The sequence below is a fragment of the Cobetia sp. MMG027 genome (genome assembly GCF_027947415.1).
Taxonomy (GTDB): Bacteria; Pseudomonadota; Gammaproteobacteria; order Pseudomonadales; family Halomonadaceae; genus Cobetia; species Cobetia marina.
Map to the genome: position 1 here is coordinate 1 of NZ_JAQJIO010000015.1, position 57,671 is coordinate 57,671.

At 57.0% G+C, this 57,671-nt stretch carries 38 protein-coding genes and 1 pseudogene; 17 read left to right on the forward strand and 22 right to left on the reverse strand.

Annotated elements, in window-relative coordinates:
- The 3 genes from cysD to PJK54_RS16975 all read right to left on the reverse strand — a co-directional run.
- Positions 1 to 468: sulfate adenylyltransferase subunit CysD (gene cysD, locus PJK54_RS16965; protein ID WP_271303427.1), on the reverse strand; the 468-nt coding region annotated here is incomplete at its 3' end.
- Positions 469 to 624: 156 nt separating this feature from the next.
- Complete coding sequence (cysQ, locus tag PJK54_RS16970) at positions 625 to 1,464, reverse strand: 3'(2'),5'-bisphosphate nucleotidase CysQ (protein WP_271303428.1); 840 nt, start codon at positions 1,462 to 1,464, stop codon at positions 625 to 627.
- Positions 1,465 to 1,650: 186 nt separating this feature from the next.
- The gene (locus PJK54_RS16975) at positions 1,651 to 3,411 is read right to left on the reverse strand and encodes an SLC13 family permease (protein ID WP_271303429.1); all 1,761 of its coding nucleotides are present in this window, start codon (positions 3,409 to 3,411) and stop codon (positions 1,651 to 1,653) included.
- Between the two features lie 418 nt (positions 3,412 to 3,829).
- Here PJK54_RS16975 and PJK54_RS16980 point away from each other — a divergent pair, with 418 nt between their 5' ends.
- The 11 genes from PJK54_RS16980 to PJK54_RS17030 all read left to right on the forward strand — a co-directional run bounded on the left by PJK54_RS16980 (position 3,830) and on the right by PJK54_RS17030 (position 23,285).
- Positions 3,830 to 6,172, forward strand: a complete 2,343-nt coding sequence (locus tag PJK54_RS16980) for a capsular polysaccharide biosynthesis protein (RefSeq protein ID WP_442870692.1) — start codon at positions 3,830 to 3,832, stop codon at positions 6,170 to 6,172.
- A gap of 72 nt (positions 6,173 to 6,244) precedes the next feature.
- Positions 6,245 to 7,600 carry a capsule biosynthesis protein gene (locus PJK54_RS16985; protein ID WP_271303430.1) on the forward strand — a complete coding sequence of 452 codons (1,356 nt, stop codon included), beginning with the start codon at positions 6,245 to 6,247 and terminating at the stop codon, positions 7,598 to 7,600.
- Between the two features lie 197 nt (positions 7,601 to 7,797).
- Positions 7,798 to 8,691 (forward strand): SDR family NAD(P)-dependent oxidoreductase, encoded by an 894-nt coding sequence (locus PJK54_RS16990; protein WP_271303431.1) that lies wholly within the window; start codon positions 7,798 to 7,800, stop codon positions 8,689 to 8,691.
- 127 nt (positions 8,692 to 8,818) lie between these two features.
- Positions 8,819 to 10,570: an LTA synthase family protein gene (locus PJK54_RS16995; protein ID WP_271303432.1), complete on the forward strand. Its 1,752-nt coding sequence runs from the start codon at positions 8,819 to 8,821 to the stop codon at positions 10,568 to 10,570.
- Positions 10,567 to 18,687, forward strand: coding sequence for a type I polyketide synthase (locus PJK54_RS17000; RefSeq protein WP_271303433.1), 8,121 nt, complete (start codon positions 10,567 to 10,569; stop codon positions 18,685 to 18,687). The genes PJK54_RS16995 and PJK54_RS17000 overlap by 4 nt, the downstream gene beginning before the upstream one ends.
- Positions 18,688 to 18,944: 257 nt before the next feature.
- Positions 18,945 to 20,285 (forward strand): aminotransferase class I/II-fold pyridoxal phosphate-dependent enzyme, encoded by a 1,341-nt coding sequence (locus tag PJK54_RS17005; protein ID WP_271303461.1) that lies wholly within the window; start codon positions 18,945 to 18,947, stop codon positions 20,283 to 20,285.
- A 434-nt stretch (positions 20,286 to 20,719) separates the two neighbouring features.
- Positions 20,720 to 21,292, forward strand: coding sequence for a hypothetical protein (locus PJK54_RS17010; protein WP_271303434.1), 573 nt, complete (start codon positions 20,720 to 20,722; stop codon positions 21,290 to 21,292).
- Positions 21,289 to 21,648, forward strand: coding sequence for a hypothetical protein (locus tag PJK54_RS17015; RefSeq protein ID WP_176494480.1), 360 nt, complete (start codon positions 21,289 to 21,291; stop codon positions 21,646 to 21,648). Before PJK54_RS17010 ends, PJK54_RS17015 begins: the two co-directional genes overlap by 4 nt.
- Entirely contained in the window at positions 21,635 to 22,411 is a 777-nt protein-coding gene (locus PJK54_RS17020; protein WP_271303435.1) for a hypothetical protein, read from the forward strand. Before PJK54_RS17015 ends, PJK54_RS17020 begins: the two co-directional genes overlap by 14 nt.
- Positions 22,412 to 22,473: 62 nt before the next feature.
- Positions 22,474 to 22,785 (forward strand): ParE family toxin-like protein, encoded by a 312-nt coding sequence (locus PJK54_RS17025; RefSeq protein ID WP_176494477.1) that lies wholly within the window; start codon positions 22,474 to 22,476, stop codon positions 22,783 to 22,785.
- Positions 22,782 to 23,285 (forward strand): glycine-rich domain-containing protein, encoded by a 504-nt coding sequence (locus PJK54_RS17030; RefSeq protein WP_271303436.1) that lies wholly within the window; start codon positions 22,782 to 22,784, stop codon positions 23,283 to 23,285. The genes PJK54_RS17025 and PJK54_RS17030 overlap by 4 nt, the downstream gene beginning before the upstream one ends.
- 597 nt (positions 23,286 to 23,882) lie before the next feature.
- Here PJK54_RS17030 and PJK54_RS17035 read toward each other — a convergent pair.
- The 8 genes from PJK54_RS17035 to PJK54_RS17070 all read right to left on the reverse strand — a co-directional run bounded on the left by PJK54_RS17035 (position 23,883) and on the right by PJK54_RS17070 (position 31,695).
- A complete protein-coding gene (locus tag PJK54_RS17035) occupies positions 23,883 to 24,533 on the reverse strand; it encodes a DsbA family oxidoreductase (RefSeq protein WP_271303437.1) in 651 nt (216 codons plus the stop codon).
- A 114-nt stretch (positions 24,534 to 24,647) separates the two neighbouring features.
- Positions 24,648 to 25,955: an O-antigen ligase family protein gene (locus tag PJK54_RS17040; protein WP_271303438.1), complete on the reverse strand. Its 1,308-nt coding sequence runs from the start codon at positions 25,953 to 25,955 to the stop codon at positions 24,648 to 24,650.
- Positions 25,956 to 26,190: 235 nt separating this feature from the next.
- Positions 26,191 to 27,357: a nucleotide sugar dehydrogenase gene (locus PJK54_RS17045; protein ID WP_271303439.1), complete on the reverse strand. Its 1,167-nt coding sequence runs from the start codon at positions 27,355 to 27,357 to the stop codon at positions 26,191 to 26,193.
- Between the two features lie 69 nt (positions 27,358 to 27,426).
- Positions 27,427 to 28,632, reverse strand: a complete 1,206-nt coding sequence (locus PJK54_RS17050) for a hypothetical protein (RefSeq protein ID WP_271303440.1) — start codon at positions 28,630 to 28,632, stop codon at positions 27,427 to 27,429.
- Positions 28,625 to 29,761 (reverse strand): polysaccharide pyruvyl transferase family protein, encoded by a 1,137-nt coding sequence (locus PJK54_RS17055; RefSeq protein ID WP_271303441.1) that lies wholly within the window; start codon positions 29,759 to 29,761, stop codon positions 28,625 to 28,627. Before PJK54_RS17055 ends, PJK54_RS17050 begins: the two co-directional genes overlap by 8 nt.
- On the reverse strand, positions 29,758 to 30,216 hold the full coding sequence (gene pssE / locus PJK54_RS17060; RefSeq protein ID WP_271303442.1) for a PssE/Cps14G family polysaccharide biosynthesis glycosyltransferase: 459 nt from the start codon (positions 30,214 to 30,216) through the stop codon (positions 29,758 to 29,760). Before pssE ends, PJK54_RS17055 begins: the two co-directional genes overlap by 4 nt.
- Positions 30,213 to 30,674, reverse strand: coding sequence for a PssD/Cps14F family polysaccharide biosynthesis glycosyltransferase (gene pssD / locus PJK54_RS17065; RefSeq protein WP_271303443.1), 462 nt, complete (start codon positions 30,672 to 30,674; stop codon positions 30,213 to 30,215). The genes pssE and pssD overlap by 4 nt, the downstream gene beginning before the upstream one ends.
- Positions 30,652 to 31,695 carry a glycosyltransferase family 4 protein gene (locus PJK54_RS17070; RefSeq protein ID WP_271303462.1) on the reverse strand — a complete coding sequence of 348 codons (1,044 nt, stop codon included), beginning with the start codon at positions 31,693 to 31,695 and terminating at the stop codon, positions 30,652 to 30,654. The genes pssD and PJK54_RS17070 overlap by 23 nt, the downstream gene beginning before the upstream one ends.
- 327 nt (positions 31,696 to 32,022) lie before the next feature.
- Between PJK54_RS17070 and PJK54_RS17075 the strand changes: the two are divergent.
- Positions 32,023 to 32,973, forward strand: a pseudogene (locus tag PJK54_RS17075) (IS30 family transposase).
- Positions 32,974 to 33,670: 697 nt separating this feature from the next.
- On the opposite strand, the gene PJK54_RS17080 reads toward PJK54_RS17075, so the two are convergent.
- From PJK54_RS17080 to PJK54_RS17105, 6 genes are all read right to left on the reverse strand, one after another.
- Positions 33,671 to 34,903: a hypothetical protein gene (locus PJK54_RS17080; RefSeq protein WP_271303444.1), complete on the reverse strand. Its 1,233-nt coding sequence runs from the start codon at positions 34,901 to 34,903 to the stop codon at positions 33,671 to 33,673.
- Positions 34,904 to 34,958: 55 nt separating this feature from the next.
- The gene (locus PJK54_RS17085) at positions 34,959 to 35,777 is read right to left on the reverse strand and encodes a GNAT family N-acetyltransferase (protein ID WP_271303445.1); all 819 of its coding nucleotides are present in this window, start codon (positions 35,775 to 35,777) and stop codon (positions 34,959 to 34,961) included.
- 1 nt (position 35,778) lies between these two features.
- Positions 35,779 to 36,513 (reverse strand): polysaccharide deacetylase family protein, encoded by a 735-nt coding sequence (locus tag PJK54_RS17090; RefSeq protein WP_271303446.1) that lies wholly within the window; start codon positions 36,511 to 36,513, stop codon positions 35,779 to 35,781.
- 17 nt (positions 36,514 to 36,530) lie between these two features.
- Positions 36,531 to 37,826: an exopolysaccharide biosynthesis polyprenyl glycosylphosphotransferase gene (locus PJK54_RS17095; protein ID WP_271303447.1), complete on the reverse strand. Its 1,296-nt coding sequence runs from the start codon at positions 37,824 to 37,826 to the stop codon at positions 36,531 to 36,533.
- 49 nt (positions 37,827 to 37,875) lie between these two features.
- On the reverse strand, positions 37,876 to 40,104 hold the full coding sequence (locus PJK54_RS17100) for a polysaccharide biosynthesis tyrosine autokinase (protein ID WP_271303448.1): 2,229 nt from the start codon (positions 40,102 to 40,104) through the stop codon (positions 37,876 to 37,878).
- A gap of 81 nt (positions 40,105 to 40,185) precedes the next feature.
- Positions 40,186 to 41,349, reverse strand: coding sequence for a polysaccharide export protein (locus PJK54_RS17105; RefSeq protein ID WP_271303449.1), 1,164 nt, complete (start codon positions 41,347 to 41,349; stop codon positions 40,186 to 40,188).
- Positions 41,350 to 42,859: 1,510 nt separating this feature from the next.
- Between PJK54_RS17105 and PJK54_RS17110 the strand changes: the two genes are divergently transcribed.
- The 4 genes from PJK54_RS17110 (at position 42,860) to PJK54_RS17125 (ending at position 48,000) form a co-directional block, all read left to right on the forward strand.
- Entirely contained in the window at positions 42,860 to 43,780 is a 921-nt protein-coding gene (locus tag PJK54_RS17110) for a hypothetical protein (RefSeq protein ID WP_271303450.1), read from the forward strand.
- A 5-nt stretch (positions 43,781 to 43,785) separates the two neighbouring features.
- Positions 43,786 to 44,607, forward strand: coding sequence for a hypothetical protein (locus PJK54_RS17115; RefSeq protein WP_271303451.1), 822 nt, complete (start codon positions 43,786 to 43,788; stop codon positions 44,605 to 44,607).
- Between the two features lie 127 nt (positions 44,608 to 44,734).
- Positions 44,735 to 45,706 (forward strand): capsule biosynthesis GfcC family protein, encoded by a 972-nt coding sequence (locus PJK54_RS17120; protein WP_271303452.1) that lies wholly within the window; start codon positions 44,735 to 44,737, stop codon positions 45,704 to 45,706.
- A gap of 65 nt (positions 45,707 to 45,771) precedes the next feature.
- The gene (locus PJK54_RS17125) at positions 45,772 to 48,000 is read left to right on the forward strand and encodes a YjbH domain-containing protein (RefSeq protein ID WP_271303453.1); all 2,229 of its coding nucleotides are present in this window, start codon (positions 45,772 to 45,774) and stop codon (positions 47,998 to 48,000) included.
- A gap of 209 nt (positions 48,001 to 48,209) precedes the next feature.
- Here the strand turns inward: PJK54_RS17125 and PJK54_RS17130 are convergent, their stop codons facing one another.
- Positions 48,210 to 49,940: a thiamine pyrophosphate-dependent enzyme gene (locus PJK54_RS17130; protein WP_084208315.1), complete on the reverse strand. Its 1,731-nt coding sequence runs from the start codon at positions 49,938 to 49,940 to the stop codon at positions 48,210 to 48,212.
- 365 nt (positions 49,941 to 50,305) lie between these two features.
- On the opposite strand from PJK54_RS17130, the gene PJK54_RS17135 reads away from it, so the two are divergent.
- Complete coding sequence (locus PJK54_RS17135) at positions 50,306 to 51,370, forward strand: NAD(P)H-dependent flavin oxidoreductase (protein ID WP_271303454.1); 1,065 nt, start codon at positions 50,306 to 50,308, stop codon at positions 51,368 to 51,370.
- A gap of 16 nt (positions 51,371 to 51,386) precedes the next feature.
- On the opposite strand, the gene PJK54_RS17140 is transcribed toward PJK54_RS17135, so the two are convergent.
- From PJK54_RS17140 to PJK54_RS17155, 4 genes are all read right to left on the reverse strand, one after another.
- Entirely contained in the window at positions 51,387 to 53,552 is a 2,166-nt protein-coding gene (locus PJK54_RS17140) for an HlyD family efflux transporter periplasmic adaptor subunit (protein WP_271303455.1), read from the reverse strand.
- Positions 53,553 to 53,555: 3 nt separating this feature from the next.
- Positions 53,556 to 54,896, reverse strand: a complete 1,341-nt coding sequence (locus PJK54_RS17145; RefSeq protein ID WP_271303456.1) for an efflux RND transporter periplasmic adaptor subunit — start codon at positions 54,894 to 54,896, stop codon at positions 53,556 to 53,558.
- Positions 54,897 to 54,929: 33 nt separating this feature from the next.
- The gene (locus PJK54_RS17150) at positions 54,930 to 55,730 is read right to left on the reverse strand and encodes an efflux RND transporter periplasmic adaptor subunit (RefSeq protein WP_271303457.1); all 801 of its coding nucleotides are present in this window, start codon (positions 55,728 to 55,730) and stop codon (positions 54,930 to 54,932) included.
- A 90-nt stretch (positions 55,731 to 55,820) separates the two neighbouring features.
- Positions 55,821 to 57,635, reverse strand: coding sequence for a TolC family protein (locus PJK54_RS17155; RefSeq protein WP_271303458.1), 1,815 nt, complete (start codon positions 57,633 to 57,635; stop codon positions 55,821 to 55,823).
- Positions 57,636 to 57,671: the final 36 nt, after the last annotated feature.

Here is a 57,671-nt window from a genome sequence, read left to right on the forward strand (position 1 = left end):
CTTGGCGCGTGAAGCTTCCTCGTCACGACGCGCACCGCCGAAGGCCGCATCGAAACCATGCTTGTCCAGCGCCTGCTTCAGGGACTGGGTCTTCATGATGTCGGTGTACTTGGCGCTGCCGTGCTCGAACGGGTTGATGTTCGCCTCGACACCTTCCTGATTGATGTGCTCGATCAATTCCATGCCGACTTCCGCGGCCATCTCATCGCGGAACTTGATCATCTCCTGGAATTTCCAGGTGGTGTTGACGTGCATCAGGGGGAACGGCGGCACGCCCGGCGCGAAGGCCTTGCGCGCCAGATGCAGCATCACGGCGGAGTCCTTGCCGATGGAGTAGAGCATGACCGGATTGGAGAACTCGGCTGCCACTTCACGAATGATGTGGATGGACTCGGCCTCGAGCTGCTTGAGGTGGGTCTGACGTTCCGGTGTGATACCGAGTTTTTCAGCCGTGGACGATGCTGTCATTACAGATTCCTTGAGATCACTCTGCTAGTTGTTCCTGCCCTCTTCACTCGCAGACGAAGCCGCACATCCTGAAGAAGACCACGTATCCTTGACATCAGACTGACATGTACAGACGTCAGTCCTGTGACGCCGTGGCGCATCCCGCGCAGTCGGGCATCACGCCCAGGGGGCTGCCGGTCTGGCGCACACGATGAAATAGGGATTCAGCACGCTATCGTGCTGGTTGTAACGCAGCGCCTTGCGGGTCTCGGCATTGAGCACCTGCCCACCGGCAGCCTCGACGACGGCATGTGCCGCGCCGGTATCCCACTCACAGGTCGGGCCGAGGCGCGGGTAGAGATCTGCCGCCCCTTCCGCCACCAGGCACAGCTTCAGTGAGCTGCCCATGGCGACGATATCGCAGGCATGGAAATCGGCGACGAAGGCCTTGAAGTCATCGCTCTGGTGGGAGCGGCTGCCGACGATGCGCCAGCTGTCCTGCTCACCGGGCACCTGAGCGACGGAAATCGCCTGGCGCTCGCCCTCGCCGACCTGCTTCTCGGCGATGGGCGCCTGGCCCTCACTCTGTTGGGCACCCACATAAAGCGTCTCGATGGCCGGGGCATAGACGACGCCCATGGTCGGCACGCCCTGCTCGATCAGCGCGATATTGACGGTGAATTCGCCATTGCGCTTGATGAATTCCTTGGTGCCATCCAGCGGGTCCACCAGCCAGTAACGCGACCACTCGCTGCGCACGTCCCAGCGGATGTCGGCATCTTCCTCGGACAGGATCGGCGTGGCGCCGAACTCAGCCTCCATCTCCTTGAGGCCCTCGACGATGACGGCATGGGCCGCACGGTCTGCCGTGGTCAGCGGGGAGTCATCCGCCTTCATGTCGACAGTGAAGTCGCCACTCTCATAGATGTCCATGATGGCGGCGCCGGCCTTGCGAGCAATCGACTCGAGCGCGGTCAACATCGCGCGTGTGGTACTTGCCGCAGTCGTGTCTGTCATGTGCCTTCCTGTGCGTATTGATGTCTTGTACTGAGTTCAATTGTGTCGCTGATGGCTGAGGTGATACGCGCCTGTGCCGCCATCGGCGTTCTATTGTTTCGGCCATGTCCTGCCAGCGGCGCCACATCGCCTCGCCTGATACAGAGGCAAGAAACCTGCCATCACCGGCTTTCCCGGGTCCCCGGTCTAACCAGTGAATGGCCAGATCACGGGAATCAGGACGACGGATGTCACCCCGACGATGAGGCTCATCGGCAGCCCGACCTTCATGTAATCCGAGACCTTGTAGCCACCGGGCCCCATCACCATCAGGTTGGTCTGATAACCCAACGGTGTGAGGAAACTGGCTGAGGCAGCAAACATGATGGCAATCGCATAGGGCATCAGGGAGACGCCCATCTGCTCGCTCACCGCCATGGCGATCGGGAACATGAGCACGGCGGCGGCATTGTTGGTGATGATCTCGGTGAAAAGCGTCGTGGTGAGATAGACCAGCACCAGCATCAGGAAGGGAGAGCCACCGCCGAACTGCATCAACTGGTCAGCCACGATCTGGGCTGCACCACTATCGGTCATCGCCTGGCCCAGCGCGAGGGCGGCGGCGATCACGACCAGCACGCTGCCATCGATGCTGGCACGCGCCTGGGCAGCAGGCAGGCAGCCGGTGAAGACCATCAGAATGGCGGCGGCGACAGCGGCCTCGACAAGTTCGACCATGCCAGCCAGATGCGTGACGATCATCAGGCTCATGATGGCGAGTGCGATGGGTGCCTTGGTCAGGTTGGGCATGCCGTTGCCGTCCAGGGTGCTGACCAGCAGGAATTCGCGGTTGTAACGGTGCAGGCGCGTGAAATCGGCCGCGGCTTCCAGCAACAGGGTGTCCCCGGGACGCAGCACGATGTCCCCGACCTTGCTGTTGATGCGCTCACCGTCCCGCGAGACAGCCAGCACCACGGAGTGATAGCGGGTACGAAAACGTGCTTCCTTGATGCTCACCCCGACCACCGGTGAGCTGGGCGCGATGACGGCTTCGACCATGCGGCGCTGGTGGTGGTCGAGATCCAGCCCGGCCGCATCGCTCTCGAGCCCGCGGAAGGCGCGGACTTCATGGGCGGTATCCGCCACACCGACGAAGATGAGGCGATCGCCTGACTGCAGGATGGTGTCAGGCCCGACCATGGACAGCAGCTTGCCGGAGCGTTCGATCTCGGCCAGATAACCGTACTGCAGGCTGCGAAGCCCCGCCTCTTCGATGCTCTTGTCGTGCAGTGGGCCCTTGTCGGCGACACGCATGGCCACGGAGTATTCGCGACCATTGCCGAGCTGCTCGACCAGTCCCTTGCGCTGCGGCAGGAAGCGCCAGCCTACCAGCACCATCCAGAGCGTGCCCGCGATGAGTACCGGGATCCCCAGCGCCGTGATGTCGAAGATGCCAAGTCCGTGCTGCTTGGCCTGTGACTGCAGCAGGCCATCCACCACCAGATTGGTACTGGTGCCGATCAAGGTACAGGTGCCGCCGAGAATGGCGGCGTAGCTCATCGGCATCAGCAGACGGGAGGGAGAGATCTTCATGCGCGCGCACCAGCCCTGAACGAGACCGATGAACAGTGCGACCACGGGAGTATTGTTGAGGAAGGCACTCAACAGCGAGGTGATCGGCATCAGGCGTGCCAATGCGGAAGACGGTGAGGTGGGACGCCCGAGCAGACGCTCCAGCATCCAGCGCAGCGCGCCGGTCTCCTGGACCCCGGCCGCCACCACGAAGAGTGCGCCGATGGTCATGATCCCCGGATTGGCGAAACCGGACAGGAAGGTGGTAGGAGAAATGACACCCAGCAGGATCAGCAGCACGGCGGCGGCCATCATCAGCCACTCAGCGGGCCAGCGGTTCCAGATCAGTCCTGCCAGCACACCTATCGTGACGACGAGTGTAATGACAGCATCCATGTGCTGCGCGATATCCATCTACAGATGTTCCCTTGGCATCCTGCCGCTTCTCGTTTCTGCTCAGCGCGTTCATTCGTGAGGTGCATGACCCACCGAGCTTGGCGAGGAGACATTCTCTATCGAAGCGGGACACATTAGCAGCAAAGCTCATGCCACTAAAGCATGCAGTTAATAAGACTGACTTGAGGCAAAACGCTCAGACTAATCATTTGCCTGCTACCAGTTTCATCCACGAAGACTTTGATTGAATTCATTCGTCACTTTGCGTACTTTCCCTATTTGCGGACTCTGCGTCAACGGTAATGCCGCAAGAGCGGCAAGGACGTCGCCATCACCACGAGTGAGTAGTCACTTTTTTTCAGTGCAACGGATATCTTGCATGCTGGGCGCAATCAAAAAACACGGATGGTGGCTTTTCATGCAGTCTCGCTGCGCCTTTCTCGCTGACTCCCCGGACCACCGGCCCCCCCCGACTTGCGGGGTCTCCCGGCAGACACTGTGCTTTTCACGTGGAATCCTGCGCCAGCCTCACCTTGAGGCTTTCATTCCGGAGCTGTTGCCACTGAAGAAGGCCGGTGTCTCGGCATCTCTCGGTGCGACATGCCGTTCGCCTGCATGCCACCACCCCTCGTGTCGCCCGAAAAACGCTGCTGCCACCCCACCTGCGACCGGCAAAAATGTAAGAAAATCACCACTTTTTGCATGTTTACCTCGCCAGAAAACAACGTCCATCAAGGCCACTTCTTCCCCTTCGATATTCGGCTTTAGTAGTACAAAAAATGCTAATGTATGCAGTATTTTCCGCACTGAATCCAGCGCTGTCGTCGGATGGGGACACAAGGCAACGGCGACTCAGGCGCGCGCGTATGCCCGGCGACATGCGCTGCCCTATATCGCATTGGAAGATGGCTTCGTGCGCTCACTCACGCTGGCAAGTGCAGGCTACCCCGCCATGTCGATGGTGGTGGATCATCAGGGCATCTATTACGACGCCCGCCAGCCGAGTGACCTGGAGCAGCTGATTCTTGAGGCGCCTGAGCGTCAGGACGAGGCGCTTCTGATGCGTGCCCGCACTGCCATGCAGCGTCTTCGCCACCAGCGCCTGAGCAAGTACAACCATGCGCCGGAGCGACAGCTGCCCGCCAGAACGAAGGCGCGGCGTGTGCTGGTGGTAGACCAGACATCTGGCGATGCCTCGATAGAAGGCGGCATGGCCACGCAGGCGACCTTTCTCGCCATGCTGAGAGAAGCCTGCGCTGAGCGGGAGGCCGAGGTGTGGGTGAAGACACATCCGGATGTGATCGCCGGCAAGAAGCAGGGCTATCTGGTGGAAGAGGCACGCCGACAGGGGTGTACCTTGCTCAGCGACGACATCAATCCCTGGTCACTGTTCGAGCAGGTGGATGCCGTGCATGTGGTGACCAGCCAGCTGGGCTTCGAGGCACTGCTGGCCGGCTTGCCGGTGACCTGTCATGGCCTGCCCTTCTATGCCGGCTGGGGGCTGACCGAGGATCGCCAGGCATGCGAGCGCCGCGGCGAATCACGACGTCTGGAACAGGTCTTCGCCGCGGCGTACCTCGAGTATTCACGCTATGCCAACCCCTACACCGGGGAGCGCGCTTCGCTGGAGGAGGTCCTTCAGCTGCTGGCAGACCAGAAACGAGTCGCTTCACGCATGGCAGGACAGTGGCAAGGGCTGGAGTTTTCCGGATGGAAACAGAAGTTCATCGGCTTCTTCCTGGGACCATGGTCGGAACTTCGCTTCGAGAAGCATCCTGAACGCGCACTGGAGCGTCTCACTCAGCCGACTGCTTCCGCATTGCCACAGAAGGTCCTGAGCTGGGCTGGCCGCACGCCCCCCGAGCGCCAGGAGAAGGTCAGATCAGCCGGCGGCGAGCTCTGGATGATGGAAGACGGCTTCCTGCGCTCCGTCGGCCTGGGAGTGGACCTCACCCGCCCCCTGTCGCTGATCGTCGACGACAAGGCGATGCATTTCGATGCCCAGCGTGCCAGCACGCTGGAGGACTGGCTTGAGCACCACGCGCTTGACGACGCCGAACTTGCGCGGGCGCGTCGTCTGCGGGAGCGCATCATTGCGCTGGGACTGAGCAAGTACAATGCAGAACATGACGCCCTGCCGGACCTGCGGGCCCTGGCCGGCGAGCGCGAGATCGTGCTGGTGGTCGGCCAGGTGGAGTCGGACGCCTCGATCCGTCATGCCTGCCCGGGCATCAAGACCCACCGTGAGCTTCTGGAAGCGGCGCGGGAATTGCATCCTGATGCCTACATGATCTACAAACCGCATCCTGACGTTGTCTCTGGTGGGCGGCGCGGGGAGATGTCCGGCGAGAATACGCCAGAAGACCTGGTGTTGACATCAGGCGATATCTGCCAGCTGTTCGAACAGGTCGATCATGTCCACACGCTGTGTTCCCTGGCGGGCTTCGAGGCACTGTTGCGCGGAGTGGAAGTCACGACCCACGGGCTGCCGTTCTATGCCGGCTGGGGGCTGACCCATGATCGCGTCAGCTGTGAACGTCGCACACGGCGCCTGAGTCTTGATGCGCTGGTGGCGGGAGCCCTGATCGAGTACCCACTGTACGTGGACCCGGTGTACGGGCATCACTGCAACGCCGAGACGGTTGTCACGATTCTGGAACAACAACGCACCATGCTGAGAAATGGCACCCGCAAGATCACCCTGCCTTGGAAAACAAGGCTCTACCGCGGCTATCGTGCGCTATTCATTGGAAGGCACTGACCTATGCAACAAGGAAGTCTGGCGTTGCCGAATCATCATTCTCCCCTGTCGGGCGGCTCTGAAGCGCGCGGCATGGCATCGCTACAGCCGCTGTTCAAGCTGTCGGAAGATATCGGGGTGATGCATCCGACCACGCAGAACGCGCCTTCCTCTCTGCTGACACCCCCACCTGTCGCGCGTCGCATTCCCGGTGGTGGACAGCGGCGTGTCTTCCTGCTGTTGCAAGGGGTCTGCTCGCCCTTCTTCCTGCATCTTGCCCACAAGCTGAAGCAGGATGGACACGAGGTCATCAAGGTCAACTTCAACAGTGGCGACAGCTTCTACTGGCGCCACGACAAGGCCTACGCCTATCGCGGCCGGAGTGAAGACCTCGGCGAGTGGATCGCCGAGCTGTGGCGCAGGCACCACGTCACGGATCAGGTGCTGTTCGGGGATCGTCGTCCCGTGCACCGGGATGCCGTGCTCAAGGCGGAATACTTCGGGATTCGCACCCATGTCTTCGAGGAAGGCTACTTCCGCCCCTTCTGGGTGACGCTGGAGCGCGAGGGGGTCAATGGCCACTCCCTGCTGCCGCGTGATCCCGACTGGTTCCGTGAGGCCGGCAGGCAACTGGACGACGCGCCCACGCCGCAGCGCTTCAAGGCCTCCTTCTGGGAGCGCGCCCGTCATGACATGACCTATCATCTGGCCGGTGCCGCCAATCCACTGCTGTTCCCGCGCTATCGTCCGCACAGCATCAATGCCGCGGAGGAATACTGCGGCTATGCCACGCGCCTGCCGTTGATGCGCTGGTACAAGCGGCGGGATGCCGGACGCATCGAACAGCTGATGAACAGTGGCGCGCCCTTCTATCTGCTGCCGCTGCAGCTCAATACCGATGCCCAGATCCGTCATCATTCGCGCTTTTCCAACATGCAGGAAGTCATCCAGCGAGTGATGAAGAGCTTTGCCCTGAACGCTCCGCGTGGGGCGCGCCTGGTGATCAAGAACCACCCACTCGACATGGGACTGGTGGATTACCCGAAGCTGATCCGAGAGCTCGAGCGCCGCTATGACGTGATCGGCCGCATCGTCTATCTGGAAAGCGGCAATCTCGAGACGCTGCTGCAGCATGCCAAAGGCATGATCACCGTCAACAGCACCACCGGCAATGTCGCGCTGCAGTATCGCTGCCCGACCTACTGCATGGGCGACCCGATCTTCAACCTGCCCGGCCTGACCTTCCAGGGCAGCCTGCACGAGTTCTGGACTCAGGGCGAGAAGCCGGACACCACACTGTTTCGCAGCTTCCGCAACACCGTCATCCATACCGTGCAGCTCAATGGCGGCTTCTACTGCAAGCCGGGCATGCAGCTCGCGGTGACGGGAGCCTCGAAGATACTGTGTGCCGAGCGCTCGCCGCTTGAGCAGATGTTGAGTCGCTGCTGATCCTGCCTCCGGGCCGAACATCGAGATCGTCGTTGGCAGGGATGCCACCGTTGATCATGAGTGCGCCATCAGGCGCCTTGCAGAGCCGGAACCCCCGAAGGCAGGCCGCGTGTCTGCCCCAGGGCCACAAGAAGAACGACCATGAACAACGCAAGGGAACTGCCGACCGTGAGTGTCGGGATTCAAGGGAGACGATCATGACGGCAATGCCCCCGCAGCAGCCTGACACCCCGGCACCGTCCGCACGGGATGACGCAACGACCACCGAGCAGCGTGAAGGAAAGCAAGCTCCGGATGGCGCACCGCAGCAGAATTCGCGTCCTGCCACTGCCCTGCGCCGCGTGCTGATCACGGGCGCGACCGGCGAGATAGGCGGTGCGCTCGCGCGTGCCTATGCCGCCCGGGGCACCACGCTGATCCTCACCGGTCGCAAGCAGCGCAAGCTGGATGCCATTGCCGGCGAATGTCGCGCACTGGGTGCCGAGGTGGAGTGCACGGTACTCAACCTGTGCGATGAAGAGACACTCTTCACCTGGCTGGATGAGGTCTGCGCACAGGGAGTGCCGGACATCGCCATCGCCAATGCCGGCATGAACACCGACATCGGCCCCCAGGGCAATGGCGAGCGCTGGGAAGACGCGCGTCGCCTGCTGCAGACCAACGTGGTGGGCACCTTCGGCATGGCGCATCATCTGGCCATGGCGATGAAGGCGCGGGGCAGCGGCCAGCTGGTGCTGCTCAGCTCGCTTGCCGCCTGGCACGGCCTGGCACTCACGCCGAGTTACAGCGGCAGCAAGGCGGCGGTGAAGGCCTACGGGGAAGGACTGAGAAGCTGGCTGAAGCCGTTCGGGGTCGGCGTGACGGTGGTGATGCCCGGCTATGTCACCTCCCCGATGTGCGAGGCGATGCCGGGCCCCAAACCCTTCGAGATGCCCGCCGAGCAAGCCGCACGCCGCATTCTCAAGGGTGCGGCACGCAACCGGGCCCGCATCAGCTTCCCCTTCCCGCTCAATTTCGGCTGCTGGTGGCTCAGCGTGCTGCCAGCCGGTATCTCACAGCGTCTGCTGGGATGGTTCAATTACACTCACTGAATGGCTGCCTCACCCCCACCCTGTCCGACGCATGCCAGGCATCGCGGGCAGGGCTCCAGACGGTCGCGATCTGCGCCAGAACATTACACCGCTGCTGCCGTGGCAGCGCTAACGAGGTCGGCATTACATGGAGTTTGTCATTGCGTTCGTGTCTTTCATGGTCTGGCCACTGCTGGCAGGGCTGCTGGTCACGCTGGTGCTGGAGCATCTGATCCTGCGCCAGATGGACTCGGCACCGGTGGTCTTCTGGCGCCGGTCCTGGAGCGCCCAGCTCGCCCATGTGGGGTATTGGTGCGCGAGCTGGGCGCTCTGCACCCTGATCACGCAACGCCCGTGGTTTTCCGTGGTGGTCGTCAATGCCCTGTGGCTGGTGGTGCTGCAGGTCAGTCACACCAAATACGTCTCGCTGCGTGAGCCTTTCCTGAGCCAGGACTTCGAGTATTTCACCGACGCCATCAAGCATCCCCGGCTATATATCCCCTTCTTCGGCATCGGCCTGACGATTGCCGCCCTCTGCGCCGGCGCACTGGCGATCGGGACGGGTCTGTGGCTGGAACCCGCGATGGGGTTCTCTGCGCGCTACGCCGATGACACCAGCGCCTGGCTGGTACCGATGGTCGCCCTGCTGCTGGCGAGCGGCGCCATGACCTATGCGCTCGGCAATCGACTGACTCGAGACATCATGCTGTTCCCGGAGTATGACCTACGTGAGCGCGGCATGGTCGCCTATCTGTTGGCATACGCTCGCCTGGCCCGTCGCCCGCTGATGCCGGATCACGATCCCCTGCAGGCGGCTGGGCAGACGGCGCGTGAGGCGCTGGAGGCGATCGGCAACGAAGCTGCACCAGGCTGTCTGCCCCACGTGGTGAGCGTTCAGAGCGAATCCTTCTTCGATGCCCGCCGCGTCTACCCCAAGGTGCGCGATGACCTGCTGCCGAATCTGGACCGCTGTCACTTCACCGCCCTGTCTCAGGGGCTGCCCTGCGGGCGGCTGGCCGTACCGGCCTGGGGCGCCAATACCGTGCGCACCGAGACGGCCTTCCTCACCGGCCTGACCGCCGAGCAGCTCGGCGTGCACATGTTCAACCCCTACCATCAGCTGGCCAGGCGTGATGTCTCCAACCTGGCCGCCAGCTACAAGGCGCTGGGCTATCGCACCCTGTGCATCCACCCGTATCCGGGTACCTTCTATCTGCGCAATCAGGTGCTCAAGCGCATGGGCTTCGATGAATTCCTCGACATCGCGCACTTCAGCGATGCCGACAGGTGTGGTCAGTACATCAGCGATGCCGCCGTGGCCGCCAAGGTGGAAGACTGTCTGCTGGCCGCGGGCGATACCCCGTTATTCATCCAGGTGATCACCATGGAGAATCACGGGCCGCTGCATCTGGAGACATTGGACACGGCTCGCCTGCCGGAGTGGCATGACGGCGATCTGCCGGACAACTGTCAGGAGCTCGGCATCTATCTGCGTCACCTGGTGAACGCCGATGCGATGATCGGCCAGCTGACCACGTCGCTTTCCAGACTGCCGCGCGGTGGGCTGCTGTGTTTCTATGGGGATCACGTACCGATCATGCCCGAGGTCTACGCGACCCTGGGAGAACCCAATGGCGTGACCGATGGCTTCATCTGGTCCAGCGCCCTGCCGGAATCCGACGACACCGCGCGCCAGACCATGGCGACCGTGCGCGACGAGGACCCGGAGCTGATGGAATGGGCCCTCGACTGCGATGGGCCTTTCAAGACTGACGAGCAATGCCGCAAGGGCGACCCGCGCGTCACCAATATCGACACATTAGGAAGTGCGCTGCTGGAGGCGACCGCCCGTCATGCTCGCCACAGCGCCGCGACTCAGAAGTTCAGGAGCCTCTCATGACCCGACGCGTTGCCATCATCGGCGCTGCCAGCCGTTTCCCCGGCACCACTCAGGCCACTCTGTGGGACGACCTCCTGGCCGGCAAGGACATGGTGACCGAAGTCGCCGATGACCGCTGGAGCAAGGACTCCCTCCTGCACCCGGACAAGAAGGCACCGGGGATGAGCTACAGCTTCGCCGCCGGCTCGCTGGGCGATATCTCGGGCTTTGACCCGGCATTCTTCGGCATCAGCCCACGCGAAGCCGCCAACATGGACCCCCAGCAGCGCATGTTGCTGGAGATGAGTTGGGAGGCCATCGAGCACGCCGGCATTCCCGCCGAGAAGATGCGCGGCTCGCGCTGTGGCGTCTTCATGGGCGTGGCGAGTCTCGACTATTCCTATCGCATGGCGGATGACCTGAGCGCCATCGGCCCGAATACCGCCACCGGCAACACCTCCAGCGTGGCCTCCAACCGCCTGTCCTATGCCTTTGACCTGCATGGGCCGAGCCTGTCGCTGGACACCGCCTGTTCCTCGTCGCTGGTCGCCTTCCATCAGGCCTGCCAGTCGATCCGCAGCGGCGAGACCGACATGGCGCTGACCGGCGGCATCAGCCTGCACCTGCACCCTTACGGCTTCCTGATCTTCTCCAAGGCCACCATGCTCTCGAAGACCGGCCGTTGTCAGGTCTTCGATGAGGCGGGCGATGGCTACGCGCGCTCCGAGGGCGGCGGCATCTTCCTGCTCAAGGATCTCGATCAGGCACTCGCCGATGGCGACCGCATCCTCGCCGTCGTCGCCTCCTCGGTGGTCAATACCGATGGCTACAAGTCCGGCCTGACCGTGCCCAACCCCGCCGCGCAGATCCAGCTGATGGAGCGCGCCTGTGAACTGGCCGGCGTGACGCCTGACGAGATCGATTATCTCGAAGCCCACGGCACCGGCACCGCCGTCGGTGATCCACTGGAAACCCGCGCCATCGGTGCCGCCATCGGCCAGAAGCGCTCAAGCCCGCTGCCGATCGGCTCGATCAAGAGCAACATGGGCCACCTGGAGACGGCCTCCGGCGTGGCGGGGCTGGCCAAGGCGCTGGGCGTGATCGCCCACCGCGAGGTGCCGGCCACCATCAAGATCCAGCGTCTGAATCCGAAGATTCGCAGCGACGAGTGGAATCTCGACATTGTCACCCAGCCGCGCAAGCTCAAGGCCTCCGGCCGTCTGGTGGTCGGGGTCAACTCCTTCGGCTTCGGCGGCGCCAACGCCCACGTGCTGCTGGAAAGTGCCCCCGAACCGGCGGTAGCGCAACCGACGACTGACGGCGACCAGACGCCGCCGCTGCGCCTGAGCGCCCGCTCCCCCGAGGCCCTCAGACAGATGGCGCGCGAGCTGGCTGAGCACCTGCGTGAGACGCAGGCGCACGATGCCGCCCCGAGCCTCTACGACCTCGCCTGGCACCTGGCGGCCCGCCGTGAGCATCACGTGCACGGCGCGCTGCTGAGTGCCGACAGCCTGGAACAGCTGATCGGGGACCTCGAGACCCTGGGCGGTGAGGCTGCGCTTGGCGATCATCCGCGCATCACCCTGGCGGACCGCCTCGCCCCGCTGCCCGCCGAGAGTGACAATGGTGCCTCGCCGCGCAAGGCGGCCGGCGCGCCCTCCCTCACTCGTGAGCGTGGGCCGGTATTCGTGTATTCCGGCAATGGCTGTCAGTGGGCCGGCATGGGTCGCACCCTGATGCAGGAATCCGCCAGCGTGCGCGCCTGCCTGACCCGACTGGATGCGGCCTTCCGCGAGTTCAATGGCTTCGAGCTGCTCAAGGAACTGGACGGCAGCCTGGCCGAGGACGGCGAGAACCGCCTCGACGCCACCGAGATCGCCCAACCGACCCTGTTCGCCCTGCAGGTGGCGATCACCGAATGGCTGATCGAACGCGGCATCCAGCCGGTGGCCGTCACCGGCCACAGCGTGGGCGAAGTGGCGGCGGCCTGGGCCAGCGGTGCCTTGAGCCTCGAGCAGGCGACCCGCGTCATCTTCCAGCGCAGCCACCATCAGGGACGCACCCGCGGCAGCGGCGCGATGATGGCGGTGGGGCTGGGTGAGAGCGAGATGTGCGAGTGGCTGGAACAGCCACAATGGGCCTCGCTGTCACTGGCTGGCATCAACGGCCCGCGCGGCACCACGCTGGCCGGCGACCGCGAACGGCTCGAGGCCCTGAGTGCCGAGCTTTCCGCACAGGGCACCTTCGCCCGCGTGCTGGGGCTCGACTATGCCTTCCACAGCCCGGCGATGGACCCGATCAAGGACGGCCTGCTCGCCTCCCTCGAAGGGCTGACGCCGCGCGCCACTCGCATTCCCTTCCTCTCCACCGTCACCGGCAGCGTGATCGAAGGCGAGCGCCTGGACGCCAGCTACTGGTGGGAGAACATCCGTCAGCCGGTGCAGTTCGAGGCCGCCGTCACGCGTCTGGTCAGCTGGCAGTCCGCCAGCGAGGCGGACCTTGGCCGTCATCGTCTGCTGGTCGAGATCGGTGCCCATCCGATTCTGCGCAGCTATCTGAATGATGTCCTCAAGGCGCGCAGTGACGAGGCGCCGGCGGGACAGGTACTGGCCAGTCTGGAACGCCGCCATGACGGCCTGGAAGCGCTGGAGCATCTGCGCGGCCGCCTGCTGCTCTCCGGTGCGGTGGATCTCACTCGTCTGTTCCCGGTGGCCGGTCGCTTCGTCGATCTGCCGACCTACCCCTGGCAGCGCACGCCGTGCTGGGTGAAGACCACCAGCGAAGGCCAGCGCCTGCTGGAACGCCATTACGTGCATCCGCTGCTCGGCTATCGTCTCGCCCAGCAGCAGCTGACCTGGGAGGCGCAGCTCGATACCCGCAAGGTCGCGTGGCTGGCCGATCACCAGGTCGGCGAAAGCGCCGTCTTCCCGGGTGCCGGCTATCTGGAGCAGTGTCTGGCGGCCGCCCACGAATGGCAGGCCGCCAGCGCGGAGGAGGATTCCCTGCCCGACGTGCTGGATCTCGAGGACTTCGAGATTCGCGCCCCGCTGCTGCTCGATGACACCACCCTGCGCCTGACGCGCCTGTCACTCGACAGCCGCAACGGTGCCATGCGTCTGGAAAGCCGCGAGACCCGCGCCGAAGATGCCGACAAGTGGAACCTGCATGCGGTTGCGCGCGCCTTTACGGCCACACGTGGCCGTCTGCTGGAGCGTCGCGCCCCGGCGTTGCCCACGCGTGCCGCCGACCTGGATCGCGAGGCCCACATCGCGGCCGCCGCCCAGCTGGGCCTGCATTACGGCCCGCACTTCCGCGCCGCCGAGCAGATCTGGGTCGAGCATGGCAGCGAAGGCGCAGTCAACAGGCACACCGTCGGTGCTACTCCGCATCCGCAGGTGCTGGCGCGCTTCGCGCTGACCCCGGAAATGCTCATGCAGGACGGTGACTTCCACCTGCACCCCGGGGTGCTCGACAGCGCCTTCCAGCTGTTCATCCCGCTGCTGGGCGTGCTCCAGGGCCAGACGGCCGCCAGCGATGGCATGGCCTTCGTGCCGGTGCGGGTCGGCCGCCTGCAGGTGCGTGAGCAGGTACGTGCCTCACAGATCACTACCGCCCGCGTGGTCCTGCGCTCGCGCGGCCCGCATTCGCTGTGTGCCGATTTCGAGCTGTACGATGCTGACGGGCGCGCCGTGGCCGTTGCCGAGGAAGCGCGCTTCCGGGCCGTGCGGCTGGGTCGCGATGGCACGGCCCACCTCGATTATCTGGATATCGCCCTGACGGCGGCGCCGCATCCGTTGAGTCCGCGCCCTGCCGCCGCCCTGGCGCTGGAATCGCTGGTCGCCGAGGCGATGGCGCCCGAGCTTGCCCACAGCGACGACACCACTCATCCGCTGGAAGACAGCCAACGCTTCCGTGATGAGCTGGAGCCGCTGCTCGACAGCCTGATGCTCGCCAGCGTGCACGAGACACTGATGCGCCACGCGGCGCCGGGCGATCCGGCAGCCCCGCATCTGGATCACGAGGCGCTGTCCCGCTGGCAGCGCCGCAGCCCGCTGTTCACTCGCGTGCTGCTCGACTGGGCAAGCGCCCAGGGCCTGACCGAATCCCGCGAGAGCGGCGACTGGCAGATCCACCCGCTGGACCTGCCGGCGGCCCGCGACATCTGGCAGCTGCTGGTTCGTGACTATCCGGGGCAGTTCCCGCTGACGCATGCGGCAGGCCGTCTGCATCTGCACCTGGACGAATGGCTCAACCGTGGCATGCCGATGGGCGGCACACCGTTGGGCGGTACCCCGTTGGATGGCGCCGAGGCAGATTCCGCGGCGGACGTGTTGGATGATACCGAGCAAGCCTCGCCTACCGCTCAAGTCTCCGGCGTGGAGGGCCTCGCCACTGACACCCTCACCCAGGACGCAGAAGCGGCGCTGGCACAGTTGCGCCAGCCGTTGATCCCCACCCTGCTCAAGACCGCCGTTGGCAATACCGGCTGGCAGTGGCTGAGCGCGCAGCTGGATCAACGTCTCGCCCGCAGCCTAGGTGAACTGCCCGCCGGCCAGCGTCTGTCGGTGCTGGAACTCGGTGCCGGTGGCCCGTGGCTGGGACAGCGACTGGAAGCACTGCGTCTCGCCGACCGGCGTGAGCCGTCTTTCGATGCGCTGGATTACACCTTCCTCGCCGCCAGCCAGAGTGCGTTCGGCGAGGCCCAGCGCCTGCAGGAAGACCTGCCGCTGATCGATGTCACCGCCAGCGAGGGCTGGGAAAGCCCCCAGGCGCCGGTACAGGTCGCCATCGTGCATCTGGACATGGAAGCGCCGTCTCAGGCCCGCGAGCTGCTCAGTCAGCTGGTGCAGCGCCTGGCCCCCGGCGCAGAGGTCCTGCTGTGTGGCTGCGAGCCTGCCGCCTGGAGCGGCCCGATACTGGCACTGGATGATGGCGAGCAGCTGCGCAGTCATCCGGGCATGGTCCAGTGGCAGCGTCTGCTCGGCCAGCTTGGCCTGAGCCTGCCGGCGACGGATACCAGCGCGGCCTCGATGTCCGGCGCCTGGTGGCTGGCCGCGAGCAAGGCGATGGTCGAGGATTCCGCTCAGTCAGACGCGCCACAGACGTCTCTGAAGATCGCGCTGCTGGATACCCCACAGGCGGCTGCGGACCAGGCGCTGATCTCGTCACTGTCGCAGTCCCTGGAGGCGCGAGGCCATCAGGTGGCGCACGTGACGCTGCCGCTGCAAGACACCCCGGAGGCGCTGTTCGCTCGCTTCTCGAGCGTCGATCATCTGGTCGCGCTGCCGGCCAAGGCCAGCGACGCCGCTGCCACCAACGCCCGGCAATGTGCCCGCCAGCAGCTGCTCACCGAGATCACCCAGGCCTTCGAGGCGGCGCAGGAACAGGATGACAGTCTGGTGGCGCCGACCCTGTGGGTGCTCACGCATGATGTGGCCGCCATGTGGCAGTCGCCGCCCTCGGGGGATGCGACGGCGACCGAGGCGCCTGCCGATGCCGCCAGCTGGGGCTTTGCGCGCAGCCTGGCCAACGAGAGCCAGTCTTTGGATATCCGCCTTCTGGACACGCCGGTACTGGGAAGCGACGCCGTCAGCACGTCAGCCTTGATGAGCGCGCTGGTACAGGAAATCGAAGCCCCGGATCACGAGCAGGAAGTCGTGCTGGATGCCAATGGCGCCCGCTTCGCGACGCGCCTGCGTCAGGTGACAGCCCCTGCACAGGCAAGGCTCGCGATGACCGCCGAGCAGGCGTCCCACGAGACGGCGGCAGGCCAGAGCGAGACAGACAGAAAGGATCGCCGCAGCGTGAGTCTGGGCTTCAGTCAGCCGGGCCAGCTGCGCAATCTCGAGTGGCAGCCGCGTCATCTCCCCGAGGTGGCACGCGGTGATGTCGAGGTACGTGTCGAGGCCACCGGCCTCAACTTCCGCGACGTGATGTACACCCTCGGGCTGCTGTCGGATGAAGCCATCGAGCACGGCTTCTCCGGCCCGAGCCTGGGACTCGAGTTCTCCGGTGTGGTGACACGCGCCGGTGACAACGCCGAATTCGCGGTCGGTGAGCGGGTGGTCGGCTTCGGCCCCGCCAGCTTCTCGGACCGCCTGGTGATCGCGGATACCGCGCTGGCCCGCGTGCCTCAGGGCGTCAGTCTGGAAGCGGCAGCGACCATCCCGACCACCTTCTTCACCGTCTACTACGCCCTCAAGCATCTGGCGCGTCTGGAAGCCGGCGAGAAGGTGCTGATTCACGGGGCTGCCGGGGGGGTGGGCATCGCGGCGCTGCAGATCGCCGAGTGGCTGGGCGCCGAGGTGTTCGCCACCGTCGGTTCGCCCGCCAAGCGTGACTTCCTGGCGCTGTTGGGCATCGAGAACGTCTATGACTCGCGCAGCCACGGCTTCGCGGAGGACATCCTGGCCGACCTCGCCGCCCGCCAGCAGCGCGATCCGAGCGTGGATGCACGTGGTGTCGACGTGGTGCTCAACTCGCTGGCCGGTGAGGCCATCGTCCAGAATCTGCGCGTGCTCAAGCCCTTCGGGCGCTTCTGTGAGCTGGGCAAGCGTGACTTCTACGAGAACACCCCGATGGGGCTGCGCCCATTCCGCAACAACCTGAGCTACTTCGGTATCGACTCCGATCAGTTGATGAAGGAATGCCCGGGCCTGACCACGCGTCTGTTCCGCGAGATGATGGCGCTGTTCGAGGATGGCACCCTGGCACCGCTGCCCTACACCACCTTCGATGCCAGCCAGGTGGTGGAAGCCTTCCGCTACATGCAGCAGGCCCGTCAGATCGGCAAGGTGGTAGTCACCCAGCGCTCCCTCTCTGCACCGCTGAGCGAGGCGCGGACTGCCTTGGAGGCTTCTGCCTCGGCCGCCCTGCCCGGCGATCTCCATCTCGACCCGGCGGCCAGCTATCTGGTCACCGGCGGCCTCGGGGGCTTCGGGCTGCGCAGCGCCGAGTGGCTGGCCGCACAAGGCGCGCGTGAACTGGTATTGCTGGGGCGCTCAGGCGCTGCCAGTGACGAGGCTCAGGCAGGTATCGCGCGTCTCGAGGCACAAGGCGTGCGCGTGCATGCGCTGGCCTGCGATGTCGCTGATGAAGCGGCGCTCACGGCCGTGTTCTCACGCTTCGTCACGTCGGCGGATGCCAGTGAGGCGGAAGATGCCATCGCGCCGCTCAAGGGCGTCATCCATGCCGCGGCGGTAATCGACGATGCGCTGATCCGCCATCTGGACGCCGAGCGCATCCAGCGAGTGATGACCCCGAAACTCGAGGGCGCACGCCTGCTGGATCGCCTGAGTGCCGAGCATGCGCTGGACTTCTTCGTGCTCTACTCCTCGGCAACCACGCTGTTCGGCAATCCCGGTCAGAGTGTCTATGTGGCAGCCAATCACTGGCTGGAAGGGCTCGCCGCCAATCGTCGTGCGCGTGGCCTGCCAGCCACCTGTGCCCGCTGGGGGGCGATCGAGGATGCCGGCTTCCTAGCGCGCAACGAGAAGACTCGCGAAGCACTCAAGAATCGTCTGGGCGGCGATGCGCTGATGGCGGATCACGCCCTGGCCTGTCTCGGCGAGATGATCGTCTCGGATCAGCAGGCGCTGGCACTCGGCCAGCCGGGTCGCTCGCTGGGCGTGCTGGAGCTGGAATGGGGAGCGCTGGCGCGCTTCCTGCCCACGGCCGCAACACCGCGCTTTGACGAGATCGCGCGGCGCGCCGGAGACGATGACGGCAGTCAGGCGCAGCAGGACGATATCGCCGCGGCCCTGGCGGGCTTGAGCGGTGAGGCGTTGCAGACCGCCATCGTCGAGATCCTCAAGGGCGAGCTGAGCAAGATTCTGCTGATCGACGTGGCCGCCATCGACGTCAACAAGAGCGTCTATGACATGGGCTTCGACTCGCTGATGGGGGTCGAGCTGATGACGGCGGTGGAGGCGCGTCTGGGCATCAGCATTCCGGTGATGATGATCAGCGAGGCTGCCACCCTGTGGCGTCTGGCAGAGCGTCTGATGCACAAGATGAGCGCGGCCGATGGCGAGGACGCCGAGAGCAGCAGTGAAGATCAGGCCATGGCGCAGCTGGTCAAACAGCACGGTGGCGATGCCATTCCCCAGGGTGAGCGCGGCGAGATGGTCAGCAAGTAGCCGCCGGGAGGATGAGACGCGGACGAAGACGGCAGGACGGTGACGGCGAGGCGAGACTGGCGCCGGCTCCCGTCTTGCCGTAACGTCCCAGTCATATCGTCACAGGTTCGCGCCGCCTCCAACGGCGGCGCCGACATGCATCACGTACCCGACGGGCGGGGAGCCACGGCTCTCGCGCCCGTTTTTGGGTCAGCAACATCGTGAAAGGAATTCGACTCTTGGCATCACGTCATACCCCCGGATCTTCCACCAGTGACATGAAACAGCAGTTGCTGGACAAGGCCCGTGCACGCCGTACTCGCCCCACCACCGCACAGGCTCAAGACCCCGAAGACGACATCTTCGCGCACAGGACAACCGCTCCAATGGAGATCAGCGATGACTTCGTGCGCTTCGATCGCCAGCCCGGTTATCAGCAGCTGAGCATGATGCAGCAGGCCGGCGCCGCCTTCGGCGTGCCGGAGCCCTTCTTCCGCGTGCATGAAGGCTGCGCTGGCGCCACCACGCGCATCGATGGGCGCGAGCTGGTCAACTTCGCCAGCTACAACTACCTCGACTATTCCCGTCATCCCGAGGTGATCAAGGCCGCGGCCGAGGCGGCGGCCCATTACGGTACCTCGGTGTCGGCCTCACGCGCCGTCTCCGGTGAGCGTCCGATCCATCGCGAGCTGGAAGCGGCGGTGGCGCGCACCTACGAGGTCGAGGATGCGGTGGTGTTCGTCAGTGGTCATGCCACCAACGTGTCCACGCTGGGCTATCTGCTCGGCCCGAAGGACCTCATCCTGCATGACGAGTGGATCCATAACAGCTCGCTGGTGGGGGCTCAGCTCTCCGGCGCTCGTCGCATGCCCTTCGCGCACAACGACCCGGACGCGCTGGAAGCCCTGCTCAGCAGTCAGCGCGGCAAGTTCGAGCGCGTGCTGATCGTCACCGAAGGCCTCTACAGCATGGACGGCGACGTGCCGGACCTGCCGCGCCTGATCGCCCTCAAGCAACAGTACCGCTGCTGGCTGATGGTCGATGAAGCCCACTCCTTCGGCGTGCTCGGGGAGCGTGGGCTCGGCCTGAGGGAGCACTTCGACATCGCTGCGCGTGACGTCGATATCTGGATGGGCACGATGAGCAAGACGCTGTCCGGCTGCGGTGGCTACATCGCCGGCTGCAAGGAGCTGGTCAGCATGCTGCGCTACTTCGCGCCGGGCTTCCTCTACTCGGTGGGCATGCCGGCGCAGGTCGCCGCCCCGTCACTGAAGATTCTCGAACTGCTCCAGGGTGACGATGCCAGACAGCGCATCGCCCGCCTGCATGCCGTCTCCGGCTACTTCCTCACGCGCGCCCGTGCGCTAGGGCTGGATGTCGGGGACAGCCTGGGCGTCGCCGTGGTGCCTGTCATCCTTGGCAGCTCCCTGGTGGCGGCGCGCCTCTCCAACCAGCTGTTCGAGGCCGGCTTCAACGTCCAGCCCATCCTGCACCCCGCCGTCCCGGAGAAAAGCGCCCGTCTGCGCTTCTTCCTCTCCTGCGAGCACACCGAAACCCAGGTGGACGCCGTCCTCGAGACCCTCATCCAGCAGCTGAGCGACATCAAGGCAGGGCTCTGAGGGTCGTCAGTCCACACGTGACGGATCGATCAGTTCTGCCATTTCACACCCCGGAACGAAAAACGCGGCCCTGCTGAAAAGCGGGGCCGCGTGCGTCATGGGGTATGCGTTCACTCTATACAGCCATTGCGAAACGAGTATCTGATCCTGTCACTTCAAACACCGTTCAATATCGTCCTGATACCTGACAATTGGTGATGCCAATATTTTCCATTCAAATAAATCAGTATTTCGTAAATTAAACTCTTGGCCAATAACCAAAATAATCCCGCAACTCGTTATCGTATCCTGTATATTCTCGCTGAGATGATCACGCCAATGACTGACATGGTTCCTTGACATCTTTTATACAGAACTTTCAGGGACATGAAAGTGATAAGCGCATCACGAAGTCATATCTACACTCATGCAACGATTACATGGACTTATGCACGATGTCTCAATCTGGAAATCTCTCCCTGACCGGGAAAATCGACAATGGGATCTCACGAATCCTCTGTCAGATATTGAATACCCTCAAGACCCTCCTGCTCTGGCTCACCGGCCTGATGATAGTGGTTCTACTCCCTTTCGCCATCTTCGAGTACGGTGAAGGCCTGGCTGACATGTCACTCCTGGAATGGGCATTCGTGGTGCTGTCAGGCCTGCTGGTGTGGCGTCATGTCCATTACTGCCAGCATTTCTCGACAGGCTTCTGGAAAGGGGCCAGTCGCTTGCTGGTGTCTCTGGGAATCCTCACGGTGGTGGAACTGGTCGTGATTGGCCTGTGTGAAATATTTCTCTGGCAGTCAGAATATGAAGAGCTCCCGAAGCAGTATCTTCTCGAAGATGATCCGCTCGTCAAACTGGCCACTTATGCCACGTTGCTGATTGCCCTCTATCTGGCAGCACCTACTGGGCTCCGCAGCACAGCGACGAAAGATGAGCAGCAGGACGAAAAGCCCTCTCTTTCCCCCGATGAGGCTGATTCAGCCACGAGTGATACTTTCAAGGAGCCCACACTGTGAAAACCCCATACGGTCAATACTCATTCATCGCTTTCCTCGTGACGCTGGCATTCACCTCGGCCACGCCTGCCCAGGCCAACAAGCATTCGGAACGCCTGATCCAGAGCTGCAACGAGCTGGTGGGAATCTATGCCGAGAGAGATAAACAGAACCTGCTGGCAGGTGTCACGACAAGTGTCTCGGAAGCCCTGCAAGCAGGCTACTGCATGGGCGTGCTGGATGAGTATCGTCGTCATGACAGATGTTACTCCCATGACTGGTTCACTCAGGCTCAGAAGATAGCGGAGATGTCGGTTGGCTACAGCGAGCGCATCTCGGTCAACGAGTTGCTGGAGTTCTCCTGTGAGCGAAGCTGACAAGGATAACTGGCGCGAAATATCGTCTGTATACGAGGACTTGCTCTGCCGCAAGGTAGGCTTGAGCAAGCCCCTCAGTCAGCATGGCAAGCTCCTGAACTCGATCAAGACACTGGTCAATGCTCTGAGTCCTTCTCTCAAGCAAAAGGACGATGTCTGTCGCAAACCCGACCGCAGCAAGACGCAACACCTGCGCCTGGATTACACACCGCTCGGGCATGGCTGTGACAGCCGGAACCGGGTGCAAATCCACCCAGGCGACATCACGCTTCTCTGGAATGCCATCCTGCTTCAGGGAATCTTCGGTGAGCCAAAGCTCGTCATTCAGCTCCTGGAGCAGAAAGCCAGGCGACAGGAGCTGGTCGAGTGGGCACGTGAGCTGTTCTTCGAGCGCCAGTCACTGGCAGGACTTGGCCTGTTGCGTCAGGAGATGATCCTCTTGCTGAATCGATTGCCTGATGCCGATCTCACGTCAGAGGAATTGCCCAACCCCTTTGCCGATGCGTTACCGCAGATGGGCCTCGGTCACCTGCAGGGCAACGTACTCAAGGGACTGGCCGCTCAGACAGCGGCCCTCTCCCAGGGGGATAGCATGATGGCTGCCTACTTCAGGGGAGATCTTCAGGAGGCCTACCAACAGGCATGCCAGCTGAAGACGGACAACGAGATGCTGGTGAAGTATCGCGGCCTGATCCTCCGTCAATACAAGGACGCTTCCTCCTTCGACGCACTGCTGGACACCTTCCGAAAAAAAGATTGTTGAAGCATGCGTGTTGTGGAATCCACAAATAAATACTGGTTTCGTCAACCAAGACGGAGCCAGTCATGCCAACCATCGATACCATCCTCGCCCGCTGTCCCCATGAGGTCAGCCGCTGTTACCAGTCCAAGGCCATCCAGATTGATCACGCCATGGCCAATGGCACGCCCTACCGATCACTTGGCGGAAAACGCCTGCGCTGCCGCAAGGGCTATCTGCGCTTCAAGATCGGGCATGCCTGGCGTCTGCTTTACCAGCTGACTGCCAATGGCTATGAGCCCTGCGCCCTGATCAGTCGTCAGAGTTTCGACCGTGAGATGAAACGAAGGCGGGACATCAAGTTCTGCAATCCCCCCTCACAGGAGTCATGCTCATGAATGCCATCGTTTCTCTGAACCAACCCCGTGTGGATCGTCACGGACTGGACATCAATGTCAGCCGTCTCGACCTTGCTCGTCTGAAGCACAAGTACACGGCCTCCAGCGAAGCCGAAATGTCGGTGGAAGCCTGGGACCAGGCGGAGCGTGAGTATCGCCGCTTCCTGTCACTCAAGGCCTTCTATCCTGCTGTCTCGCTCGTGCCCAGCAAGGAGGTCGATGCCTTATGGCATGCACACATCCTGGACACACGTGCTTACCGCGAAGACTGCCACCAGGTATTCGGTCGCTTCATTGACCACTACCCCTACTTCGGTATCTACGGTGAAGACGACTACCAGCAATTGAAGGATGCCTTTGCACAGACGGTAGCGCTGTATGAAAAACACTTTGGCGCCTACCCGGGTGGCGGCACTGAATCACAGGCGATGCGTTGTGAAGGACATGCCTGCCACGTAGGTACCACGTGTGCTTGTCGCGTAGAGGGAGCCTGCAAGTAAACGCCGTCTACAGGCATCTGAAATCTTCCAATAGAACATCTTCAATGAGAGCTATCACAATGAAAAACACGACCAAGACTCACGCTCCAGCATCCAAGGCCCCTGCACGCAAAGCCCCGGCTCCGAAAGTGCCGAACGGACCGAGCACGACCGGCAATCCCTCCGGCGGTCGCCGTGGCAACAACCCGCCCAAGAAGGCCCAATCTCCGGCGCCTAAAGCCCCTGCTCGCAAAGCCCCGGCTCCGAAAGTGCCGAACGGACCGAGCACGACCGGCAACCCCTCCGGCGGTCGCCGTGGCAACAACCCGCCCAAGAAGGCGCAATCTCCGGCGCCTAAAGCCCCTGCACGCAAAGCCCCGGCTCCGAAAGTGCCGAACGGACCGAGCACGACCAGCAATCCCTCCGGCGGTCGCCGTGGCAACAACCCGCCCAAGCGTGCTTGAAGGTAGTGTGTCTGAACTCTGCTGAGTGATTGACACACCCCGGAACGAAAAACGCGGCCCTGCTGAAAAGCGGGGCCGCGTTTTTGTCACGGGATCGTCATTACCGAAAATCAGTGCCTCAGTGACACCTCAGTGACACCTCAGTCGGTGAGGCTCAAGCCTGATCTCCCGAAAGCTCGCTCAACACCTGCTCGAACACGTCTTTAGGCTGGGCACCGTTCAAGGCGCTGCGACGATTGAAGACGAAGGTCGGCACGCTGGAGATGCCCATCTGCTGCCAATGGGCTTCGCGCGCCCTTACCTGCTGGAGGGCTTCCGGGTCGTCCAGCTGTGCCAGACCTTCGGTGGCATCCAGTCCGACCGCAGCCAGAGAGTCCGCCATCACGGCGCGGTCCGACATGTCCTTCTGCAAGGTGAAGTAGTCAGCGTAGAACTGCATCATCAGGTCATGCTGCATGCCCTGTTCGGCGGCGTACTCGAGCAGGACGTGGAGCTCGAGGGTATTCACCATGCGCATGTCGTCGAAGAAATTGAAGACCAGGCCTTCCTCGGCTGCCAGTGCGGTCAGATTGCGACGTGCCTCGGCACTGGCCTTGGGCGTGGTGTCGTACTTGCGCTCGATATGGGCGCGCAGATTCTCGCCATGTGCCGGCATGTCCGGATTCAGCTCGAAGGGCTGCCATTCGATCTCGACGCTATCTTCCAGGCCGAGTGACTGAATGGCGCTCTCGAGGCGCTTGTAGCCGATCACGCACCACGGGCACATCACGTCGGAGACGATGTCGATCTTGAGCTTGTCTTGCATGTCAGTTCTCCTGAGCGGTGAAGCAGCCTCCTTCACCCCACGTGAATAGTCGTGAGCGATTGCTCAAATTTTGCGCGTACTGTAGACCCGTCACCTTCGCAGGTCAAAATACTCTCAGGGTGCCTGCAGTATCTCGAGGCGTCGCTCGTGGGCGCGAAGCGTGCCCCACACGATCGCCAGCCAGAAGGCGTAGACCATCACGCCGCTGGCCTGGGAGAACATCACCCAGGTCATCCCGAAGTCGAGAAAGGTCAGCGGCAGCAGCACGCCGGCGACAGCCAGTGAGCGCAATGTCAGGTCGTCACTGTCCAGGCGACGGTAGAAGAGTCGCAGCGGCACCAGATAGAGTGCCAGCAACGCCAGCAAGCCCAATACTCCGCGCTTGACCCAGGCATCGAGAAACTCGTTGTGGGGATGCTCATAAGGTTGGACATGGCGACTCAGCTCTCCCCGCTCGATCATCGCATCACGCGCCTCGGCATACCCCGTCTCGCCCCTGCCCAGCCACGGCTGCTCGGCGATCATCAGCAGAGCCCCCCGCCACATCTCGAGTCGCGCCCCCGCGGAGGTGCCGGCATTGCGGTCCTCCACGTACTTCGTGACATCCGAGACACCGGCTTCGACACGTTGCTGGATACCGGTCGCCGGCGTCATCACCATCAAGGCGATCACCCCGGCGCACATGAAGACGCCCAGCCTGAGCACACGGCGTGAAATCACCTCACCATAACTGCGATACAGCACCCAGGCCGCGAAGGGAAAGCCGATCCAACCGCCGCGTGTCCCCGACATCAACGAGCCGATGATGCCGAACGCCCCGCCAACCAGCAGCGCCAGTATCCAATAGCGCCGCCGGGCACCTGCCTGACTCATGGCCCAGCCGAGTCCCGCGAGACACATCAGCCCCATCAACATGCAGATATCGCCGAAATTGATGGTATTGGTAAAGCCACCGGCGCGGTGCACGCCCCACACCAGCTTCTGCCACATCGCCCAGCTGCCGGTCAGCACACTGCCGAGGATCAACCCACCCCACATCGCCCCGAGCGACGGAGGACACGACAACACCAGCAACAGCACCGGCACAGCCAGCAACAGGCGGATAGGCACGCCTGCCGTCTGCCACGCATCCCCCTGCAGCAGGATGCTCACCAGCAACAAGGCTGCGAGGCCCGCCATCACGCCGATGACTGTCACGTCCTCCGTGCAAGGCGCGCGCAGCAGCGTGCGCGGCTCGCGCAGCAACCCATAGCCACTGAGCAACACCAGCAGTGCCGGCCCGATGCTATAGCCAGAGGGCACGACCAGACTGAGCAGACCGAACAGGAAAACGCCGCAGGACACGGGGCGCGACGTCACCGAGGAAACATCGGCTTGAACGGGGGATGAAGCTGAACGAGCGAGGGAATCGTATGACGGCATACCTGGCCTTCCTGACCCAGTGATGACTCTATGAAGGATGGCACGAGCCACTCAGGCGCATGCTGCAGAGGGCTATTGAGGACTCTATGGGAGGGATAGCCTGACACAACTGCCCTCCTCCTTGGCATCAGGCAAGCAGCATGAAAGTCTTCACCTATGTCCTCTCCACTGACACGAAAACGCCGCATCACGAGGATGCGGCGTTGTATTTTCGATCAAGAACCAGCGCTCTGAATCAATCGTTGCCGAACAGATCCCGGGTGTAGACCTTGTCGACCACATCGGCGAGCTCTTCCGCCATGCGATTGCTCAGAATGACGTCAGCTTCCTGCTTGAACGCCTCGAGATCCCGCATGACGCGTGACCCGAAGAAGGTGTCCTCTTCCAGTACCGGCTCGTACACCACCACTTCCACACCCTTGGCCTTGATACGCTTCATCACGCCCTGCATGGCACTGGCGCGGAAGTTGTCAGAGCCGGACTTCATCACCAGGCGATACACCCCCACCACCTGCGGGTTGCGCTTGAGCACGGATTCCGCAATGAAGTCCTTGCGCGTGGTGTTGGCATCGACGATGGCCTGGATCATGTTGTTGGGCACTTCCTGATAATTGGCCAACAACTGCTTGGTATCCTTCGGCAGGCAATATCCTCCATACCCGAAGGACGGGTTGTGGTAGTGCTGGCCGATGCGCGGGTCCAGTCCCACCCCTTCGATGATCTGCCTGGCATCCAGGCCATGTGATTCGGCGTAGGTATCCAGCTCATTGAAGTAGGCGACGCGCATTGCCAGGTAGGTATTGGCGAACAGCTTGATGGCCTCTGCCTCGGTGCTGTCAGTGAACAGCACATCGACACCCTGCTTGATGGCACCTTCCTTGAGCAGCCCGGCGAACACCTCGGCACGCTCGGAGCGCTCACCGACGATGATGCGAGACGGATGCAGGTTGTCGTACAGCGCCTTGCCTTCACGCAGGAATTCCGGCGAGAACATCAGATTCTGAGTCTGGAAACGCTCACGCGCCCCCACTGTATAGCCCACCGGCACGGTGGACTTGATGACCATCACCGCATCAGGATTGATATCACGCACATCCTGAATCACTGCTTCCACACTCTTGGTGTTGAAGTAGTTGGTGGTGGCATCGTAATCCGTCGGCGTCGCGATGATCACGAAATCGGCATCGCGGTAGGCCTCTTCCTTGTCGAGGGTAGCGCGGAAATTCAGATCTCCACGCGCCAGAAACTCATGAATCTCATTATCGACGATAGGTGAGATACCACGGTTCAGGCCTTCCACCTTCTCCGGCACGATATCCAACGCGACGACTTCATGATGCTGAGACAGCAGCATGGCGTTGGAGAGACCGACATAACCGGTGCCTGCGATGGCAATTTTCATAAAGCGAAACCTCTATTATAAAAATAGAACCTATTCGTGAAATCTTTAACTTGATTAGAATAGACCGTATTAAAAAACTCTTTTTACTATAATATAAAAACAACCAAGAGACAACGAGATAGTAAAAAAGATCGTTGAAAACGCAAATATTGTAGCACTAAAAAGTGAAGCAACTATTGTATTCATAATCAAACCGATAACCACAACTATAGTCATTAGCTTGACTAAAGTTTTATGATGCCCAGTCATATTCAATGCTGCATATTTTGGCCCTACCACTCCTGAAACAAAGTATCCAAATGAAAGGGCGATTAATACGTTATATGCTTCGCGATCTTCTACACCGAAGAAATATGACAATATTGCATCACCCATAACAATGTATAAAATCAACGGTGGTAGCAAAAAAATAATATTTAGCAATGAAGCCTGGAAATATTTATATTTAAAGTCAGATTTATTAATAGCGTAGGATTTAGAAAGCAAGGGGCCATATAGCATACCAATTGTAGTTGTGATCATGTTAAAAACTAAAGCTAATTGAATACAAATAAAGAAAAAGGCGACATCCTGTTTTTCTTTAAAAAAGGAAAGTATCAATACTGAAAATCCGCCTAACAAATATATGTAGAAAGAGCTTATCTGCATATAAAGAGATTCTGAGAGAACCTGTCTAATTTTTATATGATTGGGGAAAGATAATTTTATCGGTATTGAATAGTATACATAAACAAAAACACATATTGCTAATGAGATAACGATTGAAAATAAATATAAATTCGTAATATCGATTGCAGAATATATTAGCGTACACGACCATATTAATAGTAATAAGAAAAAGTTTACAGAGAAATTTCTAATAGCAGAATATTTAATAACATCTCCGTTAGCTCTTAATATTTCTGGTAAAACACTAAACATTCCAAACAAAAATACTGCTACTGAAAAAAACAATTTATGGAAAACAATGTAACTTACTATGGCCGTAAGTAAGGAAGTAAATCCGGATATGAAAATTAAGACACCCGCAATTTCAGCTTTAGCTGGACATGGGGCTTTACTGATATGCTTAATTGCATAAATATCAAGTCCAGCTTTTGAAACAAAGGATGATAAGACAAGACTAGAAGTTAATACGCCAAATTCGGCCACTTTATCTAAACTATACGCATTTGAGATCACATAATTAATAGCTAGTAGCGACAAGGCACCAAAAATCTTAAATAACATGGCAGTAGAAATAAGAAGCATCTTATTGAGATTGATTTTATTCATGGAATATTTCTGCATATTGCTTAATTATCTTATCATTATTAATCATAACTTGGCCTAGCTCATCGATAGCATTAAATTTCTCAGTAACTTCATCAAAACTAAAATTTTCTGAATCTAAAATATGCAATTTAGGGTTCTTTATAAACTGTTGAACAACACCTGATATCTTTGACTGCCAATTAACAATTAATGTGGGTATGCCTAAATTGATAGAAATAATACCTAGATGCATGCGATATGTAAGCATATACTTACATCCGGATAGCTTATTTGAAAAACTACCGATATCATTAGAATTTAATAAAATCACCTCTGAATCAATTTCATACTTCTCATGTAGTAGATTAGATACTTTGAGCAAAAACTCAGGATCATTATTATAGGCAGTCGTAACTAATTTTATCGAAAGATCATAGTTAGAAGAAAGCAAATATAAATTATACACAATTTCATCTATGTTTTGTGCTTTTAGAGCCTCTTGAGGGGAGGAAACAGAATCAATTAAATTTATACCTAACCATTTTTTCGATTTATGTGAAATCTTATCGGAAGGAAATAACTTATAGTAAGGTATAACTGGATCAGGCAGTAATTCTACTTTGGATGCAAAAGCCTCTCCTAAAATAGAGTTCAAATAATTAAGTGAGGCCATATCTCTAACTGAAAAGTATTGACTGTTAGCAACTAAAAAATTAAGCTCTTTAAAATGAGCACAAGAGAAAGGGCCCACGCCACAAGAAAGTACAATTATTTTTTTATCTTTATTGCGGAATTCCTTAGCGAATTTATAACATGCTTCCAAAAAGTTGACACCATTTTTATTAAAGAGCAAATTACCTCCACCTATAATAAGGCCATCATATCCCTCCGCTAGTTCAATAATCTTTTTCTTATATCGTAGGCTATGGTTAATAGATAGTAACCTGTTATATACAGTAGGGTATTTTTTAACAAAGTCAGTTTTTTTCTTCTTCCTTAATATCGGAGATTGGTAAAACACTGTTTTTTTAAAATTCATATCAATACTATCAATATGTACAAAACTAGGTACTAACTTAGTTATACATTCGGAGATAGTTAAATCCCCTATATTAACGCCACTCAGTGCTGATATTTTTAAGTATTTCATAATATTTCTCCAAAAATTTCATCTATTAAAAAAAAATTATCTTTAGTAAAGGTATTGTATTGCTCATTTAATGCGTCATTTATTAACTTATCTGATAGCATATTTACATCGTAAATAACTTTAGCATAATTATTTTTTTCAATGAATGCAGCCAAATCTAACTGGTGATTATCAATTCTATCGACATTAGGAACTACTACGACTTTTTTCTGTAATTCTAACAATCTATAAACACTACCAGCACCAGCATGAGTAATCACTAAATCAGCAGACTGGTAATGTTCTTCAATATTTTCGATAAAAGTATGAGTTTCTATATTACCGTTTAATACAGTGTAGTTATTTAAACAGGGAGATTGAATTACATATATATGATGGCTACTTTGAAAATTGCTAATTGCAATATTCACCAGAGATTTAAAAGGAGTTGTTCCCGTAGTTATTAAAACCTTCATAGCAGTCCTCCATAAATACTCTTTGGGTATATTTTAACAAGAGACTTATGCTGGACTATGAATTTATCAGACAAAAAATACATAATCCTACCAGTAATTGACTTCGACGTTATTCTCGACCAAGTCTCAATATGGATAATTTTAGCCCCTTTTATTTTTCCAATTAAAGCTACAGGTATAGCAATGCCCGGCCCCAAAGAAACTACTCTAACATTATTATATGACCCAAAAGACTTATATATAACAATTATATTTTTAATAAAATTTGATAAATCAGTAAAGCAGTAGTTACTATCCTTACATCTCAACGGCTTAAGCGTGACGCAAATATTAGACAACTTACAATTTTCATTATCAGAAATGTGAACAATTCTATCTTTACTCGTTTGATCAGCCAATGCAATCAATCTTTTAGCTTGGGCAAAATGCCCACCTTCACCAGCGACTATAAAATACATATTCTTCTATCTCTTTATGAAAAAGATTGTTTACTTCTAAAGAAGTATATCGGTCAACAGTTTTCCTAGCATTATTAATTAACGGTATCAATTCACCTTGGCTCATTGAGTAAGCTTTCAACATGGCGTCGTATAAATTATTTTTACCGTTGAGCTCGTAAATCAATGAGTTGTTTTTATTTGCATAGGATGAAGGACCAAGCACATCAGATACAATTAGTAAATTACAAGAAGCAAAAGCCTCTAGACCAACTAAACCAAGACTTTCATATTCGTACTTAGTAGGGAATACTAAGCAATCGATAGTTTCAAGAAATTTTGGTATTTTAGACTGCTGAATTACTCCGTGGAATACAACATTCTTAATTTCATGTTTCGAAATATATTCCATTAATTTGGTCATGCCAGGGCCATCACCCGCAATAGAAAGCGTTACATCTTCATGGATACTCTTTAATTTTTCAAAACAAGTAATTAAATCAAATATTCCTTTCTCACTAATAATTCTTCCGACGTATCCGTAATTTCTAATAGTCTTTATTTTATATTTAGGGTCGACGCTTACATAGAAGTCCTTGTTAATACCACCAGAAGGATATACAATTACTTTTTTATCGTATATTCTATATTGACTTAATATATGATCTCTAAATTTATCAGATGGAAAAACTAAAACATCTGATTTTTTCATGTTAAACTTTGACAACCTATATTTAAAAGAATTCGCTTTTGTGACAACGTCACTACCATGACTATGGCATATAAATTTTAATTTTTTTTTAGAAAATGCTTTAAATAAGTGAACGAAAAAAGTGTGGGATGTGAAATGCGTATATACTAAATCGTAGTTCGATCTTCTTATCATGAGGATAAACTTGAAAATGAATTTTATATATGAGTAGGACTTAATTTTATAAGGCTGCAAGCAGCATACGTCAACTTCAGAACCTCTATACGATAACTCGGTAACAATATTTTTAACAAAAATCCCAAAAGATGGATTCTTTTGATTCGGATACATATTACTAACAACAAGTATTTTCACTATCTTACCTCAATTAAAATGTTAAATTTCTTATCGCTAATGGTAGGCAATGCATAAGCTGTACTTATTGTAATTACTGAGTATAAAGTTGAAATTAATACACATATTCTAATAAAACTATAGACTAACTTCGTTAAGATTATCTGAGTACCTCAATAGACAAACCCTACAGTCCGTAGACGCTGAGGACATTAGCTGATCGAATCGAAAGGTGTTCTGACTTTGTAATACCGTTAATATTATAACTAATTGTCCGCAGATTCTGAGAGCAACACCTGAGTTTCCTTATAAGGTGTTGCGCTCATGTCATACTCAGAACTCAGTGTTACCGATCGTGCCACTATCCAGGTTTACCTCTCTCAAGGCTTTAGCCTTCGAGCCATAGCTCGATGTATGAATCACTCCACCTCCACTATCAGCCGCGAAATTCGTCGAAATAGTGAGTCGTGCAACGACTACCGGGCTGAACACAAGCAAGCGTCGGCGCTATTGCCGGCCCAAGCGAAAGCTCATCATCGGTAGTGAGCGGTTCAGGCTTGTCGAGTACCTTCTTCGCCACTACTTGTCCCCAGTACAGATCGCCGACAAGCTTCGACACATAAACTTACCCAAGCTTGAATATGCCTACATCTGTCACGAGTTAATTTACAGCGCCATCTATGCACTGCCGGTTGGGCAATTACGCAAAGAGCTCAACCACTCACTGCCTGCGGCACGGAAAAAGTACGCGTAAGCCTCATCGTGGTGAGACGGATCGGCGAGGTCAGATCTCCGACATGATCAGCATCCGCCTGAGGTGGACAAGCGCGAGGTGCCGGGGCATTGGGAAGGCGACCTGATCAAGCGCAAAGAAAATGCCTCAGTGGTTGGCACTCATGTAGAGGTCAGTAGCGGATACTTGATACTAGCAAAGATGCATGATGCTACTGCGACTTTTGCTGTGGAGGACTTTAGTGCCGTCCTGAACAGAATGCCATTGGTAGCACGAAAAATCTGACATATAACCAAGGACGAGAAATGGCCAAACATGCCGCTATCACGCATATACTGGCGTCACCATCTACTTCTGTAATCCTCATAGCCTTGGTATAGAGGCAGCTACGAGAATATCAATGGTCGAATTCGCCAGTACCTCCCCAAGGGAACGGACCTGTCACTGACCAGTCAGGAAGAGCTGGATGCCATTGCCTTCGAGCTGAAACTGCGACCTCAAAACGCTTCGATTTCAAGTGTCCTATCGAGGTGGTGAATTAACTGATAGCAAAGCACAATGAAACCCACCCTCAATTCAATAGTGAGTGTTGCACTCAGAGCCTGCATCTGTCCAAGATATATAAGATCATATTCAGTCTTTCAGGGGACTTAAGCATCAAGCAATGAAGGCTCTACTTAAGTGTTCATTATTTGATCATTTTCAATGGGCAGGCCAATAACAGTTATCGTATAGTATACGCGCTCAAGTGTTACTAAATTGCAAAATAGCTCATCAGCCCAGAGTACATAAGTTTGTAATGAGATATTTTGCCCCACGGTTAGCCACGGTTAGACCTTACCTAACACTTGCAGCATAAATGTACTACTTTAACTTGTTAGCCGACGTAACTAAAGCCGTAATATGCTTATTAACGCTGAAACACAAGCTACTTGAGCTTTTAGGAAAATAACATGAGAAAAGCTAGGTGTAATGTGACGTTGAAAAATATTTTCGAAAACTGGAAACGATTACCTGACTGTAGTGATTAAGTAGAACGAAATGGGTATCTGTACCTTCGAAGACTTTACCGCTGTACTGACGTATATATCATCTATCGCCTGGATAAACGACTAAAAGACAAGATAATGCGCCACGTCTAGGCTATCGATCTAGTAATTTATTTCCATAATCCGTATATCACGTGGCAAAGTGGTATCTAAGATACTTTACAGTAAACTCATTGAACGATATTAGATTTTATACGCGGAGCTTAGCTAATATATATATGTAAAAAATACAGACTATAGACGAATAAACACCATCTTGCCATGCTGGACCTATAAAAGAACATATAATCACAAAGAACAATATATATAGCTTTAAATCAGAAACCGAATTTAATACCTTTTTATAGAATATAATTATGAAATTAATTAAGACAATTAATCCGATTAACCCATTCTCGCCTAGGAAAGCTCCTATACCATTATCGAATATACCTACATATTTGCCTGTATCATTGACTAACCATCCTAAATCCAATCCAACATGATTATAAACTTCAAGTGTATTCAATGTGCTAATTATAGTGCCATATGTTCCGGCACCGGTCCCAAATGGAAAATACTCTAAGAACAAAGATACCCCATTATAAAACATCAATCCTCTTATATAATGATGATCGTTAGAGGAAAATTTGCTTAAATTTTCTAATGTTTCTGTATAAATATATGAATCTATATTTGACAAAAATAATATGGTAAAAGTACAAGCTAGTAAGAAAAAAGCTGATAATAATATCTTATTCTTCAGAGGATTATTATTATGAAAAACTACTAGCACTGGAATTAATCCCAAAAGGAGTTTTCTTACTGTTATAATTTTCATAAGTATTGCACTAGATATCACAACTAAAAACAACAACCCATATGACTTATAATTCATTTTTGTAAATGTATCTGTTGTTAGATATATAACTGAAATCATTATAGAGAAAAAATATCCTAAATTTGCAGTATTCTCAAATATGCCAACAGGCCTTAGTACCCCTTCTCTATATTTTATAGCAGTATTAGTAATTAAATGCCAAGATTCGCCAAGCATTAAATTTAGGATAAAACCGACTATAACTAAAATTATGCAAGTTCGAGTTATATAGATGATAAACTTCGTTGACAGAAACTTGGACACTTTGTAGGATAGATAGATAAACAAGAATACTTTGATGTGGATCAGTGATTGTATAATACCTAAAGCAAAACTGTTAGAAAATGGTGATACTAAGTATGTTATTATTTGAGAAAAAATGATTAAAAAGAAAGATAAAGCTAAATAACTTACCTTAAATCCGTTTTTTAAGTTTATCTCATGTGAAAGTAAGTAGCATATAGCTATAAATACCAGAATTTCGTCGATTAAATTAATACCAGGGATGGGAAGTATGTCTTGCATAAGAGATAATACAATTAAAAGATAAACACCAACAGCCATATGCTTTATTACCCTGGTTTAAAATATTTATCTTGTATGATTAGCTATAATAAACTTAATTTATATAATCAGCATCTATCATTTCGAGTCTCAATTTATATCCTTGTGGTTTATTGTAAGAGACAGAATTAATATCTGCCCCATATCTGAATGTAAGTCTATAGCCCTTGCACAGTATTTCTTCAAATTTGGTGTTAAACCCTATATACCTGATAAAAATATAACCTTCCCGTTTTAAATAATTTATAAATTCTTCTATATCACTATGATCTATTATTTCCTCAGTATAAACTACATCCGCCAATTTTATATAACTAATCGCCTTCTTTCTAAATAAAAATTCAGCGCCTTTCTTACTTACAAACTTGTGCACATTTAAGTATTGCATTCTCCATGCCATTTTATCCTCTTTCCAATTTGTGGCTAATATATTACTAACATTATCGCATAATATAGATGATCCTATATTACTTCTTCGGTTATACAGCGGCAAATATAATGCTTTTTTACTCTCTTCTAAAGCCCATCCTAATTTTAAGTAAATATTTACTGAGTTTTTATTAGGAAAATTAAAGACAAACCCTGTCTTTGACGATTTTTTCAACGCCTCTAAAGTAAGTTTAGAGAATAATCCTTGCCCCCTCGCTGATGGATGCGTCGCTGAGTCAGTAGCTTGAAAACAATTATATTTATAATTTTTTGAATCTTGCATTTGCCAGGCCATAAACATTCGAACGGCTACTGGATGATCAAACCTAGCATCATTCTCAACTAATATAATTGATTCTCCGAAAGGATTGTCGTACTTCCAATTAAAGAAATCTTCACCCCCCCAGCCAGGAAAAACTTGGTTCAGTAATTTAATAATGGACATTTTATGATCTCCACTTTATTAAAGCGTAAGCATCTAGCAGCCCTGATATCTTTAATAGGGCTTTTGTGGGACTATCATTATCACCGATCACAACCCGGTTAACTCTATATTTAGATTTGTTTATAGCACCCCATCGAGTAGTAAAGGCTCTATCAAATTTAAACTCTTCAAGTAATTTGTTAAATTCCTGCTGTTCTTTAGGAAGGTGCCCAAATGGATATGCAAAATACCTTGCTTGATTTTTATTTAACAGCTTCTCATAACCACCCATTCCATTACTGAAACTAGTGTAGATATTTTCAACATCCTGTTTAGCAATATCATCATGGCTATGTGTATGAAAACCAAAATGAACTATCTTCTTACTAGCTTCAGCTTCTTCTATTGTCATATGGTTAATATTTTTTATACCATACTTTGCATTATCTTTAATACTACCTTCTAAAAACTTTGTGATGACAAAAATTATAGGCTTAATATTTTTTTTACACAAAAAACTATTTGTTATTTCAAGATTATCTCTATACCCATCATCAAATGTAATAATAGCACTTTTGCCGTTTTCAGAGAATAAAGATTTATTGGGGTCTGGGAATCTATACCCGACTTCTTCAAGTAGCTCAATTAGTTTTATGAATGAATTTTTGCTTAGCCCTTTATCACTAACCGAGTGAAAGCAAAGAACTACATTTCGGCCAAAAAGCCTTACATAACTTTTGATCAAAAATTTAAACATATAAAGATCTCTCTATTTTATCTTGCGCCCGCACCAAATATAACTGTTTTTATAGTCCTAACTAGGACCAATATATCTAACCAAAAAGAAAAATTCTTTATGTAATAAAAATCATACTCCAATTTTTCAATCATCCCCTCTACCTCTGCGGCATAGCCCTGCTCTACCTGTGCCCAACCGGTAATGCCAGGACGTACTACATGACGATAGTGGAAGAACGGCACATCCTTCTCATACCACTCCGTCAGGCTCATGGATTCAGGACGCGGGCCGATCATGCTCATGTCGCCTTTCAAGACATTGAACAATTGCGGAAGCTCATCCAAGCGACACTTGCGAATGAATCGCCCCACGCGCGTGATACGTGGATCATTGCCTTCCTGGGTAAAGCCAGTGCCTTTCATGTCGGTATACATGCTACGAAATTTGTAGACCGTAAACGGGCGGCAATGGAAGCCCATACGAGGCTGACAGAACAGTGCCTTGCCCGGGCTATCCAGACGGATGGCAAGTGCCGTCAGCAACATGACAGGGGCCAACAGCGGAATCAGGATCAAGGCCGCGAGGATATCCATGCCGCGTTTGATGACTTCATAGTCTTCACGCGGTGTCAGGGAGCCGAATTCGTTGGCATAGAGGTGGTCCAACAGTACCTTGCCGGTAATCATTTCATGGGCCTGGGTAGCGTGATACACCGGAATACGGTGAATCGTGCAGTCAGCGAGGAAACGCTGCCATTCTTCGGGAAGATCTGCCCGCAGGTCCGCAACCACGGCATCGATACGCTTGAATCCGACCAGTGTCGGTTCCTTCATCGCGTACCAGTACACTGATTTGCTGTGGTGATCACACAAGGAAGGGGCTTTCCCGAAGGGCACCACTGCCATGCGCTTGGTGGTCAGCTTGCTGTCGACATAGTAGAAGGCCCCACCGAAGACGATGGCCAGCACGAAGGAAATCCCGACCTGCAGACGTGACACCTCGATTTCCAGCACACCGCAGATGATGATGAGCAAGGTATAGGAAGCCGCAACTGTCGGAATGACATACGTGAAGGAGCGTGTCCCCGGCAGTTGGCAAAGACGGTTGATCAGCGTCAAGGACAAGGTGAAGGCGGCGGCGGTGCCCAGAATCGCATTCCATTGTGCCAAGGTGGAGGTATTCCAGAAATCGAATCCCCAACGGTACATGGCAGGCAGTACGACAACCAGCAGCACGCCAAAGAATGTCTGCAGGCGCTTGCTGGCAAGCAAGCGCTCGTAGTGACGTGAATAGCGCCGTTGATGCTCCATGGTAGAGCTCATGTCTTTCATGTCTGGTTCCCTTCGAATTCAATATGACTGATGACGGAATACAGCGGGATCATTTATAGCTGTAGTTGTAATAGCCATAATTCTCGCCATAGGCGCCGGCGGCCTTGCGCTCCATCGCGTTGAGGATTCCGCCCTTCACGACAATCCCAGAAGCTGCCAGGCGCTTGAGAGAAACTTCCACTTCCTTGGGCGCGTTCACCTCGAAGCGAGAGACCAGCAGAGTCGTGCCCACATGCTTGCCGATGACGGCGGCATCGGTGACGGCAAGGATGGGCGGAGAATCAATGATGACCAGGTCATAGCGCTCGCTGACCGCGGTCAGGAAGTCCTGGAAACGTGCACTCATCAGCAGTTCCGAGGGATTGGGCGGCGCAATGCCACGCGCGACGTAGGAAAGTGTTTCTAGTGCGGAAACAGGGCGAATGACGTCTTCCAGCGACTTCTTGCCTGCCAGGTAGTCACTCAAACCACACTCGGAGCGCTCATCGAAGATGGAGTGCATGTGGCCCTTGCGCATGTCGGCATCCACTACCAGCACGCGTTGCCCAGCTTGGGCACAGACAGCCGCCAGGTTGGCGGCAATGAAACTCTTGCCTATCCCCGGGCTGGGGCCGGTGATCATCAGGGTGTTGGATGAGGATTCCAGCATGGCGAAGTGCAGGCTGGTGCGCAGGCCACGCAAGGCCTCGATCGCGAGATCCGCAGGATTGCGTTCGGCCAGCAGTCCGTTGGGAATCTTGCGCGAGTGCTTGTCTGTCGCGCGCTTCACCTTGCGGCTCAGCTTGCCCTGCTCATCCGAGAGCGGGATGGTGGCATACATCGGCAGACCCAGCGCTTCCAGCTGGTCCGGTGATTCCACCCCACGCCGGAACGCCGCACGCAGCAGAATGACACCGACGGACAGCATGCCACCCAGCAGTGTCATGATGACCACGATCATGGCCTTCTTCGGCTTGACGGGCTGCGGCAAGATACCGGCATCATCCAGAATACGGACATTGCCCACCGTACTGGCCTTGGCGATCTCCATTTCCTGCACTTTATTCAGCAGCTGCACGTAGATGGCCTGGGTCACTTCCACGCTACGTGTCAGGCGCAACACTTCCTGCTGGGTTTCCGGGAGGTCCTTCACCTGAGCATTCAGCTTGTCCATCTCGCGCTTGAGCTGAGACTTCTTCTCGAGCAGTGCCGCGTAGGTGGGGTGGCTAGGCGTATAACGCTTGGCGATCTCGGCTTCGGTCAGTTCCAGCTGATTGACCTGGGCCTCCAGATTCACGATGCGCTCCAGCACGGACTGGGTCTCCAGTGAGAGATCAACACTGTCACGTGACGTCCTGAACGCATTCAGGCGCGATTCCGCCTCATCGAGCTGGGCACGCACCTTGGGTACCTGATTATCGAGAAACTCGAGGCTGTTGCGCGCCTCTTCACTCTGACGCTGAACATTCTGTGAATAGTAGATATCCGCGATGGTATTCAGCGTGCGCTGAAGTTCACGCGGCTGCTCACCCGTCATCGACCAGGAGAGAATGCCGGTTTCCTTGCCCTGCTCCGAGACGGAGAATGATTTACGTAGATCTTCGATCGCCTGCATGCGGCTGATGTGGGTCAGCTCAAATTCCGCGCCTGTGGCGGCATTCAAGGCAGTGACACGCAGATTCAGCTGACCATCGGCAAAGCTGTCCAGCTGATTGATGCGCCCCTTGCCCAGCAACTCACCATCCTGGATCAACTCGTAATGCGCATCATCAACGACACGCAGGGTAATGGTGTCACCCAGCATGGCCTCATCGACAGGCATCTCACTGACGCTGATGCTCTCCCCTGCCCAGGTACTTGCCCAACCCTGGGCGAAATCCGGGCGCTCCATCCCGCGGCGCACAAGGAAATCTCCCAGCAGCGGCAGTCGCTTCGGCGTGACGGTGACATCCAGGTTGAGCAGGTCCACCGCGCGGCCGAGTACCATCCGCGAGCGGATGATCTCGATCTCGGACTGGGACGGCGGCTCCTTGCCCAGAATCGAATTGACGTCAGCCAATGGATTGGTCGAAGGGGCATCATCGATCTGGATCAGGGCATCCACCTTATAGATGGGCGTCGCCAATAGCGCGTAGACCACCCCGATGACGGCAAACAGGCCAGTGATCGCGATGATCCATTGCTTGTGATCGAGCAGGATGCCGAACAGGCGCCCCAGATCAATCGCATCGTCATCGTTGTCGCGAGTGGCAGGCGCTGATATCGCCCCAGTGGCCGTATGTTGCGGGGTCTGATTCATGAAACACCCTTCGAGTGCTGCGGCTCTCGTGAGAACCAGTGGTAGTGGGTAATGAAGAGGGAGACGGGAGGATGACGCGGATCAATCATCACTGCGCAGGTCATCGAAATCACTGGCGGAACGCGTCACCTGATAGACGGCGGTCAGTGTCGGCATCAGCTGGTTGACGACACGGTTCCAGCGACTGAGCGGCGCAGCCGTGACGTAGACCACATCCGAGGGCTGCAGCATGAATTCCGCACCGATCACGAAGGCCGCCGAATCACGCGCATCCAGCTGGTAGACCGTCGCCAGCTTGCCAGTGCTGGTGTCCGCGCGCCGCACGACGAAGATGCCCTTGGCATCTGCCTGACCTTCATTGATACCGCCAGACTGTGCGATCGCATCCGTCAGCGAGATACGCGAATTGCCCATCGCCAGACTGCCCGGCAATTGCACCTCGCCCATCACGTAGACCTTCTGATTGCCCACATCCGGGATGTGCAGCACATCGCCGTCGCGCAGCAGACGGTTGTTGCTCAGCGCGCCGTTCTGCAGCAGGTCATACAGCGAGAAGTGCTCATCACTGTCATCACGTGTCAGTACCACGTCGTGCCAGTTGGCCAGCGGCGACAGGCCGCCTGCCTGATTGACGGCGTCGAGGATGGTCAGCGGCACATTGGTGATCGGCAGAATGCCGGGGGTTTCCACCTGCCCGGTGACATAGACCTTCTGGGACTTGAATGCCGCCACCTGCACATCGATCTGCGGGGAGGCGATATAGCCGGACAGGCGACGCTCGATGACCGCCCGCAATTCCTTGACGGTGAGCCCCGCCGCTTTCACGCGCCCGATATAGGGATAAAAGATGGTGCCGTCACTGTGAACGCTGTTGCCGGATTCGATGGCGCTGCGCTCGGAGCCAGCCGGGATGGTCAGTTCGGGGTGGTCATAGACGATGATGTTGAGCACATCCCCTCGGCCGATACGGTAATCGTAATCGGCCAGCTGCTGTTCCAGCTTCTCATTGTCACGCTGGGCCTTCCCGTGACTGTCCTTCAGGGCATCTACCATGCCAAAGGTGATGGGCCGGACCTCGAGCGCATCATCCAGGGGAGCCGTTTCCGCTTGATAATCCATGTTGCCACCAGGGGCAAAGGCACAGCCGGTGGTAGACAACATGGCAATCAACAGCGCGGTGGTCATTGCCAGGCGGGGGCGCGGCTTCAGCGCACAGCCCTTGCCAAACATGGTGACCTTGATCATGTAAAACCCCCGAAACCTGCAAGATGAAATAAGCAGCTCACCCGGCGCGCCTTGGCAAGGCACATCCGCCATGAGTGCTGAAGCGATGAAAGACGATGGATCGTCAGGAAGAGACGCTGGTTCGCTGCCCAGGAACCGAGGTGGTGCACCTCTGAGCCCTTCAGCGTTCAGGCACGCTACCGCCCTGAGGTATATGACGGCGCTTACCCCAAGGCCCGGACACGCCCACCAGCAGAGGCTGCTGATGACGCGACAGAATTGCTTCCACGATGGAAACAATTCAAGAATTTTAAGACGAACGTTTCCCCACCCTGGAAAGGGCGTTACGAGAAGTCATAGGGAAAGCAGCAATGCAATGTGGCGCCTTGAAACGAAGTTCTCGAGTTCAATGCTGGATGGCCTTGACTCCTTCTCTTGATTTCATCAGGCGAGACACAAAGCATCACCTCAAGACAGAAAGCACATAGTGAGCATCGCCTTGAGGCGTGAGGATTCATCCATCACACGCAGGCATGTCGAGCTCATGAAGTTGCTTTGTGTCTTGACGCTATAGCGTTTGAGTGACTCAACTATGACATTGGCAGTACAAGAACTTCTTTACGCAAAAAAGCACGTCACCAGCGAGTCAGATGCAGGCGTGATTGACAAGAAAGAAGATTGCCAGCAGTAGCGGTAGGAGAATGTGTCACTTGCCAGAGGAGCACACGACAACCTCTGTGGTGCTTGATTTCCTATCAATCTGGTTCGCACCCTTGCCAACCCTGTCGCCTTTTCGCAACACCACGGTGACAAATTAGGTGCGCATCATACTGTAAAATCACGCAATTCATCTACCAGTTTTTCACATTTCATTCAGGTCCAGGAGTGAGAATCTGGCACCATGCATCTCATAAGATATTGATATAAAAACAATTTTCTATCATTTTACCCACTTTCCACTGTACCGTTCACAGTTGACAAGACCCACCGTGCGTCTGTCATATGCGACGCAGTAGTACTCACATGCCTCCGCGCCGTTACACAGAGATACGCAAATATACATTCTGGACCACAACAAGCCCCGACAAGCATTAGACAAACCATTCCCAAGAAATTAATTAAGCACTTTCTTATAATGACTTTCACTCACCGGATTTAGTAAGCTCAGTCCCCTGAAAGATTTAAGGCCCCATATGATTTCGGTAGGTGAAGACGTCACATTGGCTCCCATATCTCTGCCAGCGGGTGAATTGAGATTCTCTAAAGAATGGGAATACGCTAAGATGGCTCGCATTATCACTAGATGCGCCATGCTTCAACTGATTTCACCTGTCATTGATGAGAATGTCATGGCTTGAGTGTACGCTTGCTTCTTTCAATCGCATGCTGGGCGCATTGTTCCAACTCTGTTCAAGTCTTGTCATAAAAATGTGAATGACCTGTCGATTGGTGCCAATTGGAAACCAATCGACAGGACATCACGATCACAACCAGATGTGCAGATGTACTCTGCAGGAGATAAGGCCCTCTCATGAAACGTACTGCTACAACATTGGTCATCGCGGGATTGGCACTATCCCCTCTCGCTGCCGGGATCGCGCGCGCGGAAAGTGAAGCGCCAGCGCAGACGGGCACGACATCCACCGGCTCTTCCACAAGTACGGGCAGTAGCAGCGGTGGTGGCACTGCCGCAGGTGCCGGCGCAGCCGGTGGCATGGCAGCCGGCAGCATCGCCGCCGTTGCCGCTGGCCTCGCAGCGGCAGTGGGCGTCGCGGCGACTGTCGCATCTGGTGGCGATGGCAGTAGTGGTGGTAGCACTGGCGGCGATATCGGCACTGATCCGGGTGATGGTGGCGACGGCGGCACTGATCCGGGTGACGGCGGCGATGGCGGCACTGATCCGGGTGATGGTGGTGACGGTACTGATCCGGGTGATGGCGGCGACGGCGGCACCGATCCGGGCGATGGCGACGGCTCCACTGGCACCACCGATCCAGGTGATGGCGACGGCTCCACTGGCACCACCGATCCGGGCGATGGCGACGGCTCCACTGGCACCACCGATCCGGGTGACGGCGATGGCTCCACTGGCACCACCGATCCGGGTGACGGCGATGGCTCGACCGGCACCACCGATCCGGGCGATGGCGATGGCTCGACCGGCACGACCGACCCAGGTGACGGCGACGGCTCCACTGGCACCACCGATCCGGGCGATGGCGACGGCTCCACTGGCACCACCGATCCGGGTGATGGCGACGGCTCGACTGGCACCACCGATCCCGACGATGGCAGTAACCCGGATGAAGGCGGCGAGCCGGGCGATGGTGACGGCACGACAGGTACCACCGGTACCACTGGCACCACCGGCACGACAGGTACCACGGGCACGACCGGCACCACCGGTTCTACCGGGACGACAGGCACCACCGGCACGACAGGTACTTTCTGATCATCATGATCTCGACATCCATCAGCATGGGGGGTCGCCTGGCGGCCCCTTTGCTCGTGTCCGGCGCACTGCTGCTTGGCGGCTGTTCCGCGCTTGAGCAGGGGCAGCTGGGTCAGACGGCGAGCGCCGTGTTCGGCAGCGATCAATTCGATGCCGAACGAGCGAGCGCCCTGCCCTACGCGTCGCTGCGTCTGCGCTACGACGGCAACACCGGCATGGTGGTACTGGCGTCACTTGAGACCGTCAGTTCCCGCCCCCCCAGCGCCACGGACGCGAGTCCGACACAAGCAGACCACGAGCTGTCTTCACCGGCAGCCTCGTCATCTTCCGCCACTTCTGCCGGAACAGTGACGACTCCCTCGTCGCCTCCGACAGAACTGGCCCGTTTTGAAACCGCGGACCACGCCTTCGTTCGCCTGGAGAACGGCTGGCTGACCGGCACTGCCGGCTTCGACAGCGACCTTCTGGACATGCATCGCGAGACTCGCCTGACCACGCTGATGTCCGCGTTGGCCGCTGGCGAGCCGGCTCCCGGCTACCACGTACGCACGCGCTGGCAACGCGCCGATGGCACCGAGGGCTATGCCCAGGGCCGTGCCGACTGGTCGTGTGCCGCGCCGAGCGTGCAGCCCTTCCCGCTTGGCGAGCAACGCGTCGCCCGCTGTGAGGAGAGCATTCACTGGAGCGACGGCTCATTGAGCATCAATCACTACGCGGTGGCCCCCGCCATGGCACCGGATGCCTTCCCCAGAATCTGGGCTGCAGAGGTTCAGGCCTGGCCTGACTCACCCCATTGGCGCTGGGAGGTGGCACGTGCCTGGTGGTAAGCGTGGTACCCGGTATGAAAGTACCTGGCAAGACGGTACATGGCATGACAGCCACCGGCGTCAGCGCCTTGATCACGTCGCCCCTCGCGGGGGAGCCGACGGCCATTCTCCTGTTCGTCGAGGTGTCGTGAAACCTTATCTGCCAACACGTCTGAAGGCCGTCCTGTCCGCCGCACTGCTCGGCTCTCTGCTGGCCGCGTCGAGCGGCTTTCTGACGCCTGCGCCAGCGTTTGCCGCTGAAGCCGCGACTGACCGCGCTCAGCCACCCACCACGCTGACCATCAGCGAGGCACTGTCACGTCACCTCGACGAACTGAGGGGTGAGCACGGCATTGAATGGCCGCACACCTTCGTGGCGACCCGGCAGGCACGTGAGCACTCCCGCCAGCTGGGGCGTCGGCTGTTCTTCGAATTGCGTCAACTGAGTTCACAGGCGGTGTTCGATGAGCGATTGCCCGCCGCGGGGCTCAAGCATTGGATGCAGATCGTCAAGCGCACGCCGATCGGCGGCCGTCAGGTGGGGCGTATCGATCCCATCGCGCTGTGGCGTTTCCCGCGCCTGGATATCCCGCTCAGCACGCATGACTGGATCGGGCAATGCCAGCCCGAGACACGCCTGCAGCTGTGGAGCGCCGTGGGCGTTCGTCAGCTTGACTGGCGGCCAGAGCTGACCCTGCGCGAGGCCATTGCCGGCCTGCCGGGTGCACGGACCAGCGCCGAAAGCGCCAGTGTCATCACGCTCAGCGGCCGAGTGATCGAGCGCGGCATCAGCGCCTGGAACGAGCAACCCTACACGCTGGCGCCGGGGGATCGTGTCGTGATCCATCTGCCGCGCCTCTCGCCCTCGGCGGCCTGGGTCAATCGCAGTCTGCCGGAATGGTTGAGCCTGCAATGGCCGGGCAAGGCGTGCCGCAGCCTGGATGCCATCACTGGCCAGCCCCAGGTGCCGGAGTACCTGCTGTCGCTGCGTGAGCTGGACGACTCTCCTGAGACAGCAGAAGCGAAAGCGCCAGAAGGCACGGCTGAGGCGAAGGTGGCGGCCGACAACGCCCCCGCCGACGCGTCGGCGCCCGCATCCGTCGAGAGTGAGACCCCATGAGCGAGGCGTCCATGAACCCGCCGCACGCTTCGCGCTCAGGCAAGCAAAGGATGGCAGCAGACAGCATGCATCATTTCCCCTCTTCTCCCGCCATGCAGGCCCGGCCGCGTCTGGCACCGCTGCCGCGCATCATCCGCAGGCTGGCGCTGCTCAGCGCGGGCGTGATGCTGGCCCCCGTGAGCCACGCCGGCGTGCTGGATGGCCCGCAGCCCGTCGAGAGCCGCCTGAGCGGCCTGGGGCATGGCCAATCGGATTTCGGCGGCGTCGGGCTGATGCAGACACCGACCGCGCGCATGCAGAAGCCGGGCAGCATCCACTTCTCCTACAGCCAGGTCGAACCGTATCAGCGCTATAACGTCAGCTTGCAGCCGCTTGATTGGCTGGAAGTGGGCTTTCGCTATACCGAGGTCACCAACCGCCTGTATGGCGAATCCATCGCCGGTGACCGCGATTATCTGGACAAGGGGGTCGATGCCAAGATCCGCCTGTGGGAAGAGAGCCGCTATCTGCCGCAGCTCGCGGTCGGTCTGCGCGACATGGGCGGTACCAGCCTGTTCGGCAGTGAATATCTGGTCGCCAGCAAGCGCTGGTATGACCTGGACTTCACGCTGGGACTGGGCTGGGGGTATCTGGGCTCTCGCGGGGATCTCTCCAACCCCATCGGCTGGATACGCGACAGCTACAACGACCGTCCCGGTCGCGGCGAGACCGGCGGTGACCAGGGTGGCGAGTTCTCCCTCAACAGCCTGTTCAAGGGCGACATGGGCGTGTTCGGCGGCGTGGAATGGCAGACCCCGTGGGACCCGCTGGTAATGATGGTGGAGCTGGATGGCAACGACTATCAAAGCGAGCCACAGGACAACGATCAAGCGCAGGACAGCCCGATCAATCTGGGCGCTCGCCTGAGCGTGACCGACAACCTGACCCTCAAGGCCGGTTGGGAGCGGGGCAATACCGCGATGCTGGGCGTCAACTTCGGGGTGGATCTCGCCGGGCTCTCCCAGGCCAAGCTGGACCGCCCGCCGGAGGCCTTGCAGGCAGAAGCCCCCTCACGCAACCAGGTCAGCTGGCCTGAGCTGTCCCGCGAGATCCAGGCGCAATCCGGCATTCGTGTCGATAGCCTGTCCCGCGAAGGCACGGCGCTGATCGTCAGCGGCGAGAGTACGCGTTTCCGCTCGACCGCACAGGCCGAAGGCCGTGCCAACCGCGTATTGCACAACCGCCTGGATGACTATTTCGAGAGCTTCCATTACCGCCTGCGCTCCGGCGGCCTGGATACCCGCGAAGATGTCCACCAGCGTGCCGATATCGTCAACGCCGGCCACGACGCCCGCCAGCAGCTGCGCTATACCCATGGCGTCTATGCGCTGGCCGCCACCGAACCCGACGGTGACGAGGCACAAGGTGCCGCGCGCTACCCGGGTGAGAAGGTACTGCTCGAGAATCCCGATGATCGCTGGAGCGCCGGCTTCTCCCCGGGCCTCAACCAGAACATCGGCGGCCCGGATGGCTATCTCTATCAAGCCTATCTGCGCGGCTCCGCCGCCTGGCGTACCGATCGCCACGGCTGGCTCTCCGGCTCGGCGCAGCTGACCCTGTTCGACAACTTCGACAAGTTCGATTACATCTCGGACTCCAAGCTGCCGAGGGTACGCTCCTATATCGGGCGCTATATCGAAGAGACCGACGTCGGTATCGACAACCTGCAGTACACCCGCACCCACCAGTTCGGGCGTGACTGGTACGGCATGGCCTATGGCGGCATCCTGGAGATGATGTATGCCGGTGTCGGCGCCGAGGTGCTCTATCGTCCGCTGGGCTCTCCACTGGCCTACGGGGTCGATGTAAACTGGGTCAAGCAGCGTGAATTCGACCAGCAGTTCGGGTTGCGCGACTACTCCACCACCACCGGCCATGCCAGCGTCTACTGGGATACCGGCTACGAGGATGTGCTGGCCAAGGCCAGTATCGGCCGCTATCTGGCAGAAGATGTCGGCGTGACGCTGGATGTCTCGCGCGGCTTTGCCAATGGCGCACGCATGGGTGCCTGGGCCACCTTCACCGATGCCGGTGATGACTTCGGTGAGGGTAGCTTCGACAAGGGCCTCTACATCGTGCTGCCGCTGGATGCCTTCTTCATGCACTCCACCCGCGACAATGTCGGCCTGGCGTGGAATCCGCTGACGCGTGATGGTGGCGCCCGCCTCAATCGCAAGTTCAGCCTGTATGACATGACCAGCTATCGCGACATGGACGACTACTGGCGCGGTTTCGCCTCACAGGTATGGAAGTGATCCTGACCGCGAGCTGACCTCTGCTCCCGCAGACAAGGCCGATCGTGCTGCAGCTCTCCTCAGTCACCTGCCGTGCCAACGACAAGGCCCCGATCCTCTGGATCGGGGCCTTGTCGTCTACGCCTTCTGGTCTGCGCCTTCTGGTCTGCGCCTTCACTCATGCCTTCTTGAGTGAAGGCATGAGTGGGTCACAACCTCTCAAGTCGTACTCACCGACCGGTGAAGTTGTTGCGCACCAGATCGACCACGTCATCCATGCGCCCATTGAGCACCGCCTTGGCGGAGTAGAGCGCGGTGGAAGCGACCTGCCCGGCTTCGATGTGCGGCGGCATCACCAGCTCCATGCGGTTGACCTTGACCTCGAGCACCCCGGGGCCGTCCTGGGCCAGCAGGCTCTGCACTGCCTCATCCAGCTCGTGTTTCTCCTCGACACGCCGTCCCCACAGCCCCATGGACTGGGCGACCAGCGAGAAGTCGGGGTTCTCGAGTTCGGTGTAGGTATCCAGGATGCCCTCGACCTTCTGCTCCAGCTCCACGAAGCCCAGCGTGCTGTTGTTGAAGATGACGATCTTGAGCGGGATCTTCTCCTGCTTGAGGGTCAGCAGGTCCCCCATCAGCATCGACAGACCACCATCACCGCACATGGCGATCACCTGACGTTCAGGATAGGCCTTCTGGATGCCGATGCCCTGAGGGTAGGCATTGGCCATGGTGCCATGCATCAGACTTGGCAGCGTGCGACGCTTGCCGTTGGCGCGGATATGACGCAGGCACCACACCATGGGGCTGCCGCCATCAGCGGTGAAGACGGCGTCCTCACTGGCATGGCGGTCCAGCGCCAGGGTCAGTTCCTGCGGGTGAATCAGATGCTCATCATCGGAGGTGACGGCGGCCTCGTCGCGTGCCTCGAGATATTTCTTGCGGCAGCTGTCCAGCCAGCCACTGTCATCACGCGGGTCCACGCGGGTCAGCAGCGCGTCGCAGGTATCCTTGACGCTACCGACGACACCAAGATCCACCGGATGACGGATACCGATCTTGCCGGGGTCGAGATCCACCTGGATCACGGTGGCCTTGTCCGGATAGAACTGGGACCAGGCAAAGCTGCAGCCCAGCAGCAGCAAGGTGTCACATTCCGCGACGGCCTCGTAGCCGCCCTGCAGGCCGAACACGCCGGTCATGCCGACTTCCTGCTCGTTGTTGGGCTCGATGAAGTCCTTGGCACGCGACGTCCAAGCCACCGGCGCCTTGAGGCGACGTGCCAATGCCAGCACTTCTTCCTGCGCATCCTGACAGCCGACCCCGGCGTAGATCGACACCTTGCCCGGCTGATTGAGCGCCTCGGCGACGGCGGCCAGCTCCTGCTCACTCGGACGGATCACCGGCGAGAAGCGGTGGGCACGCCAGGGCAGCGAGGCCTTCGGCTTCTGTGGGAAAAGATCCCCCGGGACGATCAGCACCGCGACCCCACCTTCCGCCAGCGCCTTCTGCGCCGCGATGGCCACCATGCGGCGAGCATTCTCGGGATTGGTCAGGTATTCACAGAACACGCTGTACTGGGAATAAAGCGCCTTCTGGTCCACATCCTGCGGGAAGCCCACGCCCATCTCGGCGGTATCGATCTGCGAGGCGATGAACACCACCGGTGCGCCATTGCGATGCGATTCGATCAGACCATTGAGAAAGTGGGTGCTCCCCGGGCCACAGGTGCCGGCGCAGCAGGTCAGCTCCCCGCTGATGAAGGACTCGCCCCCTGCCGCGAAGCCGGCCACCTCCTCATGCCGCACATGCACCCACTCCATCTCGGAGCGCCGGATGGCGTCGGTGAAATGGTTGATGGTATCGCCGACGATGCCGTAACAACGCTTGGCACCTGCCTCGAGCAGGGATTCGGTGATGATCTCGGAGACGCTATGGGCCGAAGAATGGGACTTGGACATGGGGGCGCTTTCCTTTTCCGTTGAGTTGCGGTGAAGGATGAGCAATGCATTCACTCATTCGAATAAACAGTAAACAAGACGTTGGGATGACCCGAGGAAATGCAATGGTGAGGGCGCAAGGCATAAGTGGCACACGGCGTTGCGTGCGGCGTAGCATGAGCCTGAGGCACCCGAGCCACTCCGCCTGATCACGCCACTCCGCCTGATCACGCCACGCAGCGTGCACAAGCGAAGTGCACAGGCAGAGTGCACAGGCAGAGTGTGCATGCAGAGCACAGCGCAATGCTGGATGGAGCAATACTGGAGAGAGCGCAAAGCCGGAGAGAACGATGCTGGGGAGAACGAAAATGCTGGGGAGAACGAAAATGCTGAAGAGGATGGGAATGCAGTGGCCGATCATTCAGGCCCCGATGGCAGGCGTCTCGACGCCTCGTCTGGCAGCCGAGGTCTCGAAGGCAGGCGGGCTGGGCTCGATCGGCGTCGGTGCCACGGATGCCGACGGCGCCCGCAGGATGATCATAGAACTGCAAGCGCTGACCGACAGGCCCTTCAACGTCAATGTCTTCGTGCACCCGGCCCCGACACATGACGCTGCTCGCGAGAGCGCCTGGCGGGAGTGGCTGACGCCGCACTTCCAGGCCTTCGAGGCAACGCCCCCCGCCAGACTCGACACGCTCTATACCAGCGTCGCCGATGACCCCGACATGCAGGCGATGTTGCTGGAGACTCGCCCACCCGTCGTCAGCTTTCACTTCGGCCTACCCTCACGCGATTTCATCCGCGCCTTGAAGGAGGCAGGCATCTGGCTCATGGCGACGGCGACCCACCTGGAGGAAGCCCGCGCCATCGAGCGCGCCGGCCTGGACGCCATCGTGGCGCAGGGGTTCGAAGCGGGAGGTCATCGCGGCATGTTCGATCCTAAAGCCTCGGATACCCAGCTGAGCACTGCCGTCCTGACCAGGCAGCTGGTAGACGCCACGCACCTGCCGATCATTGCCGCGGGAGGCATCATGAATGGTGAGGCCATTGCCGCCGCTCTCGCGAATGGCGCCGTGGCAGCCCAACTCGGAACCGCCTTCATCGCCTGCCCGGAATCCAGCGCCGATGCCGCCTATCGAGACGCACTCGCAGGACCGGCAGCGCATGACACCCGCATGACCTCGATCGTCTCGGGCCGCCCCGCACGCATTCTCGCCAATCGGTTTGCCCGCCTGATGGAAGACCCATCATGCCCCACACCACCGGACTACCCCCTCACCTACGCCGCCGGCAAGGCGCTCAACGCCGCCGCCAGATCGCAGGGCGACACCGGTTTCGGGGCACAGTGGGCGGGCCAGGGCGCCCCGCTGGCCAGAGCGATGCCAGCGGGAGAGCTGATGAAGGTATTGGCTGATGAATGGCAGAACGCGTGTACTCATGATGCATCATGACAGCGCCGCGCGAGGCTCAGAACCCACTTTCACGTATCAGCACGCTAGCCGCATGCCGAAATATCGCGCCGGCCAGACTTTCAGCAGGGCCTTCCACTGATACCTTCCCGTAAACTTGCCAGTCGCGCACTGGCGCATCGTGATCTGGCACCATTGTGACTCGATAGATTCCGTCTTCAAGATTTAGGCTACCCGAATTCTGCCCGCGCCGGCGCTCTTCCACTGGAAGCGGGCCACCATAGCGACTGGCAAGCCCGGGATAGGCCAGACGCTCGGTCCCGATATTATCAATGCTGCGCACATGCAGTGCTACGGTGTCGTGACTGCCATCATCTGGAATGAATAGCGCTTCGCTACCGGGTATCACGCGCTCCAGGTCCTGCTCACGCACAAAGGCGTGGACCCTTCGGGAGCGCTGACTTACCAGATCGGCCAATTGCTGTCTCGGATCCAACCACTGGCCCTCGTGGAGCGCTTCGGGCATATCGATACGCCCTGCTATCGGTGCACGCATCACCAGTGAGTGCGCACGTGACTCCAGACCACTGATCTGCGCCTCAAGCTCAGCGAGCCGGTTACGCAATACTCCTTGCTGTGCCAGATCTTCCGCAGAACCAGCACGACGCGCCAGACGCGCCTTGACCGCCTGCAATTGACGCCTCGATTGTGCCAGATTCATCTCGATTTCTGGCTGCTCCAGTTCGTAGAGTACCTGTCCAGCCCGGACACTTTCATCCTGAAGGACGTACTGCTGTTTGAGTCTGGCCGGCTCAGGCGGAAAGAGCGCAACATGTGCATCAGCCTCAAGCACGGCAGGCAACGTGACCCTCCCCTGCCAAGGAATGAACAACAGCCCGAGCACCAGGCAACCTGCTATACAGGTCACTACGGTTCGGGTATTCCACGGGATGCGACGGCTACTCACTTCGCGTATCTCATTCATGATAGGGCGCAGGATGAACCAATAGATCTCGACCACGAACAGCAGGATACCCAGCACCTTGAAAGCAAAGTGATAGACCAGCAACGCGATACCGAGAAAGAGAAAGAAACGATAGACCCAGGTACCAATGGAATACAGCACCAACAAGTGCCTGCGACGCCGGGTAAAGGCTTCAGGGGGCGACTCGCCAAAGCCGAACAACCTTTCACGCAACCACCATCGAGTGATGGCAAAAGCGCGTGGCTGAAGATTGCGTATCCCCCACAAGTCACTCAGCGCATGGTAACCATCAAAGCGCATGAATGGGCTCAGGTTGACCAATAGTGACGTCATCCAACTGGTAGTCGCCAGGAAGAAGGCTGCCTGGCGCAAAGGCCCTTCCGGCAGAAACCCCCAACAGACCGTCGCCAACACCGCGATGGAGAGCTCTGTCATGACACCTGCCATGGCAACTCTCAGACGGTCACGGTCGTTCTCCAGGCGCCAGGTATCCGTGGCATCGGTATAGAGCATGGGAAACATGACGAGAAACGCGACCCCCATGGTAGGGACTCGACAACCATAGTGCTTGGCTACCAGGGCATGCCCCAATTCATGCGCGGACTTGACGATCATCAGCGCCAGTGCATACCAGAGGACCCCTTCCCATGACAGGAATCTCAGCAGCGTGCCAACGAAGTCAGACCACTGCCTCACGACGAAATATCCGCCAATCAAAGCGAGACAAAGAAGAAGGATGCGTGCTGGCCGGCTGACCAATCGCCGAGCAGCAGGCAACAGGCCTTCCAGATAACGATCAGGCCTCACTAGCGGCACCCGGAAGAACAAGTAGTGATGCAATAGCCAGTTGACACCCGTGGACTTGCGACCTGCATCGGCATCACTCAGCCGTTGATAGTCCTGTGCTGTCTTGGCCACCACTAGATGATTGGCTTCGACGAATCGCACCAACCCTTCCACATCACTCAGCTCAACGACAGCACCTTCGGCACGCGCACGAGCCGCCAACTCCTCCTGCGTAGAACAATGTCGCCACAACCTGATAAGGCGCAACCCTCCAAGATGGAGGTGAAAGTACCCCCCCCGGAGAGGATCAAACAGCGTCCACATGGGAGCGCCATCGGTATCCGGTGCACTGCGATTCAAGCGGAGGTCTGCTCGCAGCTCTGGCAAAGGATGCTCTGCGGCTGGTGGTTGCTCGGGGAGCAGATGGCTTGGCGGAATCTCTCCGGTATGCATCTCCTATACTCCCAGGGCCTGGCGCAGTCCAGCCAGAGGCCGGCGGAACAGATAATAAGCCAGAGGAACGCGCTCACCACTGACACGCGCGGTTCCGCGCAGGCCGATTCTCAAGAAATCCGGGGACTCATCGAGGGCTGCAGAGACGTGATAGACAAGCTGGTCACGCCCATTGAGCACAGGTTTGTAGCTGACACGCTCTACCTGCCCTTCTATTGGCGACAGTGGGCGCGAATCGAGAAACAGTGTGACGGGGGCGCCCTCGAAGAGCACCAAGGCATCTTCGACCGGCAGCTCGATACTCACTTTACGTTCGTCAGGGTCGGCCAGTTGCATGATGCGCTCCCCCGTGCGCACCGGTCGCCCGGCCCAATCGTTGGGATCATCAAAGATGGCCAATCCAGCCTCGTCGGCCTTTAATACCACTTGCCCAAGCTGAGTCTCGGCATAGCTGCGTTGCACCTGCCTCAGATCACGCTCAGCACTAAGTGCGGCCATGCTGGCACGTGACTTGGCATCGCGAAAGGCTTCCTGTCGCGCCTGCTCAAAGCGAGCCTGCGCAACATTGAGAGCCTGATCAGCCACCTTGAATCTGGCCTTGGCCTCAATATCCTGCAGCTTGACCAACGGCTGACCTGCCTCGACATGAGAATTAGGCTCAACCAGGACCCGGTCCACGACACCATCCATCGGTGCTGACACGACCAAAGGCGCTCTCGCGACCAATTCGGCCGGCGCTAACGCAGATAGACGAACAGGCAAGCACAGGATCAGAAGGATCAGTAAAAGGGAGCCCCACCAGAAGCGTGATGAAGTGAACCAGTGACGCAATCGTCCTCGCTTGCGCACTTCCACGAAGGCATGTGCGGCATGCCCGGCCACCTCGCCAAGATGAGCAGCCAGGTTCATCGCTCCTACAGTCCAGGGCTCTTCACGAGCCAGCAGCAACCACGAAGCTGTGCCTTCCCGTGTATCCAGAGGCACCAGCAATACCTGGCCTGGGCATACCTCTGGCCAGGTATCCTTCGCCCAATCATCCATTGCGTGGCTGTCGAGCACATACGGCTCAGCACTCTTGGAGAGCTGGTGGGCCATGACATGCTCAACCCACTGGACATATAGGCTATTGCGATCGACTGACGGCACATTGGCTAACGCCGTCACACGCCAGCCTTTGACACCTGATCGCTCTACAATGACTGCCTGCTGATAATCCACCACCTGCCGAGATTCATTGACTGCGACGTAGCGAAGCGCCTTGAGCGTCTCGGCTCGACGGATACGGTGCTCAACATCGAACAGGGCAGACAATCGCGGGGTATCGAACTGATTCGGCTCACTCACTTCACACTCTCTCTTGCTGACCAATGCATTGCATTACCGCTCCTGCGCGAGATCAATGGGAGGCGTGAAAATTGCCGAGGCAGTCATGCCTGGACGCAAGGATGCCGTGACATCGATCTCAGCCCAGATGGGAATGGTATGACTCACAGGATCCACACTGGCCCCAATTCGCGTTACCTTGGCAGCTACGTTCTCGCGAGTCTCCTCGATGGCCAATTGCGCCTGGCGCCCCGGTTCTAACCAAGCAAGCCAGTCCGCGGGCACGATGACTCTCGCTTCGAGCTTCTTCCCCACGATCGCCAGAAGTTCAGCCTGAGCTTGAACACTTTGCCCCACGCTTGCTTTGCGCTCAACCACTCGCCCGTCATAAGGTGCCTTGATGGCGCAGCGGTTCACATTGGTCCGCGCGATCCGATATTCGGCATCACTTTCATTGACGGCCAAACGTGAAAGGTCCACCTCCAACTGACCGACTGAGCGCAACTCCAGAAGTCGCCGATTGTTCTCCAGCTTGCGACGGGCACTGGCAAGCCTAGCCCCCACTCGATCACGCTCAGCGGCATACTGACCACAATCCATCTTGATCAGTACTTGCCCCTTCGTGAAAGCATCCCCTTCACGAAACGCCATCGATTCGATACGCCCACTCACTTCACTGCTGATGGTCGCTCTATCGGTCGCCTCGATCACAGCCCGTTGAGGTTCCAATGCCGCCTGCGCCTCATCCGCAGCCTTGGCCGCTTGTACCGTCGACATCAAAAGAGTGGCGCAGGACAGCACCACAAGGCTACGCAAGGACTGCGGGCAGCGGTGTCGCATATCGCGAGTTTTCATGCTTGAGGTCACCTTTCCTGGCAGACAAAACAAAAGGAGCGCCGCCCACAATAGACGGCGCCCACTCAATGAGTTGCGCGCTCCTGAAACCTAGGCCTCAGTAAAACTATCACCCGGCGCAAGAACGAAGCGATCCAGTGCATAGACACCCTTGTCATTCTCGGCCTTGACCGTGATGGTCAGCGGCGTAGCAGGTGCGTCCGGTGCAGCAGTGAAAGTACGCGTAGCCTGCGAGAATGTCAGCCATTGCGGAAGCCCTTCCCCAGCAGGGGTAGAGAAGCTGTAATGCACAGGGCCGGCGACGGCAAAGGTATTTGCATCAAAGCTGAAGGACGGTGCCCCTCCGTTGTCCCCTTGCGACAGTACCGGAGACTGCTCAGCAATCGGCTCTACCACGACACCGATCTGGCCGTCATCCCAGTCCTGACGACGCTGCACCAGCGCACTCGCAAGCTGCGCCGGCTCAGCCTTGCCTTCAAGTTTCGGATACGGATCAAGGCCAATGCTCTGGTAAACACGCGCATAGGCATTCTGGATCTGTGCGTAGGCAAGATCACGACGTAGCTCTGCAATCAGAGAGTTGAGCTGTTCCTTGATGGCAGTCAGCTCGCCAATGCTGCCAGAGCGCGATTGCTGGGTAACCAGGTCTGAAATGTTCCGTGAGACTTGCAGATAATTCTGAGCCGTCCCGAGATCACGGTTAGCGGCCATGTACTTTAACTGCGCCAGATGTACCTGAGTCAGGACGGCAAGCGATGCGGCCAGGCGTTCCTGACGAGTAATCTCGACGCTTGTCTCGGCAGCTTCCTTGTTGGCACTGGCCTGGAAGACATTGAGAAGGTCATAACTGACTGCGGCACCTGCGCTAGTCCAGTCCTGGAACAGCAAGTACTGGTTGTCATCGTAGGAATAACTCGCCGAGAAGCTCAGGTCCGGGAACATCTTGAGCAAGGATGCGCGGACTTCATCACGTGCAATACGCTCACGGTAATGCGTGGTCAGTACTTCCGGACGCATCAGCAGTGCTGTCTGCTCCATGGTCGCCACGTCCAGCTTGGCTTTGGGTGCCTTGAGCTGCGCCGTATCGTATTGCGGTAGCTCCAGCGACGTGGTCGGCGGTAGCCCCATCAGGCTGGCCAGCTTCTCTCGCGCCCCGATCAACTCGTTACGCAGGCTGTCCAGACTACGCTTCACATCCAGCAGACTGCGTTCATAGGAATAACTGTCGAGAGGACTGGAAAGACGCTGACGAGAAATCGCACGACTATGCTCCAGCGCCTCATTGACCCGTACCATGAGCGGATCAACCTTGCTGAGCAAGCGGTCCGCAGAGACTGATTTCCAGTAAGCAGTGCGTACTTCCTGAGCAAGATTCTGAACTGCCTTGCGTTCTTCCTCGACGGAAATAAGATACTGATCGGCACTTTGGTTGGCACGCACATAGGAGAGTCCGAAATCCAGAATGCTCCAAGTGAAATCTATGCCATAAGTCTTGCGGTTTCGCTCCTGAGACACGCTATAACTATTGTCATTGGTGGGCTCCCCCGGCTCACCATCCACGAATGGTACGCTCTGCGTTGCTTCATATTCACTGCGAGTCGTATAGCCTGCTCGAGCCGTCAGTGATGGCAGCATGTCATAGTTGGCAGCATCCAACTGTTGACTACGCAACGCTGTCTGCATCGTCTTCACATGACGGTCACGGTTATAGAGCAGCGCACGAGCCACTGCCATTTCTGGCGTCAGAAGGCCGGTCACCTCACTCTGTGAGGCATTGAGCGTCTTTACGTCTTCCGCTGCCTTCGGCTGTATTTCCGCCATCGTCAGTGGGCTAGGGTTCACAGCACAACCACTGAGGAGAAGCAGCGCTGCCAAAGGTGATACCGCGAGTAGCTTTTGACTCATGAGTCCCTTTCCTGAAGTCATATTTTTGAAATCTGG

Excerpts from the sequence above, each read along its gene's own strand:
- PJK54_RS17010 (WP_271303434.1), top strand. The coding sequence starts at position 20,720 with ATGTCTCAATCTGGAAATCTCTCCCTGACCGGGAAAATCGACAATGGG.
- PJK54_RS17100 (WP_271303448.1), bottom strand. The coding sequence starts at position 40,104 with ATGAATCAGACCCCGCAACATACGGCCACTGGGGCGATATCAGCGCCT.
- PJK54_RS17040 (WP_271303438.1), bottom strand. The coding sequence starts at position 25,955 with ATGCCGTCATACGATTCCCTCGCTCGTTCAGCTTCATCCCCCGTTCAA.
- PJK54_RS17115 (WP_271303451.1), top strand. The coding sequence starts at position 43,786 with ATGATCTCGACATCCATCAGCATGGGGGGTCGCCTGGCGGCCCCTTTG.
- PJK54_RS17050 (WP_271303440.1), bottom strand. The coding sequence starts at position 28,632 with ATGAATAAAATCAATCTCAATAAGATGCTTCTTATTTCTACTGCCATG.
- PJK54_RS17125 (WP_271303453.1), top strand. The coding sequence starts at position 45,772 with ATGCATCATTTCCCCTCTTCTCCCGCCATGCAGGCCCGGCCGCGTCTG.
- PJK54_RS17005 (WP_271303461.1), top strand. The coding sequence starts at position 18,945 with ATGAAACAGCAGTTGCTGGACAAGGCCCGTGCACGCCGTACTCGCCCC.
- PJK54_RS17055 (WP_271303441.1), bottom strand. The coding sequence starts at position 29,761 with ATGAAATACTTAAAAATATCAGCACTGAGTGGCGTTAATATAGGGGAT.
- PJK54_RS17080 (WP_271303444.1), bottom strand. The coding sequence starts at position 34,903 with ATGGCTGTTGGTGTTTATCTTTTAATTGTATTATCTCTTATGCAAGAC.
- pssE (WP_271303442.1), bottom strand. The coding sequence starts at position 30,216 with ATGAAGGTTTTAATAACTACGGGAACAACTCCTTTTAAATCTCTGGTG.
- PJK54_RS16975 (WP_271303429.1), bottom strand. The coding sequence starts at position 3,411 with ATGGATGCTGTCATTACACTCGTCGTCACGATAGGTGTGCTGGCAGGA.
- PJK54_RS17110 (WP_271303450.1), top strand. The coding sequence starts at position 42,860 with ATGAAACGTACTGCTACAACATTGGTCATCGCGGGATTGGCACTATCC.
- cysQ (WP_271303428.1), bottom strand. The coding sequence starts at position 1,464 with ATGACAGACACGACTGCGGCAAGTACCACACGCGCGATGTTGACCGCG.
- PJK54_RS17025 (WP_176494477.1), top strand. The coding sequence starts at position 22,474 with ATGCCAACCATCGATACCATCCTCGCCCGCTGTCCCCATGAGGTCAGC.
- PJK54_RS16990 (WP_271303431.1), top strand. The coding sequence starts at position 7,798 with ATGACGGCAATGCCCCCGCAGCAGCCTGACACCCCGGCACCGTCCGCA.
- PJK54_RS17085 (WP_271303445.1), bottom strand. The coding sequence starts at position 35,777 with ATGTCCATTATTAAATTACTGAACCAAGTTTTTCCTGGCTGGGGGGGT.
- PJK54_RS17000 (WP_271303433.1), top strand. The coding sequence starts at position 10,567 with ATGACCCGACGCGTTGCCATCATCGGCGCTGCCAGCCGTTTCCCCGGC.
- pssD (WP_271303443.1), bottom strand. The coding sequence starts at position 30,674 with ATGTATTTTATAGTCGCTGGTGAAGGTGGGCATTTTGCCCAAGCTAAA.
- PJK54_RS16995 (WP_271303432.1), top strand. The coding sequence starts at position 8,819 with ATGGAGTTTGTCATTGCGTTCGTGTCTTTCATGGTCTGGCCACTGCTG.
- PJK54_RS17045 (WP_271303439.1), bottom strand. The coding sequence starts at position 27,357 with ATGAAAATTGCCATCGCAGGCACCGGTTATGTCGGTCTCTCCAACGCC.
- PJK54_RS16980 (WP_442870692.1), top strand. The coding sequence starts at position 3,830 with ATGCAGTCTCGCTGCGCCTTTCTCGCTGACTCCCCGGACCACCGGCCC.
- PJK54_RS17130 (WP_084208315.1), bottom strand. The coding sequence starts at position 49,940 with ATGTCCAAGTCCCATTCTTCGGCCCATAGCGTCTCCGAGATCATCACC.
- PJK54_RS17150 (WP_271303457.1), bottom strand. The coding sequence starts at position 55,730 with ATGAAAACTCGCGATATGCGACACCGCTGCCCGCAGTCCTTGCGTAGC.
- PJK54_RS16985 (WP_271303430.1), top strand. The coding sequence starts at position 6,245 with ATGGCATCGCTACAGCCGCTGTTCAAGCTGTCGGAAGATATCGGGGTG.
- PJK54_RS17035 (WP_271303437.1), bottom strand. The coding sequence starts at position 24,533 with ATGCAAGACAAGCTCAAGATCGACATCGTCTCCGACGTGATGTGCCCG.
- PJK54_RS17155 (WP_271303458.1), bottom strand. The coding sequence starts at position 57,635 with ATGAGTCAAAAGCTACTCGCGGTATCACCTTTGGCAGCGCTGCTTCTC.
- PJK54_RS17090 (WP_271303446.1), bottom strand. The coding sequence starts at position 36,513 with ATGTTTAAATTTTTGATCAAAAGTTATGTAAGGCTTTTTGGCCGAAAT.
- PJK54_RS17095 (WP_271303447.1), bottom strand. The coding sequence starts at position 37,826 with ATGAAAGACATGAGCTCTACCATGGAGCATCAACGGCGCTATTCACGT.
- PJK54_RS17105 (WP_271303449.1), bottom strand. The coding sequence starts at position 41,349 with ATGATCAAGGTCACCATGTTTGGCAAGGGCTGTGCGCTGAAGCCGCGC.
- PJK54_RS17135 (WP_271303454.1), top strand. The coding sequence starts at position 50,306 with ATGCTGAAGAGGATGGGAATGCAGTGGCCGATCATTCAGGCCCCGATG.
- PJK54_RS17140 (WP_271303455.1), bottom strand. The coding sequence starts at position 53,552 with ATGCATACCGGAGAGATTCCGCCAAGCCATCTGCTCCCCGAGCAACCA.
- PJK54_RS17030 (WP_271303436.1), top strand. The coding sequence starts at position 22,782 with ATGAATGCCATCGTTTCTCTGAACCAACCCCGTGTGGATCGTCACGGA.
- PJK54_RS17070 (WP_271303462.1), bottom strand. The coding sequence starts at position 31,695 with ATGTATCCGAATCAAAAGAATCCATCTTTTGGGATTTTTGTTAAAAAT.